Annotated in this window: 47 protein-coding genes; 21 read left to right on the top strand and 26 right to left on the bottom strand. The window is 61.1% G+C overall.

Annotation, left to right across the window (positions count from 1 at the left end; genetic code table 11):
• Positions 1–25: 25 nt before the first annotated feature.
• Together ACKWJN_RS14235 and ACKWJN_RS14230 are read right to left on the bottom strand one after the other, a co-directional pair.
• Positions 26–553, bottom strand: coding sequence for an amidohydrolase family protein (locus tag ACKWJN_RS14235; RefSeq protein WP_408597957.1), 528 nt, complete (start codon positions 551–553; stop codon positions 26–28).
• A 69-nt stretch (positions 554–622) separates the two neighbouring features.
• A complete protein-coding gene (locus ACKWJN_RS14230; RefSeq protein WP_408597955.1) occupies positions 623–1,657 on the bottom strand; it encodes an esterase in 1,035 nt (344 codons plus the stop codon).
• Between the two features lie 116 nt (positions 1,658–1,773).
• Between ACKWJN_RS14230 and ACKWJN_RS14225 the strand changes: the two genes are divergently transcribed.
• The 11 genes from ACKWJN_RS14225 to ACKWJN_RS14175 all read left to right on the top strand — a co-directional run bounded on the left by ACKWJN_RS14225 (position 1,774) and on the right by ACKWJN_RS14175 (position 12,421).
• Positions 1,774–2,745 carry a tripartite tricarboxylate transporter substrate binding protein gene (locus ACKWJN_RS14225; protein WP_408597953.1) on the top strand — a complete coding sequence of 324 codons (972 nt, stop codon included), beginning with the start codon at positions 1,774–1,776 and terminating at the stop codon, positions 2,743–2,745.
• Between the two features lie 21 nt (positions 2,746–2,766).
• Positions 2,767–4,506: a CocE/NonD family hydrolase gene (locus ACKWJN_RS14220; protein WP_408597951.1), complete on the top strand. Its 1,740-nt coding sequence runs from the start codon at positions 2,767–2,769 to the stop codon at positions 4,504–4,506.
• 92 nt (positions 4,507–4,598) lie between these two features.
• Positions 4,599–5,795: an FAD-dependent oxidoreductase gene (locus ACKWJN_RS14215; protein WP_408597949.1), complete on the top strand. Its 1,197-nt coding sequence runs from the start codon at positions 4,599–4,601 to the stop codon at positions 5,793–5,795.
• A 101-nt stretch (positions 5,796–5,896) separates the two neighbouring features.
• The gene (locus ACKWJN_RS14210; RefSeq protein WP_408597960.1) at positions 5,897–6,694 is read left to right on the top strand and encodes an oxaloacetate decarboxylase; all 798 of its coding nucleotides are present in this window, start codon (positions 5,897–5,899) and stop codon (positions 6,692–6,694) included.
• A 7-nt stretch (positions 6,695–6,701) separates the two neighbouring features.
• Positions 6,702–7,322, top strand: a complete 621-nt coding sequence (locus tag ACKWJN_RS14205) for an isochorismatase family protein (protein WP_408597947.1) — start codon at positions 6,702–6,704, stop codon at positions 7,320–7,322.
• A 5-nt stretch (positions 7,323–7,327) separates the two neighbouring features.
• Positions 7,328–8,071, top strand: a complete 744-nt coding sequence (locus tag ACKWJN_RS14200) for a hypothetical protein (protein WP_408597946.1) — start codon at positions 7,328–7,330, stop codon at positions 8,069–8,071.
• Between the two features lie 78 nt (positions 8,072–8,149).
• Positions 8,150–9,118, top strand: coding sequence for a Bug family tripartite tricarboxylate transporter substrate binding protein (locus ACKWJN_RS14195; RefSeq protein ID WP_408597944.1), 969 nt, complete (start codon positions 8,150–8,152; stop codon positions 9,116–9,118).
• A 22-nt stretch (positions 9,119–9,140) separates the two neighbouring features.
• Positions 9,141–10,793: an acyl-CoA synthetase gene (locus ACKWJN_RS14190; protein WP_408597943.1), complete on the top strand. Its 1,653-nt coding sequence runs from the start codon at positions 9,141–9,143 to the stop codon at positions 10,791–10,793.
• Positions 10,794–10,797: 4 nt separating this feature from the next.
• The gene (locus tag ACKWJN_RS14185) at positions 10,798–11,580 is read left to right on the top strand and encodes an enoyl-CoA hydratase (RefSeq protein ID WP_408597942.1); all 783 of its coding nucleotides are present in this window, start codon (positions 10,798–10,800) and stop codon (positions 11,578–11,580) included.
• A gap of 43 nt (positions 11,581–11,623) precedes the next feature.
• Positions 11,624–12,142, top strand: coding sequence for a GlcG/HbpS family heme-binding protein (locus ACKWJN_RS14180; RefSeq protein WP_408597940.1), 519 nt, complete (start codon positions 11,624–11,626; stop codon positions 12,140–12,142).
• 63 nt (positions 12,143–12,205) lie between these two features.
• The gene (locus ACKWJN_RS14175) at positions 12,206–12,421 is read left to right on the top strand and encodes a DUF3820 family protein (RefSeq protein ID WP_408597939.1); all 216 of its coding nucleotides are present in this window, start codon (positions 12,206–12,208) and stop codon (positions 12,419–12,421) included.
• A gap of 33 nt (positions 12,422–12,454) precedes the next feature.
• Here ACKWJN_RS14175 and ACKWJN_RS14170 read toward each other — a convergent pair whose 3' ends face one another.
• The 12 genes from ACKWJN_RS14170 to ACKWJN_RS14115 all read right to left on the bottom strand — a co-directional run bounded on the left by ACKWJN_RS14170 (position 12,455) and on the right by ACKWJN_RS14115 (position 22,797).
• Complete coding sequence (locus ACKWJN_RS14170; protein ID WP_408597937.1) at positions 12,455–12,847, bottom strand: hypothetical protein; 393 nt, start codon at positions 12,845–12,847, stop codon at positions 12,455–12,457.
• Positions 12,847–13,128, bottom strand: a complete 282-nt coding sequence (locus ACKWJN_RS14165; protein ID WP_408597936.1) for a hypothetical protein — start codon at positions 13,126–13,128, stop codon at positions 12,847–12,849. Before ACKWJN_RS14165 ends, ACKWJN_RS14170 begins: the two co-directional genes overlap by 1 nt.
• Before the next feature lie 299 nt (positions 13,129–13,427).
• Positions 13,428–13,877 (bottom strand): PIN domain-containing protein, encoded by a 450-nt coding sequence (locus tag ACKWJN_RS14160; RefSeq protein ID WP_408597935.1) that lies wholly within the window; start codon positions 13,875–13,877, stop codon positions 13,428–13,430.
• Between the two features lies 1 nt (position 13,878).
• The gene (locus tag ACKWJN_RS14155; RefSeq protein ID WP_408597933.1) at positions 13,879–14,103 is read right to left on the bottom strand and encodes a DUF6364 family protein; all 225 of its coding nucleotides are present in this window, start codon (positions 14,101–14,103) and stop codon (positions 13,879–13,881) included.
• Positions 14,104–14,237: 134 nt separating this feature from the next.
• Positions 14,238–15,701, bottom strand: a complete 1,464-nt coding sequence (locus ACKWJN_RS14150) for an aldehyde dehydrogenase family protein (RefSeq protein ID WP_408597931.1) — start codon at positions 15,699–15,701, stop codon at positions 14,238–14,240.
• A 59-nt stretch (positions 15,702–15,760) separates the two neighbouring features.
• The gene (locus tag ACKWJN_RS14145) at positions 15,761–17,542 is read right to left on the bottom strand and encodes a thiamine pyrophosphate-binding protein (protein ID WP_408597930.1); all 1,782 of its coding nucleotides are present in this window, start codon (positions 17,540–17,542) and stop codon (positions 15,761–15,763) included.
• 2 nt (positions 17,543–17,544) lie between these two features.
• A complete protein-coding gene (locus tag ACKWJN_RS14140; protein ID WP_408597928.1) occupies positions 17,545–18,528 on the bottom strand; it encodes a Bug family tripartite tricarboxylate transporter substrate binding protein in 984 nt (327 codons plus the stop codon).
• Positions 18,529–18,623: 95 nt separating this feature from the next.
• Positions 18,624–19,409: a sulfite exporter TauE/SafE family protein gene (locus ACKWJN_RS14135; RefSeq protein WP_408597926.1), complete on the bottom strand. Its 786-nt coding sequence runs from the start codon at positions 19,407–19,409 to the stop codon at positions 18,624–18,626.
• A gap of 3 nt (positions 19,410–19,412) precedes the next feature.
• Positions 19,413–20,399 carry a Bug family tripartite tricarboxylate transporter substrate binding protein gene (locus tag ACKWJN_RS14130; RefSeq protein ID WP_408597925.1) on the bottom strand — a complete coding sequence of 329 codons (987 nt, stop codon included), beginning with the start codon at positions 20,397–20,399 and terminating at the stop codon, positions 19,413–19,415.
• A gap of 22 nt (positions 20,400–20,421) precedes the next feature.
• A complete protein-coding gene (locus tag ACKWJN_RS14125; RefSeq protein ID WP_408597923.1) occupies positions 20,422–21,294 on the bottom strand; it encodes a fumarylacetoacetate hydrolase family protein in 873 nt (290 codons plus the stop codon).
• A gap of 82 nt (positions 21,295–21,376) precedes the next feature.
• Complete coding sequence (locus ACKWJN_RS14120; RefSeq protein WP_408597921.1) at positions 21,377–22,285, bottom strand: DMT family transporter; 909 nt, start codon at positions 22,283–22,285, stop codon at positions 21,377–21,379.
• Complete coding sequence (locus ACKWJN_RS14115) at positions 22,282–22,797, bottom strand: methylated-DNA--[protein]-cysteine S-methyltransferase (protein WP_408597919.1); 516 nt, start codon at positions 22,795–22,797, stop codon at positions 22,282–22,284. Before ACKWJN_RS14115 ends, ACKWJN_RS14120 begins: the two co-directional genes overlap by 4 nt.
• 96 nt (positions 22,798–22,893) lie before the next feature.
• Here ACKWJN_RS14115 and ACKWJN_RS14110 point away from each other — a divergent pair, with 96 nt between their 5' ends.
• The 3 genes from ACKWJN_RS14110 to ACKWJN_RS14100 are packed head-to-tail and all read left to right on the top strand — an operon-like array spanning position 22,894 to position 26,698.
• Positions 22,894–24,294 (top strand): phosphomannomutase/phosphoglucomutase, encoded by a 1,401-nt coding sequence (locus ACKWJN_RS14110; protein WP_408597917.1) that lies wholly within the window; start codon positions 22,894–22,896, stop codon positions 24,292–24,294.
• A complete protein-coding gene (gene waaC, locus ACKWJN_RS14105) occupies positions 24,291–25,394 on the top strand; it encodes a lipopolysaccharide heptosyltransferase I (RefSeq protein WP_408597915.1) in 1,104 nt (367 codons plus the stop codon). The genes ACKWJN_RS14110 and waaC overlap by 4 nt, the downstream gene beginning before the upstream one ends.
• Positions 25,394–26,698, top strand: coding sequence for a 3-deoxy-D-manno-octulosonic acid transferase (locus ACKWJN_RS14100; RefSeq protein WP_408597913.1), 1,305 nt, complete (start codon positions 25,394–25,396; stop codon positions 26,696–26,698). Before waaC ends, ACKWJN_RS14100 begins: the two co-directional genes overlap by 1 nt.
• Here the strand turns inward: ACKWJN_RS14100 and ACKWJN_RS14095 are convergent.
• From ACKWJN_RS14095 to ACKWJN_RS14065, 7 genes are all read right to left on the bottom strand, one after another.
• Entirely contained in the window at positions 26,688–28,067 is a 1,380-nt protein-coding gene (locus ACKWJN_RS14095) for a TolC family outer membrane protein (protein ID WP_408597911.1), read from the bottom strand. The two genes, ACKWJN_RS14100 and ACKWJN_RS14095, sit on opposite strands and share 11 nt — an antisense overlap.
• Before the next feature lie 16 nt (positions 28,068–28,083).
• Positions 28,084–28,425: a rhodanese-like domain-containing protein gene (locus tag ACKWJN_RS14090; RefSeq protein WP_408597909.1), complete on the bottom strand. Its 342-nt coding sequence runs from the start codon at positions 28,423–28,425 to the stop codon at positions 28,084–28,086.
• Positions 28,426–28,434: 9 nt separating this feature from the next.
• The gene (locus ACKWJN_RS14085) at positions 28,435–29,088 is read right to left on the bottom strand and encodes a protein-L-isoaspartate O-methyltransferase family protein (protein ID WP_408597907.1); all 654 of its coding nucleotides are present in this window, start codon (positions 29,086–29,088) and stop codon (positions 28,435–28,437) included.
• A 52-nt stretch (positions 29,089–29,140) separates the two neighbouring features.
• Positions 29,141–32,335 (bottom strand): efflux RND transporter permease subunit, encoded by a 3,195-nt coding sequence (locus tag ACKWJN_RS14080; protein WP_408597905.1) that lies wholly within the window; start codon positions 32,333–32,335, stop codon positions 29,141–29,143.
• A gap of 7 nt (positions 32,336–32,342) precedes the next feature.
• Positions 32,343–33,518, bottom strand: a complete 1,176-nt coding sequence (locus tag ACKWJN_RS14075) for an efflux RND transporter periplasmic adaptor subunit (RefSeq protein ID WP_408597903.1) — start codon at positions 33,516–33,518, stop codon at positions 32,343–32,345.
• Between the two features lie 7 nt (positions 33,519–33,525).
• Positions 33,526–34,197, bottom strand: a complete 672-nt coding sequence (locus tag ACKWJN_RS14070) for a TetR family transcriptional regulator (RefSeq protein WP_408597901.1) — start codon at positions 34,195–34,197, stop codon at positions 33,526–33,528.
• A 74-nt stretch (positions 34,198–34,271) separates the two neighbouring features.
• On the bottom strand, positions 34,272–35,057 hold the full coding sequence (locus tag ACKWJN_RS14065; protein WP_408597900.1) for a YdcF family protein: 786 nt from the start codon (positions 35,055–35,057) through the stop codon (positions 34,272–34,274).
• A gap of 26 nt (positions 35,058–35,083) precedes the next feature.
• Between ACKWJN_RS14065 and msrA the strand changes: the two genes are divergently transcribed.
• The 3 genes from msrA (at position 35,084) to ACKWJN_RS14050 (ending at position 38,194) form a co-directional block, all read left to right on the top strand.
• The gene (msrA, locus tag ACKWJN_RS14060; protein ID WP_408597899.1) at positions 35,084–35,650 is read left to right on the top strand and encodes a peptide-methionine (S)-S-oxide reductase MsrA; all 567 of its coding nucleotides are present in this window, start codon (positions 35,084–35,086) and stop codon (positions 35,648–35,650) included.
• Entirely contained in the window at positions 35,643–36,044 is a 402-nt protein-coding gene (locus ACKWJN_RS14055; protein WP_408597897.1) for a hypothetical protein, read from the top strand. The genes msrA and ACKWJN_RS14055 overlap by 8 nt, the downstream gene beginning before the upstream one ends.
• A 68-nt stretch (positions 36,045–36,112) precedes the next feature.
• Positions 36,113–38,194: a TonB-dependent receptor gene (locus ACKWJN_RS14050; protein WP_408597895.1), complete on the top strand. Its 2,082-nt coding sequence runs from the start codon at positions 36,113–36,115 to the stop codon at positions 38,192–38,194.
• Here ACKWJN_RS14050 and pdxH read toward each other — a convergent pair.
• Complete coding sequence (gene pdxH / locus ACKWJN_RS14045) at positions 38,191–38,847, bottom strand: pyridoxamine 5'-phosphate oxidase (protein WP_408597893.1); 657 nt, start codon at positions 38,845–38,847, stop codon at positions 38,191–38,193. The two genes, ACKWJN_RS14050 and pdxH, sit on opposite strands and share 4 nt — an antisense overlap.
• Before the next feature lie 109 nt (positions 38,848–38,956).
• Here pdxH and ACKWJN_RS14040 point away from each other — a divergent pair, with 109 nt between their 5' ends.
• From ACKWJN_RS14040 to ACKWJN_RS14030, 3 genes are all read left to right on the top strand, one after another.
• Positions 38,957–39,952: an XdhC family protein gene (locus tag ACKWJN_RS14040; protein ID WP_408597891.1), complete on the top strand. Its 996-nt coding sequence runs from the start codon at positions 38,957–38,959 to the stop codon at positions 39,950–39,952.
• Positions 39,949–40,521 carry an NTP transferase domain-containing protein gene (locus ACKWJN_RS14035; protein WP_408597889.1) on the top strand — a complete coding sequence of 191 codons (573 nt, stop codon included), beginning with the start codon at positions 39,949–39,951 and terminating at the stop codon, positions 40,519–40,521. The genes ACKWJN_RS14040 and ACKWJN_RS14035 overlap by 4 nt, the downstream gene beginning before the upstream one ends.
• A gap of 138 nt (positions 40,522–40,659) precedes the next feature.
• Entirely contained in the window at positions 40,660–40,944 is a 285-nt protein-coding gene (locus ACKWJN_RS14030; protein WP_408597958.1) for a high-potential iron-sulfur protein, read from the top strand.
• Positions 40,945–41,025: 81 nt separating this feature from the next.
• Here the strand turns inward: ACKWJN_RS14030 and gloA are convergent, their stop codons facing one another.
• Genes gloA through ACKWJN_RS14015 form a run of 3 tightly spaced genes read right to left on the bottom strand, consistent with a single transcriptional unit; the run spans position 41,026 to position 42,741 of the window.
• The gene (gene gloA, locus ACKWJN_RS14025; RefSeq protein WP_408597887.1) at positions 41,026–41,415 is read right to left on the bottom strand and encodes a lactoylglutathione lyase; all 390 of its coding nucleotides are present in this window, start codon (positions 41,413–41,415) and stop codon (positions 41,026–41,028) included.
• The gene (locus tag ACKWJN_RS14020) at positions 41,412–41,957 is read right to left on the bottom strand and encodes a PaaI family thioesterase (protein WP_408597885.1); all 546 of its coding nucleotides are present in this window, start codon (positions 41,955–41,957) and stop codon (positions 41,412–41,414) included. The genes gloA and ACKWJN_RS14020 overlap by 4 nt, the downstream gene beginning before the upstream one ends.
• A 10-nt stretch (positions 41,958–41,967) precedes the next feature.
• A complete protein-coding gene (locus tag ACKWJN_RS14015) occupies positions 41,968–42,741 on the bottom strand; it encodes an enoyl-CoA hydratase/isomerase family protein (RefSeq protein ID WP_408597883.1) in 774 nt (257 codons plus the stop codon).
• Positions 42,742–42,819: 78 nt separating this feature from the next.
• On the opposite strand from ACKWJN_RS14015, the gene ACKWJN_RS14010 reads away from it, so the two are divergent.
• A complete protein-coding gene (locus ACKWJN_RS14010) occupies positions 42,820–43,758 on the top strand; it encodes a 2-hydroxyacid dehydrogenase (protein ID WP_408597881.1) in 939 nt (312 codons plus the stop codon).
• Here ACKWJN_RS14010 and ACKWJN_RS14005 read toward each other — a convergent pair.
• A partial coding sequence (locus ACKWJN_RS14005) for a hypothetical protein (protein ID WP_408597879.1) occupies positions 43,713–43,925 on the bottom strand: 213 nt, incomplete at its 5' end. The genes ACKWJN_RS14010 and ACKWJN_RS14005 overlap by 46 nt on opposite strands.

Here is a 43,925-nt window from a genome sequence, read left to right as displayed (position 1 = left end):
TACACGAGCCTTATCGTCGGCAGCGTCAGATGTGTATAAGAGACAGGGTGGGGTGCATCCACACGGGCATGTTGTGCACGTTGGTGATGCGCTCGAAGATTTGAAAAATCTCGGGCTCGTCCAAGGCTTTGCCGTTCACACTGGACAAAATTTGCACGCCCTTGGCGCCGAGTTTTTCAATCGCGTAGTCCATCTCTTCGAGGGCTGCTGCGGGGTTGTTCATGGGCAGCGAGGCGACAAAGGTTGGAAACTTGTCAGGCCATTGGCGGCAAATCTCGGCCATGCCTTCGTTGGCCACGCGCGCATAGCCGGGCGACACATCGGGCCCGCCGAGCATTTCGGGTGAGGGCACGGCCAGCGAAATGACTTGCTGCACGTCTGGGAAACCGTTGAGCATCTCGACGCGCGCGGGCATGTCCCAGAGCATGCGCAAATTGCTCATGCGTTTGATCATGCCGGGCTCTTTGCCATGCTGTTTGACCAGCTCCACATAGGCCAGGGGCATGACGTGGTTGTAGATGTCGATTTTGGTGTTGTTCACAGGGTCGGTCACGGGCAGTCTCTGGTCGGGTTGGTGGTCAAAGTTGGAGAAATGAAAGCGCTGGGTTGATGGACGCTGGGGTCATGGCCGGATGTTTTGGTCCATCCAAGTGGCCAGCCAGGCGCCAATTTGCAAGCTGTGTTTGTCTTGCATCAGCATGTGCGAGGCGCCGGGCAAACCCACACTGGCCAGCTCAATTTGTTGGGCTTTGCCGCCGGCTTGGTTGACCGCCGCGACAAACTCACGGCACAGCTTCAAGCGAGGTGCCCAGCGCGGAGACAGTTCCACATAGTCGCCCCACAGCACCAAGATGGGCATGCCCAAGTAAGGCTTCAGATCGGCCTTTGGGTCGGGGCAGGCACCGGGCTCCACCGCCACGATGCCTTGGATGCCACGGGTGTCGAGCGCTGCGGTTTGGAACGGAAAGATGCCCGACTGCGAATGGCTCATCAGCACCGCGCCTTTGAGTTGTTGGGCCAGCTGCGACAGCGCAGGCACAGTGGGGTTCGGCGTGGGCAAGGCGTTGAGCCAATCGGGCACCATTTGTTTGAAGAACTCGCCTTGGGCTTCCAGCGGGAACTGCATGCCAGGAAAGACCTCGGGGTACTTGGCACCAAAACGAAAGATGGCCCAAGCACCTTCTTGTGACGCCCCAAACACCTGCGGCAAAGTGTCTGCACTGGCCTTGCCCGCTTTGACTTGCACGATGGCGGAGGGGTTGGCGGCCGATCTGCCGCGTGAGACTTGGTCGATGACATAGGTGGGGTAGCCACGGCGCACAAACAACTCGTCCCAGCCCATGCGCCCGTCGGGGGTGGACTCCCAAGTCTTGCCAGTCAAGCAGCAGCCGTGGATCAACACCAAGGGGGGGCGCTTGGCGGCCACCGGTTCTTGGAAGCGCACATACATCTGCTCCACCGCGATCGTGCCCGATGGGGCGTAGGCGGGCAACAGCGACAGGTGGGCCGATTCGATGTTGCGTCCACCCACAAAGAAACTGCCTTGTTTGGCAATGGTGAGGGGTCCGTTGTCGGCGGTGGAAGTCGGGGGGCTGGCGCATCCGCTGAGGGCGAGCGCGGCCACGGTTGCCGCCAGCGCGGCCATGATCTGTTTCATCGTGTCTCCTTTTTCCACAATATATGAGAGAGCGCCTCAGCGCCATGTAACCTTCATGACTGTCTGTGGGGTGGGCTTGCGCCATCATGCGCGCACACAACAACAGGAGCACACAGATGATGCGTCATCTCACGCAAGCAGCCCTTGCTTTGGGCCTAGGGTTGAGCTTAGGGTTGGTTTCTTTCACGGCTCAGTCTCAGACATTTCCCACCAAGCCGGTGCGCTTGGTGATTCCGTTCGCCCCAGGTGGCAGCACCGACGCCAGTGCGCGGATCATCCAAGACAAGCTCAGCACCTTGTGGGGTCAGCCCCTCGTCATCGACACCAAGCCCGGAGCCAACACCATCATTGGCACCGACTTGGTGGCCAAAGCCCCAGGGGACGGCTACACCTTGTTGCTGACCTCCACCGCCTATGTGGTCAACCCCAGCATGTACCAAAAGCTGCCCTATGACCCGATGAGCGACTTCATGCCGGTGACCATGGTCTCCGTCTCGCCGTTTGCCTTGGTGACGCCCGTGGCCAGTTCGATCAAGTCGATCAAAGACGTGTTGGCCATGGAACGCGCCAACGTGGGTGGCTTGGCGTTTGGGGTGTCGGACTCCAGCGCTGCGCTGTCGGGGCATTTGCTCAACATGATGGGCAAGATCCACATGCAAAGCGTGTCGTACAAGGGCGCAGGCCCCTTGATGACCGACTTGGCCGGCGGCCATGTGCCCCTGGGGATTGCTGCCGTGAGCTCGGTGCAATCCCAGGTGCGCGCCGGGCGTGTGCGCATCTTGGGGGTGGGGGCGTCCAAGCCGTCGCCCTTGTTTCCTGATGCGCCCACCATTGCGGCGGACATCCCGGGTTATGAGGCCATCTCATGGTTTGGGTTGTTTGCGCCCAAGGGCACGCCCAAAGACGTGGTGGCCAAGATCCAACGCGATGTCGCCACGGTCTTGAAAGACCCCGAGATTCAAAAACGTTTCTTTGACATCGGCGCCGAAGTGGGCGGTCAAAGCAGCGACGACTTTGCCGCCCGTGTGCGCAGCGACATGGACTTGTGGGCCAAGGTGGCCAAGTCTGCTGGCATCAAACCCGAATAACCCCCCCGAGAGGAACGACACATGGATTTCAAAACCGAAGTGCGCGACGGCATGCGCATCGACTGGGATGTGCCCATCGTCATGGACGATGGCTTGGTGCTGCGCGCTGACGTGTTTCGCCCCATCGCCGAAGGCCGTTATCCGGTCATCATGACCTACGGGCCCTACGGCAAAGGCGTGGCGTTTCAAGAGGGCTACAAAACCTCGTGGGAAATCATGTGCCGCGAAAACCCGGACGCAGTGTCTGGCACCACCAACCAATACGCCAATTGGGAAGTGGTAGACCCTGAGAAATGGGTGCCCGATGGCTTTGTGTGTTTGCGCGTGGACTCACGCGGCGCGGGCCGCTCACCCGGTTACTTGTGCCACAACAACGACCGCGAGCAGCAGGACTACCACGACTGCATCGAGTGGGCCGCTGTGCAGCCTTGGTCCAGCGGCAAGGTGGGGCTCAACGGCATCTCGTATTACGGCGCCAACCAATGGCGTGCGGCGGCCATGCAGCCACCGCACCTGGCCGCCATTTGTGTGTGGGAAGGCTGGCACGACAACTACCGCGACGGCAACCGCCACGGCGGCATCTTGTGCAGCTTTCGCAAGAACTGGCAAGACATGCAAGTCAAAACCGTGCAGCACGGCGTGGGCGAGCGTGGGCGCAAACACCCGGTCACGGGCGAGCTGGCCTGCGGCCCTGAAACACTGAGCGAAGAAGAGCTGATCAACAACCGCGAAAACATGGCCGCTCAGTTGTTGGCCCATGAGTGGGACGGCCCTTACTACCGCGAACGTTCGGCCAACTTGGCCCGGGTGCAAGTGCCCTTGCTGTCGGCGGCCAACTGGGGTGGCCACGGCTTGCACCTGCGCGGCAACCTGGAGGGTTTTGTCGGCGCGGCTTCCAGCCAAAAATGGCTCGAAGCCCACGGAGGCTCGCACTGGGCTCCGTTCTACACCGACTACGGTGTGAACATGCAAAAGAAGTTCTTCAACTACTTTTTGAAGGGCGAGCAAAACGGCTGGGACCAAGAGCCCCGCATCCGTTTGCAGGTGCGTCACCCCGGCGAAAAATTTGTCGAGCGTCACGAAACCGAATGGCCGCTGGCACGCACCCAGTGGACCCACTTCTACCTCAACCCGCACGACATGTCCCTCTCGCGCACGCCTGTGCAGGCATCGGGCAGCGTGACCTATGAGGCCATGGGCGAGGGCGTGACTTTTTCAACGCCACCACTGACTGAGCCCATGGAGCTGACCGGGCCCTCTGCCCTCAAGCTGTTCTTGTCGTCGAGCACGGTGGACGCCGATGTGTTTGCCGTGTTGCGGGTGTTTGACCCGCAAGGGGTGGAGGTGGTGTTTCAAGGCGCCTTGGACCCGCACACCCCGATCAGCTTGGGTTGGTTGCGTGCCTCGCACCGCAAACTCGATGCCGCGCGTTCACTGCCGTACCGCCCGTTCCACAGCCACGACGAAAAACAAGCGCTGGTGCCAGGGCAAGTGGTCGAGCTGGATGTGGAGATTTGGGCCACCTGCATCGTGGTGCCCGTGGGTTACCGCGTGGCGTTGACCTTGCGTGGCAAAGACTACGAGTGGGATGGTCCTGCGGCCAGTTTGTCGAACATGAAGCACCCCATGAAAGGCTGTGGTCCCTTTGTGCATGACGACCCCGAAGACCGTCCGGTCGAGGTGTTTGGCGGCCAAGTGACCTTGCACATTGGTGCCGACCAACCTGCCAGCGTGTTGCTGCCGGTGATTCCTGTTGCGTGATGCCTCAACCGGTTGAGGTGGTTGCAGATGGGAGAAACGTGAATGTCCCAAAAATACCACGTGTGTACAGTTGAAATTTTTCAGAGACCCACATGAGAACTCCGCATATCTTGATCGCTGGCGCCGGCCCCGTTGGCTTGGTGTCAGCCTTGGTGCTGGGCAGCGCAGGATTGCGCGTCACGGTGGTCGAGGCCGCAGATGCGCTGAACGCGGACCTGCGCGCCTCTACCTTTCATCCGCCGACCTTGGACATGTTGTCCCGCTATGGGTTGACGGATGCCCTGATCGCGCAAGGTTTGGTGGCGCGCTACACCCAGCAGCGTGACAGAAAAGAAGGACTGATTGCCGAGTTCGACATGCACACCCTCCAGGGGGACACCGACTTTCCATTTCGTGTGCAGTGCGAACAGTGGAAGTTGACCCAACTGATCAAAGCAAAACTCGATCTCATGCCCGATGTGACACTGTTGTTTGGCACACGCATGGAAGGCATCACCCAGACCGACAGCCAGGTGGTGGCCACGTTGAGCACTCAGGGGCAAACCCATGCCTTGGAGGCGGATTACTTGATTGGCGCGGATGGTGCTTCGAGCGCCGTTCGCAAAAGCCTGGGCATTGAGTTTGAAGGTTTCACCTACCCCGAGCGTTTTTTGGTGGTCTCTACCGAATTTGAGTATGCCGACCACTTGCCGCATTTGTCGTATGTGAATTACTGTTCTGACCCGCACGAATGGTGCGTCTTGCTGCGCGTGCCCACGCTGTGGCGTGTGCTGTTTCCCACCAAGGTCGACGAGAGCGATGAAGACGTCATGGGCGATGTCTCGGTGCAAAAACGCTTGCAAGACTTGTTGCCCCAATCCACGCCGTATGAAACGGTGCACCGCACTTTGTACAAGGTGCACCAGCGGGTGGCCAAACACTTTCGCCAACAGCGTGTGTTCTTGGCCGGTGACGCGTCGCACATCAACAATCCACTCGGTGGCATGGGCATGAATGGCGGGGTGCACGACGCCATGAACCTGTGTGACAAATTGCTGGCGGTGTTGCAGCGCGGTGAGAGCGAGTCCGTGCTCGACCGCTACGAACGACAGCGTCGCACCATTGCCATTGAATACATCAATGCCAGCACCGCGCGCAACAAAAAAGAAATTGAAGAGCGCGACCCAGCCGTGCGCCAAAAGACCCACGATGAGTTGCGCGCGATTGCGGCCGATCCGGTGGCCTCGCGCACTTACCTCAGAAAAACATCCATGATCGATGCCCTGACACGGGCGGAGGCAATTGCATGAACCCGATCCACAACACACGACCCACGGCCACCCAACGGCGCGCTTTGTTGCGCAGTCGCATCCAAAAAGGCGAACTGGTCATTGCGCCCGGTGTGTTCGAGATGGTGTCTGCCACCATGGCCGATCGCATGGGCTTTGATGCCTTGTACATGACGGGTTATGGCACCGTGGCTTCTTACTTGGGATTGCCCGATGCGGGTTTGGCCAGCTATGCCGACATGGTCAATCGGGTGCAGCAGTTTGCCAGCATCACCACCACCCCCATGATTTGCGATGCAGACACCGGCTTTGGTGGCTTGCTCAATGTGATGCACACGGTGCGCGGCTATGAGGCCGCAGGCGCGTGTGCCATTCAGCTGGAGGACCAGGAGTTCCCCAAAAAGTGCGGTCACATGCTGGGTCGGCGGGTCATCCCGGCCCAACAAATGGCCGACAAAATTCGCGTCGCCGTGGAGAGCCGCAGCGACCCCAACTTTTTGATCATCGCGCGCACCGATGCACGCACCACCCTCGGTTTGGACGAGGCCATGCGTCGTGCCGAGATGTACGCTCGGGCTGGCGCTGATTTGTTGTTCATCGAAAGCCCCGAATCGGTGGAAGAGATGGCCCAGATCACGCGCGCCTTTGACCTGCCCTTGGTGGCCAACATGGTGGAGGGCGGTCGCACGCCAGTGCTCACGCACGAAGAGCTCAAATCGCTGGGGTATGGCTTGGCGATCTTTCCAGCCACCGCCTTTTTGGCCGCTGGCGCCGCTTTTGAGGGGGTGTACAACAGCCTCAAGGCGGATGGGTCCAGCACAAAAACCCAAGTGCCTCTGTACGAATTCCAGAAGTTTTCAAAGTTGATGGGCTTTGACTGGGTGTCTGAGTTTGACCAAGCGCACGCGCAAAAAGACTGAGCACAGCATGGACAAGCACCAAATTTACCAACACCAAGGTTTGGGTGGAAGTTCGGGCATTGGCCAGCGTTGCGCCCTGGTGTTGGTGGACTTTGTGAATGGCTTTGTCGACGTGGACCAGTTGGGCGGCCCCCACATTGAGCAGGCTGCAGACCACACCCAAGTGCTGTTGACCTGGTTTCGTCAGCGCCAGTGGCCGGTGGTGCACACCCGCGTGGTCTTTGAGGAAGATGGGGCCAACCACAATGTGTTCGCGCTGCGCGTCAAACCGCTGCAACAACTCACGGAGCATGCGCATGCCTCGCAGATCGTTGACCCCCTCAAGCCTCAAGCGGGTGAGTGGGTGATTCGCAAACAATCTGCTTCGGCGTTCTTTGACACCGGACTGGCCGCTTGGTTGCATTTGCGTGGTGTGGACACGGCCGTCATCGTGGGATGCACCACCAGTGGGTGTGTGCGGGCCACGGTGGTGGACGCCATGCAACACAACTTCAAAACCGTGGTGATCAGCGATTGCGTGGGCGACCGTGCCATCGAACCGCATGACGCCAATCTGTTTGACATGCAGCAAAAGTATGCCGATGTCATGACGCGCGACAGTTTCATAGACCAACTTGAAAAAAGGTGACTCGCATGACAGACCATTTGGGCTACCGAAAAAAACTGGGCACCTTGGGGCCATCGACCAACACCATCGTGCAACCTGATTTTGATGATTTGCGGCCCGTGGGCGTGACCAACCACTACAGCCGAATCGTCATTCCCAACAACCCGGTCAATGACGACGCGAGTTTTTTGCGCTTGGTGGAAAGCATCAATGCCGCCACGGTCGATGCAGTGGACGTGTTGCGCACCTGCGAGATGGACTACATGGTCATGGGCATGTCTGCTGCCACCTTTTGGAATGGGCGTGATGGCGCGTCGACCTATCTGGACAAGTTGACCGACCGTGCCCAGGTGGGCGTTTCTTGTGGCTCGTTTGCCACCGAGGCGGCCTTGAATGTGTACAAAGCCAAGCGCATCGCCTTCATGTCGCCTTATTTTGAGGTGGCCAATGCGCAGGTCAGGCGCTTTTTTCAAGACTGTGGTTTCACCGTGGTGCGCGATCTGTGTTTGCAGCGTCCCAGCCCCGTTCAAATTGCCCACACCACCGACGAGATGTGTCGCCAAGCGATTCGCCAACTCGACGGGGACGATGTAGACGCCATTGTTCAGGTTGGAACCAACCTCTCCATGATCCGCATGGCCGCTGCCGCTGAGTTGTTTCTGGGCAAACCGGTCATTGCCATCAACACCGCCACCTACTGGCATGCCTTGCGAGCCGTGGGCATCACCGACAAAAAGGCCGGCTTTGGCACTCTGCTGGAACTCCATTGATCCATTCACTCATTGATCGATTGATGCATGCATGCATTGAGCGATCGCCTTTTGCTTTATCTCGGAGAACCCATGCGCATGACACGTCACTTTTTTGTGTGTTTGGTTTTGTTGGGCTGGGTGGGCACGACGCCAACCCTTAGGGCAGAGACGTTCCCCAGTAAAAAACTGGTGATCGTGGTGCCCGCCTTGACCGGCAGCTCCGATGTGTTTGCCCGCGCCATGGCCCTGCGCTTGGCACCTGCGCTGGGACAGCCGGTGGTGGTTGAACAAAAGCCAGGCGCTGGCACCAACATTGGCAACGACTTTGTGGCGAAATCTGCGCCCGATGGCCACACCCTGCTCATCAACGGTTTGCCCTTGGTCACCAACCAGGCCTTGTACGCCAAGTTGCCCTACGACACCATGCGCGACTTGACGCCGGTGATCGAAGTGGCCGAGGTGCCCAATGTGATCACCGTGCCAGCCTCGCTGCCCATCAGCACCCTGCGTGAGTTGGTGGACTTGGCCAAGAAAGAGCCGGATCGTTTCAACTACGGCACGCCAGGTGCTGGGAGCTCAGGGCATTTGTCGGCCGAGCTCTTGAGTGTCAAAAGCGGGGCCAAGTTCACCCATGTGCCGTACCAAGGCAACGCACAAGCGACGAATGACCATTTGGGTGGGATCTTGCAAGTGGGATTCATCAACTTGCCTGTGGGTTTGCAGTTCGTCAAGGCCGGCCGTCTCAAAGCGCTGGCGGTGACCAGTTCAAAGCGCAGCCCCATGTTGCCGGATGTGCCCACGGTGGCCGAGGCGCTGAACATGCCCGACTATGAGTTGACCGGTTGGTTTGGCATCATGGTGCCCAGCAAAACGCCGCCCGATGTGGTGGCGCGCTTGAACCTGGAGATCGGCAAAGTGCTCAGTGACCCCAGCTACATCGAGATCGTCAAAGCGGCGGGTGGTACGGTCTTGGGTGGCAGTGCAGCTCAGTTTGAGGCCCGCATGCGTCGCGACACCTTGAGGCTGTCTGAGGTGATCCGCATCACCGGGGCCAAGGCCAATTGAGTGGTGACGAGGAGAAACATCCATGTCGGCGATCTTTGATCAACATTTAGACAAAACCCTGGCCAACTTTGTGGCGCTGTCTCCGGTCAGTTTTGTGGAGCGCAGTGCCGAAGTTTTTCCGGATTTGACCGCCGTGATCCACGGTGAGCGGCGCTACACCTGGGCCCAGGTGCGCGAGCGCTCTGCACGCTTGGCGGCTGCATTGGCTGGCGCGGGCATACAACGCGGCAGCACCGTCAGCGTGATGCTCTCCAACACCCCCGAGATGGTGGAGGCGCACTATGCCGTGCCCGCACTCAATGCGGTGCTCAACACCTTGAACACCCGCCTCGATGCCCACTTGCTGGCGTGGCAGATGAACCACTGTGAAGCCACGGTCTTGATCACCGATCTTGAGTTTTCCACCACGGTGGCAAAAGCTTTGCAAATTCTCAAAGATGAGTTTCAGCGCGAGCTGCTGGTGATTGATGTGTGCGACAGCGAGTACACCGGGGCTGGCCAGCGGGTGGGGGCTCACGAATACGAGGCTTGGTTGGCGCAGCACCAGCCCGTCGATCAACTGCAAGGCCCGCGCGATGAATGGGATGCCATCGCGGTGAGCTACACCTCGGGCACGACCGGCGACCCCAAGGGCGTGGTCACCCATCACCGAGGGGCTTACCTCAATGCGGTCAGCAATGCGGTGACTTGGACCATGCCCAACTTCCCCCGTTACTTGTGGACACTGCCGATGTTCCATTGCAACGGGTGGTGTTTCCCGTGGACGGTGGCGATGCTGGGTGGGACGCATGTGTGTTTGCGCCAGGTGGATGCAGCACACATTTTCAAAGCCTTGGCGGAGCACCAAGTCGATCACTACTGCGCAGCACCCATTGTTCACAACCTGTTGATCGCCGCGCCGGATGAGGTGCGCCTCGACATTCCACACACGGTCAAAGGCATGGTGGCAGGGGCCGCACCACCAGCCTCGATGATCGAAGGCATGGCCAAGTTGGGCTTTGACATCACGCATGTGTACGGTTTGACCGAGGTCTACGGCCCCGCGTCGGTTTCGGTCAAAAGGTCGTCGTGGCAACACGAGAGTTTGTCTGAACAGACCCGCCTCAATGGCCGTCAAGGCGTGCGTTACCCGATGCAAGAGGGCATGACCGTCAAGCACCCCAAGACCTTGGAAGAAGTGGCCAGCGATGGCGAGACCATGGGCGAAATCATGTTCCGGGGCAATGTGGTGATGAAGGGTTACTTGAAAAACCCCAAAGCCACGGCAGAGGCCTTTCAAGGGGGGTGGTTTCACACCGGCGACCTGGCCGTTTTGGAGGCCGATCGCTACGTCAAAATCAAAGACCGCAGCAAAGACATCATCATCTCGGGGGGCGAGAACATCAGCTCTTTGGAGGTCGAGGACGCGCTCTACCGCCATCCCCAGGTGGTGGCCTGTGCCGTGGTGGCCAAACAAGACGACAGATGGGGCGAGACTCCGGTGGCCTATGTGGAGCTCAAACCGGGCAGCACCACCAGCGCGCAAGAACTGATCGCACACTGTAAGTCCTTGTTGGCCAGTTACAAAACGCCCAAAGACGTGCGGTTTGAGGCGATACCCAAAACGTCCACTGGAAAAATTCAAAAATTCCAGTTGCGTGAACGTGTCAACCAAGCACCCACCCCGAAAGTTTGACCCGATGCAAGAACAGAGCCTGGAGGGCGTGCATCACACCTGGGACGAGCGCGGGGTGCATGACATTTGCCTCAGCCGTCCCGATGCCTTCAATGTCTTGTCCAGCCGTGTGATGCACGCGATGCAACAGGCGCTCGACCGGGTGGCCGAAGACCCCCAAGCGCGTGTGCTGGTGTTGGGCCATCAAGGCAAAGCCTTCAGTGCGGGCCACGACTTGCGCGAGATGCGTGCCACGCCCAGCCTGGCCCATTACCAAGCCTTGTTTGCCCAGTGCACGCGCATGATGCTGCGCGTGCAGCAGCTGCCCGTGCCGGTGATCGCCGTGGTGGATGGCATGGCCACGGCCGCAGGCTGCCAGCTGGTGGCCATGTGTGATTTGGCGCTCGCGTCCTCCACATCGAAGTTTGCGGTCAGTGGCGTGAATTTGGGGCTGTTTTGTTCCACCCCCAGCGTGGCACTCTCGCGCAACCTGGGGCGCAAAGCGGCGTTTGAGATGTTGGTCACGGGGGACTTCATCTCAGCCCATCAGGCCCTGGACCAGGGTCTGCTCAACGCAGTGGTGGCGTCTGACGAGTTGGCGTCCAAGGTGGCGCACTATGTGCAGAGCATCTTGGCCAAACCGCGCCATGCCATTGCGATTGGCAAGCAGCTGTTTTACCAACAGCTGGAGCAGCCTATGGCGGTGGCGTATCAAAACGCCGAGCAAGCCATGGCTCACAACATGATGGATGCATTGACACAAGAGGGTGTTCAAGCTTTCATCGACAAGCGCAAGCCCCGTTGGTGACGCGCGGCCTCGAATTTGTTTTTTATTTTTTCAGGAGGCAGTCATGACATTCAAAAAATTGCGTTGTATCGTGGCCTCGGCCAGCTTGGGGCTGTGCCTTGGTTTGACCACCGGCACCGCGCTGGCACAGGCGAGCTTTGCAGCGCCACCTCAAATTCCGTATGGCGCGCCCATCAGCACCGAGGCAGCCAAAAAAGCTGCGGCTGCCGCCATTGCGGAAGCGCAAAAGAACAAATGGAAGATGGCCGTGGCCATCGTCGACACTGGTGGCCATTTGATTTACTTTGAACGCATGCAAGACACCCAAACGGGCAGCGTGGACTTGGCGATTGAGAAGGCCCGCACCTCGGCCTTGTTCCGTCGCCCGACCAAGTTGTTCCAAGACGCGGTGGCGGGTGGTGGCGAGGGCCTGCGCTTGCTGCGCTTGACGGGCTCTATCCCGATTGACGGCGGCATTCCCATCATCCAAGACGGCAAGCTCGTCGGCGCTGTGGGTGTGTCGGGTGGCAGCGGCGACCAAGATGGACACACGGCCATGGCCGGGGCGGCTGGCTTGAAGTAAGCGTGTACGTGATGCCAAAATCAAAGCCCTCCACGTGGAGGGCTTTTTTGATGAGCCAAGTCTGTGAACCCCGAAGATCTGCACAAGTTGGTCACACTGACCATGCCGTTTGGCAAATACCAAGGCCGCCTCTTAGCCGACCTGCCCGGCAACTACCTCCATTGGTTTGCGCGTGAAGGCTTTCCCAAAGGCGAGATCGGTCGTCTGTTGGCGCTGATGCAAGAGATTGACCACAACGGCTTGGGTGAGTTGTTGCGGCCATTGCGGGCCAAACCGTAAATCTCACCACACCGCCATGTGCGTGTGTTTAACTCAGACAAAAGCGGTGGCGGCAATCCGAACCATGCTCGGATGCAGAGTTCCGAGCTTTGGGATTTGGCCGTGTGCCGCGTGAGGTGGAACTGAGAAGTAGACGTCGTTGAACGGTAGCTCAAGCACGTTTTTCAGGTCGAACTTGGTGTCGTAGCTCAACCCGGCGCTGGCATAGGCTGCAGGGTGCTCGCTTTTTGAGATCCTGAATTCCCCACTGCAGAGGCGATCCGTCTTTTGGCTGTTCCCGAATGCCACGCTCGCGAAGGTCATACCTTCTTCGTCTTCCTTGGTTGAAACAATGAGACCAGGGCGTGGTTTGGGTTTGGGGTGAATGTTGTCGGGGAAGTGGCACCAGACGATTTCGCCGGCCGTGGGTTGCGGCCACCAGCGCATCAGGGGTTTGCCAATTCAAAAAGACTGCTGCGGACAGTGCCGCCTTTGGCCTTAGGGGCTGATTTTTTAACCTGATTGAGTTGGGCTTTGGTCAAAGCCCCCTCATCTGCCTCGTATTGAGGCAGGAACTTGGTGGCCAACTCATGCAGCGCCAGGTGAATCACTTGCGTTTCGTCAACACCCAATACATCAGCCAGACGTTTGGTCGTTGTGCGGGTCACGCCAGTGGCGCTGTCTTGCGGGCGATAACGGAAGGCGATCTGGGCCGCCGCAGCTCTCATCTCTGGCTCCTTGGAGGTTGGATATCTTAAAGACATCAGAGGGGCGAGGTGTTCTCAATAGGAAGGGGAGTGCCGGGAGGGCTGCTGGGATGAAGGAGCTGAAGACATCGCCAAAGTTCCTTCATCGGTGCCCCAGTGATTTTCTGAAATGGCTGCGTTGTCCCTCAACTCTCTGAAAAGAGTGATCCATGCTGCTAGCCACACCAGCGCTTTCAACGCTCAACCATGGCATCAAGAAGGTGGTTCAACCTAGTGCTGAAAGTATTTTGATTCAAGCCAGTTGGACTTAAAGTCAAAAATCAAGACTTCGTAGGTTTTTGAGCGACAAGTTCAACGCCCGTAAAAGGATTGGAAATGCGAACGCCGTTGACCTCTTCGCCTGCGTTCATGTCTTCAGTCCAGAGGACGCTGCAGCCCGCGGTATGGGCGCTTGCGAGCACCATGGCATCAAAGAATGAAACGCTGCGCGTTTGGCGCACATCCAGAGCCGCGCGAATGATCGTGGGGGTCACTTGGACCACCTCAAACTGTTCGTAGAGATCCAACTGCGACCGAAGGTCACGCTCAGAGAGTTTGAGTTTCTTGAGAGCCACGTTGCAAAATTCCTGCAGCACTTGTGTGGACAGGACACCAAGGCCTTGCTCGTACAGTTCTTTCAACAGGTCGAGTGCTGCGCGCTGTTTGTCAGGGACATCGCTGGCTTGCGCATAAACCAGTACGTTTGTATCGATGAAACTGCGCACGGCCATGTCAGCGCTCGTTGGCTTCGTCGCGGTTGAACTGCCAGCCATCCAGCCGAGCGGTGGAGTTCAAACAACGTTCTTCGAACTGTGACCATTGCTGGCCGCGGCGCGACTCTCCAGCAAGTTGCTCGAGGTAATCACGCACCAATTGATTGAGGCTCTTGCCCATGCGTTGCGCAGCCTGGCGCGCGCGTTGTGCGACTTGTTCGTCCACTGAAAGCGTGATGTTCATGGATTCACTCCATCAAATGGAAAATATTATGTGCGCACATAGCCTGTGCGTCAAGTCTCAATTTATTCCAATGGGTTAGGAGCTTGCCGTGTTTTTTGAAGCCCAGTGGGGAGCTGCTGGGATCTCGCCATGCCTCACAACACCACATGCACGTTCTTGTGCTGGGTGTAAGTGAGCAGTTCATCAAAGCCTTCTTCGCGGCCAATGCCCGACTGCTTGTAGCCGCCGAATGACGCGCCAATGAAGTGGCTGCTGGTGTGGTTGACCCACACATAGCCTGCTTGCACACGTCCCGCTGCGCGGTGGGCGTTGGACAGGTTGCTGCTCCAGATGGAGGCGGTCAAGCCATATTCCACCGCGTTGACTTGGTCGAACAGCGTGTCTTCGTCGTCCCACTTGAGCACCGACAAAATCGGCCCAAACACTTCTTCGTTGGCAATGCGCATGTCTTGCGTGACGCCCGTGAACACTGTGGGCTCCACAAACCAACCGTTGGCCAGCGCCGCATCTGTGGGCACCTTGCCGCCATAGGCCAGGTGCGCGCCACCGGCTTTGGCGATCTCGATGTAGCCCATGATTTTTTCCCACTGGGCCTTGGAGATGATCGAGCCCATGGTGGTGGCCATGTCGGTGGGAATGCCGGGTTTGTAGTGGGTGATCGCTTTGAGCAAGCCCGCCACCACTTGGTCATACACCGAGGCATGGACAAACAAGCGCGAGGTGGAGCCGCAGCTCTGGCCGCACCAGGTGAAGTTCATGCCGCCCACGGCACCGGCGATGGCTTTGTCCATGTCGGCATCCGGGTAGATGATGCAAGCGTTCTTGCCGCCCAACTCCAGCGTGACGTGTTTGAGTTGGTCGGCTGCGGCTTTGGCAATGGCGCGTCCAGTGGGCACGCTGCCAATGAGCGACAAGCGAGGCACCAGCGGGTGGTTCACCAAGGCCTGCCCACCAGGGGCGCCAGAGCTGATGATGTTGAGCACACCGGGCGGCAAGATGCCGTCGATCAACTCCATCATGCGGTAGGCCGACAGCGGTGCCTGGTAGGGCGGCTTCATGATCACGGTGTTGCCCGCAATCAAGGGCGGTGCCATCTTGGCGGCGGTGAACATGATGGGGTGGTTGTAGGCCACGATGCGGGCGCACACGCCATAGGGCTCGCGCACCGAATAGTTCAGCACGCCGTCGCCCATGGGCAGGGTCTCGCCTTTGATCTCGGTGGCCAGGCCGGCATAAAAGTCAATTTGCGCGGCGGCGATCAGGGCGTCGCGCTGCATTTCGCTGATCGGGTTGCCGCAGTTGGCCGCGTCGATCATGGCCAGCTCAAACGCGTTCTCGCGCAGCACAGCCGCTACTTTCTTGAGCAAGGCGGCACGCTCCAGCGGCTTGAACTTGCGCCACACCGCAAAGCCAGCATGCGCGGCACGCACTGCAGCGTCCACGTCCTCGGCGTTGGCTTCGGCACAGGGGCCGAGCGATTCGCCGGTGGCGGGGTTGTGGGTGTCGAGGTAGCCACCCAAGGGCTTGTGCCACGCGCCGCCGTAATACAAGTCGCGGTGGGTGGGCAGGAGTTGGCGGTAGTTGGAGGTGTCAGACATGGTGGGTTCAAACTTGGGCGGTGTGGGAGGAGTGACTCAAGGTGACTGGGGCAAGAGCTTCAGCGTTTGTGAACCGCAGAGCTGGTGGTGGCGGCGTTGCCGCTCATGTTGGCGTCGTAGCCCGGGGCCACGCAGGCGTCGATGACGCACACCTTGCCCGCTTGCACGGCCTGCAAACCTTGGGCAATGGCCGCGTGCAGGTCTTGGGCACGGCGCACGGGGCCAATGCCTTCGGCCCCCATGGCGCGGGCCATTTGGGCAATGTCAATCTCGGGCTCGCTCATGCGCTGGCCAATCCATTTGTTCTCGGTCGGGCGGTGACGTTCTTTGGCCACGCGCTCTTGGTGCAACTCGTCATTGAAGAACGAGTGGTTGTTGCACACGATCAGCAGCAGCGGAATGCCATAGCGCACCGCGGTCCACACGGCGGTGTTGCCCATCAAAAAGTCGCCGTCGCCAATCAGGGCCACCGGGATGCGGTCTGAGTTCGCGTCGCGCAAGGCCAAGGCCACGCCCACCGCGTTGCCAGGGCCCGCGCCAATGCCGCCGCCGCCGTCGGCCCCGAGGTAGTCCATCGGGTGGCGGAAGTGGCGGTAGGCCCCGTTCCAGCCCAAGGGCAGGCGCGCCAAACACAGGTGCAGGTCTTGGGCGCAGTCGTGCAGCACATCGGCCACAGCGCGCAGGCTCACCACATCGTCATCGGGCAGGGCGGGCCGTGCGGCTTTGGCGGGCCAGCTGCCCGCTGGGCGAGCTGTGACCGCCTCGTTCAAGGCGGCCACGGCAGCGTCTGGCTCGCACAGCATGTACACATCGGCCGGGGGCAAGCTGCCACCGTCCATGCTCCAGCCCCGGTGGATGTGCATGTCCAGCGACACATGGATGACTTGTGCCGTGCAGGTGCCGCCTTGCAGGGCTTGCTTGAACGCACCCCCTGGGTCGACCCAGTCGAGCATCAGCACCACATCGGCCTCGCGCACAGCGGCGCAGGCCTCAGGGCTCATGAAGTAAGCGGGCGAGCCCACGTGCTGGGGGTGGTCGGTGGGGAATGAGGCTGCGTTTTTGAGGTCGGTGATGACGGGGGCTTGCAGCGCTTCGGCCAGTGCCACGCGGGGCTGCCAGTCGGCCACATCACGCGACATGCGGCCCATCAAGATGACGGGCTTTTTGGCGTTGGACAGCAGCTGCGCTGCGCGTTGCACATCGGTGGGAGATGGCGGTGGGGCCACAGGGGCGGCATAGCGCGTGGGGTCGGGCGTGGGCACCAGGCCTTCGGTTTTGCTTTCTTGCAAGGCTGCATCGAGGTTGATGTAGACCGGGCCACGCGGTGCGGTTTGGGCAATTTGCCCGCCGCGCAGCAAGGCCTCAATGGCTGCAGGCACCGAGCCGGGCTGGTTGTCCCACTTGGTGTAGTCGCGCACCAGCGCGCCTTGGTCGCTCACGGTGTGGATCCAGTCGATCCAGGGGCGACGCCTTGCCGCGTCCCACGGCCCGGTGGCACCCAGCATGAGCACCGGCATGCGGTCGCACCAGGCGTTGAACACCGCCATGGTGGCATGCATCAGCCCGACGTTGGAGTGCACCACCGCGCCCATCATGCGGCCCGACGCCTTGGCAAAACCTTGGGCAATGGCAATGGCCACTTCTTCGTGCAGGCACAGCAGCATTTGCGGTGCGCTGTTGCCCAGGTGGTTGACCAAGCTGTCGTGCAAGCCCCGGTAGCTGGCACCGGGGTTCAGGGCCAGGTAGGGCACGCCCATGGCGCGCAGGCATTCGGCGATCGAGTCGCTGCCCCAGTAGGTGGCGGGTTCGAGGTTGGGGGTGGGTTCTTCGCGTTTGATCATGGTCAGTCTGCTTTGATGTTGGCTTCTCGGATCACTTTGCCCCAGCGGGCGTAGTCGTCTTTGATGGTGGCGGCCAGGGCTTCAGGGCTGCTGGGGGCAGCCTCAATGCCTTGGCCATTGAGGTTGGCTTTGACGTCGGGCAGTTGCAACACGCGCGCAATGTCGGCGTTGACTTTGGTCACCATCTCCTTGGGCACGCCCGCGGGCATGAAGACGCCCAGCCACACATCCAGGGCCACGCCGGGCACGGTCTCGGCCATCGCGGGCACGTCGGGGAAGGCTGCAAAACGCTTGCCCCCTGCACCTGCAATCAAGCGCAGCTTGCCTTCCTTGATGTGGGGCAGCAGCGAGTTGATGGCACCGATGAAGACTTGGATGCGGCCGCCCAGCAAGTCGGTGATGGCAGGCACTGCGCCCTTGTAGGGCACGTGCTGCATTTGAATGCCCGCCGCGTGGTTGAGCATTTCAGACGCCAGTTGCTGGGGCGAGCCATTGCCAGACGAGCCATAGTTCAGCTTGTCGGGGTTGGCTTTGGCATAGGCCACCAACTCGGCCACGTTTTTGGCCGGCACTGAAGGGTGCACCACCAGCACAAATGGCACCAAGGCCACTTGGCTGATGGGGGTGAAGTCTTTGAACACATCGAACGGCGTTTTGCCCACATGCGGGTTGGTGACAAAAATGTTGTTGGCCCCCAGCAACCAGGTGTAGCCATCAGGGGCGCTCTTGGCCACCAAGTCGGCGCCCAAGTTCATGCCCGCGCCGGGGCGGTTGTCCACCGTCACGGCCTGGCCCCATTGCTCGGTCAGCTTTTGCGCGATGACGCGCGCCACCACGTCGTTGCTGCCGCCGGGGGTGATGGGCACGATGAATTTGACAGGGCGTGCCGGGTAGGCGGTGCTTTGTGCCTGTGCGGGCAGCGCCATCCACAGGCTTGAGCCCAAGCTGAGGGCCAACAAGCAGCGGGTCATGAAACAGCGAACCATGTGTGTCTCCTATCCAAGTCTTTTTGTAGGGGCAGACTCTAGTGGTCTGTGCCGTGGCTTCCAGTCGCGCGGGCGTCAAGCGTGGGGGGCGTGTCTCACTTGCTGAGAAGCGCCACCGCAATGCACAGCAAGAACACCAGCAAAATGCGGCGAAACAACACCTCGCTCACCCGCGTGCGCACCCGTTTGCCCAGCGACAAGCCCAGCGCCATCGGTGCCATGGCGACCACCGAGACCACGATGTGCGACAACTCCAAGCGGCCATACCACCACAGGGCGGCGTACAGCGGGGCCGCGCCAAACAGGTAAATCACGCTGATGGTGCCAATGAATTCTTCGCGTTTGAGCTGCAAGGCCATCAAGAACGTGATGATGATCGGGCCGGTGAGAGACGACACGCCGCCCATGGCACCCGACAAGGTGCCCACACACGCCCCCGCCCAGCGCTCCCAGCGATGGGCAATGTGCAGCTTGGGGTTGAAGGCCATCAAGCTGATGGCGGTGACCAGCGCCAAAGCCATCATGCTGTTGAGCACCACCGCGGGCAGCTGCAAGGTCAGGGGCACGGTGATCAGGGTGCTCAAGAGCAGGCTCACGATCAAAGGCCAAAAGCGTTGCAGGTTGTGGCGCGAAGCCCGGCTGTCATAGGTCTGCCACAGGTTGGACACCAGCACCGGCGCTGCCACCAGCGCAATGGCGGTGGGTGTGGGCAGCATCAAGGACAGCAAGGGCACCACCACCAAGGGCAGGCCCACGCCGAGCACCCCTTTGACCGTGCCGCCCAGCATGAACACCAGGCCCAAGCCCAGCCACAGCCAAACGCTGGCATGGGCAAACTCAGGAGGCAACAGCCAAGTGAGGTCGACGTGTGACAGATCCAACACTCAGTCCACTTTGCCGATGCGTTGCACCAAGGCGGCCATGTCTTTGGCGTCGGTTTGCACATAGCGCTCAAACTCTGGCGCGTCCTGGAACATGAAGCTGCTGCCCGAGGCTTGCATGGCTTGGTTGGCGCGGGTGTCAGCGGCTGCAAATTTGGCGGCTTGGCGCAGTTTTTCCACCACGGCGGGGGGCGTGTGGGCGGGCACAAACAGACCCGACCACTGGGCGTAGGCAATCGGCACCCCCAACTCCTTGAGGCTGGGCACCTCGGGCAGGCTGGCCAAACGGCCTTCGCCCCAGTGGGCGAGTGCGCGCAGCTTGCCTGCTTTGATTTGTTGCGCCACGCTGGCCGGTCCGGTGGACAGGGCTTCGATTTGGCCCGACAGCAAGGCCATCACGGCTGGGCCTGCGCCGGTGTAGGGCACATGCAGCATGTAACTGGAGGTGGCGGCCTTGAGTTGCTCCATCGGCACGTGCATGGTGCCGTAGTTGCCTGATGAGCCAAACGACACCTTGGCCGGATGGGCTTTCACATAGGCCATGAATTCGGCATAGGTCTTCCAGGGGCTCTCGGCACGCACCACCAGCACCGTGGGGTCGGCGCTGAAACGGGCAATGGGCTTGAGCTGGTCGAGCTGAAACATGGGGGCGCGTTTGAGCACCTTGTCGGCCTCGGGCAGCACCACCAGCGAGGACAGCGCCATCAACAGGGTGTAGCCATCGGGCTTGGCCTTGGCCACTTGGCCCATGCCAATGCCGCCGCCCGCACCGCCTTTGTTTTCCACCACCACCGACTGCTTGAGGTAGCGGCCCATGGCCTCGGCCACGGGGCGTCCCACCGCATCGGCCACGCCACCGGGAGGAAAGGGCACGACCATGGTGATGGGGCGGCTGGGGTAGTCCTCTTGGGCTTGGGCGGACAGCGTGCCGCACACGCTCAAGAGTGAAAGCGCCCAAGCGCTGATCAGGTGTGTGCGGCGTGATGTCATGCGGGTCACCTCGGAACTTGGTTTAGATGAACTTGTTTTCGATGTGGCCAATGCCATCAATCTCGACCCGCACCACGTCACCGGCTTGCAGGTAGCGCGGGGGCTTCATGCCCATGCCCACGCCTGCTGGGGTGCCGGTGGCAATGATGTCGCCGGGGTAGAGGGTGATGCCGCGCGAGATGGTTTCGATCAGCGTGGGGATGTCAAAAATCAGCTGCTCGGTGGGCCCGTCTTGGCGCGGCTCGCCGTTGACGAAGCAACGCACGTGGGTGCGGGTGCCGTCCAACTCATCGGCAGTGACGAGCCAAGGGCCCATGGGGCAGAAGGTGTCGAAGGACTTGCCCATGTCCCATTGCTGGTGACGCATTTGCACGTCGCGCGCAGTCACGTCGTTGACGATGGTGTAGCCATACACATGCTGCATGGCATCAGCGGCGCTGATGTTTTTGCCACCTTTGCCAATCACCACCGCGAGTTCGGCTTCGTAGTCGATCTGCTCAGACACGGCACTGCCTGGCAACTGCACCGGGTCGGTGGGGCCTACCACGCACTCGGGCACTTTGGTGAACACGATGGGCCAAGCCTGGGTGTTGGTGTTGCTGTCTTTGAAGACAGAGGCAGACAGTTCTTTGGCGTGCTCGTGGTAGTTGCGGCCCACGCACCAAATGTTGCGACGTGGCAGCGGCAGAGGCGCTTCGAGGTGCACGTCTTTCACAGGCACCGACGTGGTGGCCAGGGCCGGCAGTGTGCCGCCAGCCATCAGGCTTTCAATCAGACGCAAGGCACCGTGCTCGGCCACCTCTGCGCTGACTTGAAACGCCGTGACGTGTTGGCCGTCGGCCGAGACTTGGCCGACGTGGCGTTGGTTGAGATGGCGGTAGGTGGCGATGCGCACGGTGTGCTCCTGAGAGATGGTTGAAACTGCGCGGGATGCTAAACCACATCGCCTCGGGGCCACTGGGGCCCTGTCATGTGCATTACAGATTTGGCGCTCGCCGCAGCCCAACCAAGCCCGAGGCCAGCGCGGTGCCCATGATCACCACCAAGCCGCCCAGCAGCATCCAGTGGGTGATGACTTCGTCCAGCAACACGATGCCAATCACATTGGCAAACACGGGAATCAGGTAGGTCACGGTCAACGCACGTGCCGGGCCGGTGCGGCTGATCAAGCGGAAGTAAAGCCAATAGGCCAAGGCTGTGCACAGCAAGCCTGCCGCTCCTAAAGCCAGCCACGCATGGGCCGACGGCGCTTGCTCGGGCCACAGCCACAGAGCAGGCAGCGCCAAAAACACGCTGGCACCCCACAAGCTGCCGCTGGCGACGACCATGGGCGACACGCCTTTGAGGTAACGCTGGATGAAACTGCCCGCCAGCCCATAGCAAGTCGTGGCCCCCAAGCAGGCCAGAACCGCCAAGCCGGTGCCGCCGGATCGAAAGCCCATGCCGCCGGGTACATCGCTGACGAGCAGCAAGACGCCACCAAAGCCCAAGGCCAGCCCGAGTGCCCGCGCGCTGTTCAAGCGCTCGCCCAGCCAAAACCAAGCGATCAGGGCCCCAAACAAAGGGGTGGTGGCATTCAAGATCGAGGACATGCCGGTGGAAATGTGCAGCAAAGCGTAGGCGTAGAGCACAAACGGCAGGCCTGAGCTGAGCACGCCCACCACCCATGTGTGGCGCCAGTGCTGGCGCAGCATCCCCACTTCACCGCGCCAGATCACCACCGGCGTGAGCATCAGTGCGGCCAACAGCACACGCACCCAAGCGGTGGTCACCGGCCCAAAGGCGACGGCGCCTTCGCGCATGAACAAAAACGAGGAGCCCCACAACAACGCCAGCAAAACAAAGTCGGGCAACCATTGGCGCCAAGGCAGTGGGCTGGGGTTCACGCGTGGGCTGCTTCCAAAGCCAGCAGTGACTTTTTGCGCGAGATGCCCCCGGCATAGCCGGTCAGTGCGCCGTTGGCGCCCAGCACGCGGTGGCAGGGAATGACCATGCTCAAGGGGTTGCGCCCAATGGCAGCACCCACGGCACGCACGGCTTTGGGTGAACCCACGCGCTCGGCAATGTCCCCGTAATGGGTGGTTTGGCCATAGGCAATGGTTTGCAAGGTATGCCACACCCGCTGTTGAAACGGTGTGCCAAAGGGCAAGGCCAGTGGCAACTCAAAGCTCTGCCGCTGGCCTGCCAAGTATTCGTTCAATTGCGCATGCGCGAGGCCCAACACGGGGTGGCGCTTGGCCTCAGGCCGAGGCACTTCTTGCCAGCCCTGGGTTTGGGGGGCGTGGGCCTGTCCGACAAACCACACCCCCACCAAGCCATCGTGGTTGGCTGCCAAACCCACGTCACCCAAGGGGGTGGGAACGGTTTGATGGAGGATGGTGGATGAAGCGTTTGTCATGGTGGGTACTCGGTTTGTCATTATCCTAGCCTTGAGCACGGCTGTGCTGTGAAGCACAACTCTCGAACATCACCCCCCCTCTCTACAATCACCTTCATGCAAGTCCATCCTTCTATTTTCAAAGCCTACGACATCCGTGGTGTCGTGCCCAGCACCCTCAACGTCGACGTAGCCCATGCCTTGGGCCGCGCTTTTGGCACCCATGCCCAAGCCTGTGGCGAAACGGTGGTGGCCGTGGGTCGGGATGGCCGCTTGAGTGGGCCGTCCTTGGTGGAAGCCCTGGTGCGTGGTTTGGTCGAAACAGGGATGGACGTCATCGACGTTGGCGCGGTCACCACGCCCATGCTGTACTTTGCGGCCAACACCTTGTGCCGCAGTGGCATCCAAGTCACGGGCAGCCACAACCCCAAGGACTACAACGGCTTCAAAATGGTGTTGGGTGGGCGTGCGATTTACGGCGATGAAATCCAAGGCCTGCGCGAGATCATGCAATCCGAAACTTGGACCTTGAAAACGGGCGGCAGCGTGCGAGCTGTGGATGTGACCGCCGATTACCAAGCCCGCATCGTGGGTGACATCCGCTTGAGCCGCCCCATGAAAGTGGTGGTCGATTGCGGCAATGGCATTGCCGGGGCCAGCGCACCGGCCATCTTTCGCGCCCTGGGCTGCGAGGTGATCGAGTTGTTCAGCGAGGTCGATGGCCATTTCCCCAACCACCACCCAGACCCCAGCAAGCTGGAGAACTTGAACGACGTGATCCACGCGCTGCAAACCACCGATGCCGAGTTGGGCCTGGCGTTTGACGGCGATGGCGACCGCTTGGGCATCGTCACCAAAGACGGGCAGATCATTTTTCCGGACCGTCAGATGACCTTGTTTGCGCAAGACGTGCTCACGCGTGTGCCGGGTGGCACCATCGTCTTTGACGTCAAGTGCTCGCAACGTTTGGCACCTGCCATTCGCAATGCAGGCGGTCAGGCCTTGATGTTCAAAACCGGCCACTCGCTCATCAAAGCCAAGATGAAAGAAGTCGACTCGCCCTTGGGAGGCGAGATGAGTGGCCACATCTTTTTCAAAGAGCGCTGGTATGGCTTTGACGACGGCACCTACGCCGGTTGCCGCCTGCTGGAGATCGTCAGCCGCAGCGCCGACGCCAGCGCCGTCTTGAACGCCTTGCCCACCAGCCACTCCACCCCTGAGCTCAATGTGGGCTGCGTCGAAGGCGAGCCGCACCGCGTGAGCGCTGCGCTGCAGCAGTTGGTGGTGTCTGGGGGCGTGCCTTCGCCGGAGCACCAGCCCGAGGTGTGTGTGATCGACGGCTTGCGCATTGACTGGGTGGATGGGTTTGGTTTGATCCGAGCTTCCAACACCACCCCTGTGTTGGTGTTGCGTTTTGAGGGGCAGACCCCTGCGGCCTTGGCCCGCATCGAACACGACATGCTGGCTTTGCTGCGCCAAGTCAAGCCCGATGCCGCCTTTCAGGAGGCCGCGCATTGAGCCTGCGCACCCGTCCCGACCCGCGCCCCTTGAAGGTGTTGGTGGTCAAACTGTCGTCTTTGGGTGATGTGGTGCACACCCTGCCCGCGGTGATGGACATGCAAGCGGCGTTTCCCAATGCGCAGATCGACTGGGTGGTCGAACGCGGCTTTGCGCCTCTGGCCGCACGCTGCCAAGCGGTGCACCGCGTGATTCCGTGCGAGTTGCGCCGCTGGCGCAAAGACCCGTGGTCAAGCACCACGCGTGCTGAGTGGCGCGCCTTCAAAGCCGATGTGCAACAACAAGCCTACGACGCTGTGGTGGACCTGCAAGGCCTCACCAAGTCGGCCCTGGTGGCATGGTTGGCCCGCACCACGCCGGGTGGCAAACGCTATGCCTTGGCCAACCGCACCGAGGGTTCTGGCTACGAGCGTCCCACACGCTGGGTGGCCGACGTGGCCGTGCGCGTGACACCGCACATCCACGCGGTGGACCGTGCCCGCGTGCTCTGTGCACAGGCCTTGGGCTACGCCGTGCCGGCGCATGTGACCTATGGCTTGGGTTCGGCCGATCCTCATTCCCAGGCGAACATTCATCCTTGGGTGGTCTTGGTGCACGGCACCTCACGGGCCGACAAAGAATGGCCGCTGGCCCATTGGTTTGAACTGGGCCAACGCTTGAAGCAGATGGGTTTGGATGTGGCGCTGCCCCACGGCAACGAGGCCGAGCGCATTCGCAGCTTAGCCTTGGCCGAGATGCTGCCCGGCGCCGTGGTGTGGCCGCGTCTGTCGCTGGACGACCTGACCGCCGAAATGGCCCTGTGCGTGGGCGTGATCGGTGTCGACAGTGGTTTGAGCCACATCGCGGTGGCCTTGGATTTGCCGCACGTGCAGATCTACAACTTTGACACCGCGTGGCGCACCGGTCCGGTGGGGCTGACGCGGCAATGCGCCTTGGTGGACTGCCCCACGCCCACGGTGGATGCCGTGTGGCAGGCCTGGCAGCGTTGTGTGGCCACCCCGCCTCAGCTGGGTCCATCCGCCAGTTTGGCAGGAGGGCAGAGCGCCAACCCTGGGCTGCAAGACGCCATCCAAGAATCGCCTTGGGGTCAGGCGCCGTGATGCGCTGGCTCTACACCGGCTTGGTGTGGGCGCTGCAACCGTTGCTGCGTCTGAAGTTGCAACGCCGTGGGCGCGTTGAGCCCGGTTACTGGGTGGCGGTGGCGGAGCGCTTTGGCCGCTACACGCAAGCGCCGGCAGCGTCCAACGCGGCGGGCTGTGTCTGGGTGCATGCGGTGTCGCTGGGTGAGACCCGGGCGGCTGAGGTGCTGCTCCAGGCCCTGCGCCTGGCACATCCGGGCTTGCGCATCGTGCTGACCCACGGCACGGCCACGGGCCGGGCTCAGGGCCAAAGCCTGTTGCAGCCCGGCGACGTGCAAGTTTGGCAGCCCTGGGACACCCCGGCTGTGGTGCAGCGCTTTTTGATGCAATTCAAACCGCAGCTGGGCATTGTGCTGGAGACCGAGGTGTGGCCCAACTGGGTGGCTTCTTGTCAACGTGCCCAGGTGCCGCTGGTGTTGGTAAATGCGCGCATGAGCGACAAAAGCATGCGCCAAGCCCAGCGCTTGTCTTGGCTGTCAGGCCCAGCCTACGCCGGGTTGACGGCGGTGTGGGCCCAAACCGAGGCCGATGCCCAACGTCTGCGCACCTTGGGGGCACGGGTCCAAGGCGTGCTCGGCAATTTGAAGTTCGACGCCCAGCCCAACCCTCAGCAACTGGCCCAGGCTTTGGTGTGGGCGCAGCGCTTGACGCGGCCGGTGGTTTTGCTGGCCAGTTCGCGCGAGGGCGAAGAAGCGCTCTGGCTGGACGCCTTGCAAGCCTTGAAGGACGATCCGCTGGACCAACGTGAACATGTGAATGCGGTGCACTGGCTGGTGGTGCCGCGTCACCCGCAGCGCTTTGACGAGGTGGCGCAGATGCTGCAAGCGCGCGGCTGGCAGGTGTCCCGCCGCAGCCAATGGGCGGATGGGCCCGACACTGCGGGTGAAGCCGATGTGAACACCGTGTGGTTGGGCGATTCCTTGGGCGAGATGGCGCTGTATTACGGCTTGGCCGATGCTGCCTTGTTGGGCGGCAGCTTTGCGCCTTTGGGCGGGCAAAACCTGATCGAGGCCACGGCGTGTGGTTGCCCGGTGCTGATGGGGCCGCACACCTTCAACTTTGCCGAAGCGGCCGAGTTGGCCCAACAAGCGGGGGCCGCCTTGCGCGTGGAGGACATGGCGCAGGCCATTGTCACGGCCTTGCAGATGGTGCGGTTTGGGCCCGATGAAAACGCCCATGTGGCGGCGTGTGTGGCTTTTTCCCAGGCCCACCGCGGTGCCGCGCAGCGCACGGCAGCGGCGCTGGCGCCTTACCTCAAGGCTTGAGCAGGGCGTTGATCGGTTGCAGATCCAGGGGGGTCAGCGTTCCTGCGGCTTGGCGCAGTTTCAAGGTGCCCACCAACACGTCGTAGCGGGCTTTGGCCAAGTCGCGCTTGGTTTGGTAGAGCTGGCTTTGCGCGTTCAAGACATCGATGTTGATGTTCACACCCACCGAGTACCCGAGTTTGTTGGCGTCCAACGAGCTTTGGCTGGACGCCTCAGCCGCTTGGTAGGCCTGCACTTGGCTCAAGCCAGAGACCACGCCGAAATAGGCGGTGCGTGTGGCTTGGGCGGTGTTGCGCTTGGCGGCTTCCAGGTCAGCGCGGGCTTTGCCCTCCAAGGACACGGTTTCTTTGATGCGGTAGTCGGTGGCAAAGCCCGAGAAGATTGGCAGGTTGAGCACAACGGCTGCGGAGGGGTTGTACACATGAGACGCCACCGACTGCGTGGCGCTCCCCCCCAAGTTGCGAATGCCACCGTAAGAGACTTGCGCGTCCACCGTGGGTTTGTGACCGGCTTGCGCTTTGCTCACCTCCAGCGAGGCCACGTCCAAGGCCAGTTGCGCTTGACGCACCGCAGGGCTGACCGTTTCAGACTGAGACACCCACACATTGACGTCTTCTGCGGGTGCTTTGACCAGTTGGCTGTTGTCGGTCAAGCGCTTGGGCTTGGCGTTGCTCAAGCCCACCACCAAGTCCAGCGCCAGGCGTTTGATGCGCACATCGTTGTCGGCGGCAATTTCTTGGGCCGTGGTCAGGTCAAAGCGGGCTTGGGCATCGCGCACACCGGTGATGGTGGTGGTGCCCACTTCAAAGTTGCGTTTGGCCGAGGCCAGTTGCTCGCCCACGGCTTTCTTTTGGGCTTGCACCAACTCCAGGCTGTCTTCGCTGGTGAGCACATCAAAGTAGGATTGTGAAACCCGCACCAACAGGTCTTGCTCGGCCGCTTCGTATTGGGCTGCGGCTTGCTGCAGCAAGGGACCGCCTTGTTTGTAGGTGTACCAAACGGCAGGGCGGTACAGGGGTTGGGTCAAAGTGACGGCTACTGAACCCGTGCCGTAATAGCGCTCGCTGGCCATCACCGTGCTGGTCGGTTCGTCAGGCCTGTAGTTGAAATAGGTGCGAGAGGCAGAGGCAGACAGCGCGATGTTGGGCAAGATGCCGCCCAAGGTCTGGTTGGCCTTGGCCAAGTTGGCCTCGTACAAGGACTTGGCCGACATGTAGCTGGCGTCATGGCCGCGCGCTGCGTCATACAGCTCGACCAAACTTTGGGCTTGCGCGCCCGATGCAAAAGCAAATGCCAGGGCGGCTGCCAAAGGCAGGGCGCGGAACATGGCGCGGGTCACAGAGTTGGACAAAGAGCGGGTGGGCAGCATGCGGTTCTTTCAAAATTCAATACGTGGGCACAGTGGGGTCGACTTGCGAGGACCAGGCGTTGATGCCGCCCGTGATGTTGGCCACGGTGTCAAAGCCTTGCTGGGCTAAAAACATCGCCACTTGCATGCTGCGCGCGCCGTGGTGGCACAGGCAGGCAATCGGGCGCTCGCGGGGCAGGTCTTGCAAGCGCACAGGGACGGTGCTCATGGGGATGGTGAGCAACTCAAAGTCTTTGGCGACCACACAAGCCGTTTGGACTTCCCAAGGCTCACGCACATCCAACACCACGGTGGGACCCTGTGCGGCATGTTGTGTCGCCCAAGCCGCGAGCTGTGCGGGTTGAATTTGATCGATCATGGGCTGGGCTTAAAAGTGAAAGCGGGTGGGCTCAGCAAAGCCTTGCAAGCGAGGCACTGCGCTGTCCCAAAGAACTTTGCTTTGCCAGGTCAGGTCTGCCGTGCGGGTGAACCGTGTGGCGCACATCACAGGGTCTGAGCCCACGATGGCCAACAGGTGACCGCCGACCTTGAGCTGCTGCAACAAGGCTTGGGGCACTTCGGCCACCGAGCCGCCCAACACGATGGCGTCAAAAGGCGCATCTGCTGCGCTACCCAGGCTGCCGTCTGCCACGCGCACGTCCACGTTGGTCACGCCAGCGCGCTGCAAATTGGCACGTGCCGTGCGGGCCAAGTCGGGGTTGATTTCCAAGCTGATGACGCGCTGCGCGCGGCCGGCCAACAAGGCGCTGAGGTAGCCGCTGCCGGTGCCTATTTCCAGCACCTTCTCGCTGCCGTTCAAGAGCAGGTCGTGCATCAAACGCGCATCGATGCGGGGCGGCACCATGGTTTGGCCGTGCCCCAGAGGGATCTCGGTGTCGGTGTAGGCCAAGGCTTGGTAGGCCTGGGGGACAAACAATTCACGTGGCAACTTGGACAGCACCTGGAGCGCCGCCTTGTCCAGCACCTGCCAAGGGCGGATTTGTTGCTCCACCATGTTGAAGCGGGCTTGTTCTGGGTTCATCTCAATACTCCAAATTCATCTGACGGGGCAGCCAAGCCCCAAGCTTCAAATTTTAGCGGTCAGCGGGTGCATCCTGGGGCGCAGATCCCCAAAGTCGTTGCAACCATTGCGCCAGATCATCCATGTAGCCATACACCACCGGCACGACCACCAAAGTCAGCAGCGACGAGGTGATCACGCCACCCATCACCGCTTGCCCCATGGGCGCGCGTTGCTCTGAGCCTTCGGAGATGGCAAACGCCAGGGGCACCATGCCAAAAATCATGGCCAAGGTGGTCATCAAAATCGGGCGCAAGCGCACGCGTGCCGCCAGCAACAAGGCGTCGTTGCGCGACAAGCCGGCTTGGATCGACCCGTCGGGCAGCAGCTGGTCTTCGCGCGCACGGATGGCGAAGTCGACCAACAAAATGGCGTTCTTGGTCACCAAGCCCATCAACATGACCATGCCAATGACGGAAAACATCGACAAGGACGAGCCAAACATCAGCAAGGCCAGCACCACGCCAATCAGCGTCAAGGGCAGGGCCGTCATGAGCGCCATGGGTTGCAAAAAGCTTTTGAACTGGCTGGCCAAAATCATGTAAATGAAGACCACCGCCAAGACGAGTGCCGAGATGGCATAGTCAAACGACTCTTGCATGCTCTTGGTGGAGCCGCCAAATTGAAACTTGTAGCCGGGCGGCAAGGCGATGCCTTGCATCACCTGACGGATGTCGTTGGACACCTCGCCCGAGGAGCGGTTGTAGACGTTGGCATTGATGGCGACCTCGCGCTTCAAATCGCGCCGGTTGATTTGGTTGGAGCCCGTGCCCTCCACCACTTGGGCCACTTGGTTGAGCCGTGCCACCCGTGTGCTGCCGTCGGCGGCGGTGTTCAAGGGCAAGGGGAGGCGCTCGAGGTCTTGCAAGCGGGTGCGGGCACGCGGGTCCAATCGCACATTCACATCGTAGGTTTGGTCGTCGGCAGCGCGCCAGTTGGTGACGGTTTGGCCCGCCACCAAGGTGCGCAACTGGCTGCTGATGCTGCCCAGTGACAGGCCCAAATCACTGGCCGCTTCGGCTTGGACTTTGACTTGCACCGTGGGCTTGTCGGGCTTGATGCTGGAGTCAAGGTCGACCAGCCCTGGGATGGGGCGTACCGCATCCATCACCTGCTGGGTCAGACGTTCGAGTTCGCGCAAATCGGTGCCCATCAAAGAAAACTCAATTTGCTTGTTGCCGCCCATGGTGTCGAGCAAGCCTGCATGGGTGACGGTGATGCCCGGCACGTGTTGCAAGCGCTCGCGCAACACGGCGGACATGTCGTCGACGGTGCGTTGACGCAAGCGGCGCTCCACCAAGCGCACGTACAGTGCGGCGTAAATTTTGCCGTTGGCCGAACCGGTGTTGAGGGTGGCCACGGTGTAGCGAACTTCAGGAAACTCCCGGATGATGGCCTCCACCTGCTGGGCTTTGGCCTCGGTGGCTTCGAGCGACGAGCCCACGGGGGTGTAGAAGTTCACATAGGTTTCAGAGAAGTCAGCCTTGGGCACAAACTCGGTCCCCAGCAAGGGCACCATGAAGATGCTGCTGACAAAGGTGGCAACAGCCAAACCCACGGTGGCTTTGGGGTGGTGCAAAGCCCAATGCAAGATGCGTTGGTAGACCTCGCTCAAACGGTCGGTGCTGCGCTCAAACCAGGCCGTCACGCGTCCCAGCGTGCGATCGTAGAGGTTGGCATGGCCGTGCTGCCCATGGGCATGGATGGTGGGGTCGTGCCAGACGGACGACAGCATGGGGTCGAGCGTGAAGCTCACGAACATCGAGATCAACACGGCCGCCACGATGGTCAGGCCAAACTGGTGGAAAAACTTACCGATGATGCCGCCCATGAAGCCAATGGGTAAAAACACCGCCACGATCGACAGCGTGGTGGCCATCACGGCCAGCCCAATTTCTTCGGTGCCGTCCAAGGCGGCTTGGTAGGGGGTTTTGCCCATTTGCACATGGCGCACGATGTTTTCGCGCACCACGATGGCGTCGTCAATCAACAAGCCCACGCACAAAGACAGCGCCATCAGCGTGATCATGTTGACGGTGAAGCCCAGCATGTACATGAACAAAAAGGTGCCGATGATGGCAATCGGCAAGGTCAGTCCGGTGATGACGGTGGAGCGCCACGAGTTCAAGAACAAGAAGACGATCAGCACCGTCAGCAGCGCCCCCTCGATCAGGGTTTGGCGCACGTTGTTGACGGCCACGCGGATCGGACGTGCACTGTCTTGTACCGGTTCCAAGCGCACACCAGGGGGCAACAAGGGCCGGACTTCTTCCAGCGTCTGGGTGAGGCCATCGATCACGTCGATGGTGTTTTCGTCTTGGGCTTTTTGCACCGTCATCAACAGCGTGCGTTGGCCGTTGTACAGCGCGAGGCTTTCCACTTCTTGGGCGCCGTCTGCCACGCGTGCGACTTGCGACAAGCGAATGGGGGTGTTGCCACGGCGGGCGACGATGATTTTCCCAAAGTCTTCGGGGCGCAACATGCGGCCCTCGACTTGGATGACCCGGTCTTGTTGCAAGGACCGCAGCGCACCCACGGGTTGGTCTTGGCTTTCGGTGCGCACGGCGTTGACCACTTGGTCGGCGCTCACCCCCAAGGATTCCATGGCTTGTGGGTTGAGGTAGAGGTTGAGCTCACGCTTGGTGCCGCCCACGATGGTGACAGCACCCACACCACGCACATTTTCCAGACGCTTTTTGAGGACTTGATCGGCCCAGTTGGTCAACTCAACGGCTGCCGTGGCCGACTCAGGGCTGCCGTCTGACGGTTGGGCAGGCAACACGGCCAGCGACCAAATGGCTCGGCTGGCCGGGTCAAAGCGCAAGACCTTGGGCTCTTTCACATCGCTGCGCAGGGTGGGGCGGATGTTGGCAACTTTTTCCCGCACATCGTCGGCACCTTTGCGGCCATCGATGTGGAGTTGAAACTCCACCACCACCACCGACATGCCTTCGTAGCTGCGCGAGGTCAGCGCGTTGATGCCAGCGATGGAATTGACGCCTTCTTCGATTTTTTTGCTGACCTCACTCTCCACGATCTCTGGCGAGGCACCCGGGTATTCGGTGGTGATGACCACGACTGGAAAGTCGACATTGGGAAACTGGTCAATTTGCAGCCGCTGGTAAGAGAAAAAGCCCAGCACCACAAAGGCCAACATCACCATGGTCGCGAAGACCGGGTTTTTCAAACTGACGCGAGTGAACCACATGGCGTTGTCAGCGGGTGCTGCTGGAGGCGGCTGTGGCTGGCGCGGCGGGTGAGGTGAACTTCACAGCCACACCTTCGCGCAAGGCACCCACATGGCCTTTGAGGACTTGGGTGCCTGACGCAATGCCTTCAACACCCACCCAAGTCTGGCTGTCGCCGGCTTGTGTGCCGCGCAGCCCCAAGCTGACCACTGGGTGCGCCACTCGCACTTGGCTGCCCACGGTCTCCAGCACTTGCAGGTAGGGGCGGGCCCGATCGGTGCGCACGGCCGACAGTGGCACCGACAGCAGCCGACGCTGTTGCAGGTTCAAGCTGCCTTTGGCAAACAAACCATGACGCAAACCGGCGGGTTGCTGAATGGCCAAGTAGACCAAGACGCTGCGACTGCCCGCTTGGGCGCTGGGGCTGATGCGTTGGACTTTGGCGCTGACCAGCTCCGGTCGGTCTTCCACTTGCAACTGGGCCACTTGGCCCACACGCACGTCGACCGAGTCGCTGGGGCTCAAGGGCACTTCCACTTCAAGTTGGCTCAGGTCCACCAACTCCAACACCTTGGTGTCCACACTCACCCGTTCGCCCGCTTGGGCCGCCCGCAGTGCCACCACCCCCGAGAAGGGGGCGTAAAGCACCGCGTCATCGAGCGTTTTGCGCGCCACTGCTGCGCCGGCGATGGCCGCTTGGTGGGTGGCCACGGCGCCTTGGTAAGAGGCCAAGGAGTTGTCCAGCGCGGTTTTGGCGATGAAGCCCTGGTCCACCAAGGCTTGGTTGGTGTCCCACTGTCGCTTGGCGATTTCCATTTGAGATTTGGCCGCATCCGCTTGGTCTTTGGCTTGCTGCCAACGGCGTTGGTATTCCGTGGGGTCGATGCGCGCGAGCACTTGGCCGGCCTTGACCACATCGCCCTCACGCACACTGAACTCTTTCAACTGACCGGCCACCTGGGCTTTGATGATGGCGTAGTTCAAGGCTTTGACCGTGCCAGAAAGCGCCAGAGTTTGGGTGATCTCTTGGGTCTGAAGTGTCCAGACATCTTGCGCGGCCAATTCAATTTGGTTGATGGCGGGCGTCGGTGTGGCCGCTGCCTCTTTTTGTTGCTGGCGTGCCGACAGGGCACGCCACACCCCGACCACCAAGGCCAGCACCACAAGGGCAATCACGATCCAACGAGGTTTGAGGAGGCGCATGGACAGCTCACAAAGAGGGGGTTGTTGTCAAACCGTGCAACAGCACGTCGACTTGCGTGTGGATGAACCGTTCGGGATCGACGATGTCTGCGGATGCGGCGCATGCGCCCATGGAATGTTTCCACATCATCAAAAAAATCATCGGGGCGACCACGGTGTAAACCGCTTGGTCCAAGTCCAAGGCCCGAAACTCGCCGCTGGACACGCCCCGTGCCAAGATTTGGCGCAGCAAGGCATGGCCTGGATGAATCACTTCTTCTTGGTAAAACGCGGCAATGTCCGGGAAATTTTTGGCTTCGCTCATGACCAACTTCACAATGCCGCTCGCCGGTGTGTTGCCCATCTGGTTCCACCAAGTCACCATGGCAAAGCGCAGCATGTCGCCACTGCTGCCGACAAAGTTGTTGAACTCTTCGTTCCAAGCCGGAAACAGTTTGACAATGTTCTCGTGAACCACCGCTTTGAAGAGGTCTTCTTTGGTGGGAAAGTACAAAAACAAGGTGCCCTTGGACACCCCGGCATGCAAAGCCACTTCTTCAACCCGTGTGGCGGCAAACCCCTTTTCGACGAACAAGCACAGGGCCGCGTCCAACAACTCACCCGGACGCGCTTGTTTGCGCCGTTCCCGCTTGTGCAGAGGCTCTGGACGCTGAAGGGTTGTTTCGTGGAGTGAAGACATGTTTCTAATGACTCGTTGGTTAGTAATATACCCCGAGTCACCTAAAAGTATCGGTTGTGGTCAGGTTGACGGGCTCATGTCAAACGCAGCCCCAGCCACTCCTTGATCAGCCAGCCGCTGTCGCGCAGGGCCTGGGCATGAGGTAACCACTGCAACACAGGGTGCATGTCGCTGTGGATGTAGCCCATGGGCGCCGGTGTGACTTGCAGCCCGGCCGCCTCAAACTGCCGCACGCTGCGCGGCATGTGCCAAGCGTGGGTGACCAGCGCCACGTGGGTGATGCCATCACGCTGCAGCAACTGGGCGGTCATGCGCGCGTTCTCTTGGGTGTCGCGCGACTGGTCTTCTTGCCAGCGCAAAGCCGGTCCATGCCAACGGGCCAGCACTTGGGCGGCGACTTGCGCTTCCGGCGTTTGACCCTGCTGACCTCCCCAGCCCACACCACCGCTGTAGGCCAAAGGCAATGGGGTGGCCTGGGCCAAGTGCATGCCGTAAAGCAAGCGCGCCATGCTGTCGGGCGGCAGGTTGGGGCCGCCGTATTCGGGCGATAGGTGTTCGACGCCACCTCCCAGCACCACGATGGCCTGCACCTGGGTTTGACGCAACACCTCTGGCGTGGTGGGGCTGACTTGGGGCAGCGCATGCACAGACAGCCACAAGGCCACCGCAGGGCAACTGAGCAACCAAAGCCCGGCACAAGCCAGCACACCCCCGGTCATGGGAAGGTGAATAGAAAGTTGGCGCCTGCTCACGCTGCGCCGCCAAGCCCATGCCATCAAGGCCGCCATCAGCAGCGGTCCACTGGCCGCGGGCAAGACCAGTTGGGTCAAGAAAGGTTTGAGGGCAAGCAGAGCATCCATGGCTGGACATCATATGATGACGACCCATGAGTTCCACACCCACCACGTCCTCCTCGTCCTCGTCTTCCAAGGTCATCACCCTGGGGGGCGGTTGCTTTTGGTGCACCGAGGCCGTATTTCTGCGCGTCCAAGGCGTGTTGAAGGTGGTTTCTGGCTACAGCAATGGGCATGTGCTCAACCCCAGCTACGAGCAGGTGTGCACGGGCAACACCGGGCACAACGAGGTGGTGCAAATCAGCTATGACCCCAGCCAGATCAGCCTGCGTGAGTTGTTGGAAATCTTCTTTGTCATCCACGACCCCACCACCTTGAACCGCCAAGGCAACGATGTCGGCACGCAATACCGCAGCGGTATTTACTGGGATGACGAGGCCGATCGTGCGGTGGCGCAGCAGGTGCTGGATGAGGTCAACCCTCACCACGCAGGTCGTGTGGTGACCGAATTGCTGCCGCTGAGCAATTACTGGATGGCCGAGGACTACCACCAAGACTACTTTGCCAACCACCCCAACCAAGGCTATTGCGCCTTTGTGGTGGCCCCCAAGGTGCAGAAGTTTTTGCACACCTTTTCAGACAAGGTGCGCGATGCTTGAACGTTGGCGCTTGCAGGCGTGTGCGCGTCAAGGCCTGTTGGTCTTGGCTTTGCTCGTGCTGCTGGCGCAATCGTTGGGGCTGGCACACCGCTTTGTCCATCCCCCCAGTGTGGGCCCTGGCCATGCGCTGGCCCTGGCCGAGGGCAGCCAAGCCGAAGCTGCCGTGTCCCCTGCGGCCACCCCAGCGCCTTGGGGCTGGGTGTTTGGTGACCACAAATCCACAGCCGACTGCCAGCTCTACGACCAGTTGTGTCACGACGCGCTGGGCCTTGCCTTGTGTGGGGTGTTGGCCTTGGCCGTGCCGAAGGTATGGCTGCGCTGGCGGGTGCGTGAGCGCCTGGCCTTGCACGCGCGTTTTTTCTCGGCCCGTGCGCCGCCCGCTGTTTTGAACTGACCTGTCGTCTTCGCGCGTGTGGCTGTGTGCCGCCGCGTGGTCATTTCTTTTCAGCGGAACACTTCTCCATGAATTTGTTTTTTCAACGCAGCGCTGTGGCGGTGGCCACATGGGCCAGCCTCAGCGCCGTGTGGGCGCAATCCCAATCTGGCGCACCGCCGGCAACGTTCACCACCCCAATGCAAGAAGTCACCATCACTGCCCAGCCCCTGAGCAACGCAGGCTTGGCGACCCCCGTGCAGCAACTCTCTGGCGCAGCGTTGGCGCAGCGCCAAGGCAGCACCTTGGGTGAAACGCTCGACAACTTGCCGGGTATGGCCAACAGCTCGTTCGGCCCCAATGTGGGCCGGCCTGTGATTCGGGGCTTGGACGGGGACCGCATCCGCATCTTGCAAAACAGTGGCGCCAACATGGACGTGTCAGGCTTGAGCTTTGACCATGCGGTGCCGATCGACCCCCTCATGACCGAACGCATCGAGGTGCTGCGAGGGCCCGCCACCTTGTTGTACGGCAGCAGTGCCGTGGGCGGCGTGGTGAACGTGATCGACAACCGCATTGCCCGTGAGCCCACGTTTGACGCCCAAGGGGGTGTGTTGGGCAAGGCCGAACTGCGCGCGGGCGGTGCTGCCCAAGAGCGCAGCAGCGGTGCCCTGGTTGAGACGGGCAACGACCGCTGGGTGCTGCATGTGGATGCGTTTGACCGCCGCACACGCAACCTGTCGGTGCCAAAGGCCATGGACTGCACCGTCAACGGCGTGACCACCACGCAGCGGCGGGTCTGCAACTCGGCCAGCGACACCCAAGGCTCGGCGGTTGGGGGCACGTTGCTGTTTGCCCGTGGGTATTTGGGGCTGTCGGCCAGTGAATACCGCAGCACCTACGGCACGGTGGCCGAATCGGATGTGACCATTGGCATGCTGCGCCGCCACCAGGTGATGGAGGGGCAGTGGCGTGATGCGGCAGGTCTGCTGCAAGCACTCAAGTTTCAATGGGGCCACACCCGCTACAGCCACACCGAATACCCGGGTGCTGCGACCGGAACGCGTTTTGACAATGGGGGGCACGAGCTGCGCTTGGAGGCCACACCCTATGCCCAACGCTGGGTCAACGGCATGCAGCTGCAAGGCGTGCTGGGCGTGCAGCGCGAGGGCAACCAGTTGGCCGTGCAAGGCGACGAGGCCTTTGTGCCGCCCAGTCGCACCCTCGGCAACGCGCTGTTCACCCACCAAGTGCTCAGCACCGACTGGGGCCAGCTCAGTGCCGGGGCACGCGCCGAGTCGGTGGCTGTGCGCAACCAAACCACCGGGGTGGACAAACGCTTCAGCCCGTTCAGTGTGGCCTTGGGCGGCATGCGCACTCTGCGCCAGGGTGAAGCGCAAAACGGTTGGCAATTCAGCAGTCACCTCAGTTGGAGCCAGCGCGCACCCAAAGACCACGAGTTGTTTGCCAATGGGCCGCACACGGCCACTGGCACGTTTGAAGTCGGCAACGCCCAGAGCGACTTGGAGCGTGCGACGCAATGGGATCTCGGCGGCGAGTGGAAGAACGGGCCGCACAAAGCCTCGGTGACGGGGTTTGTGTCGGACTTTGCCAATTACCTGTCGCAGCAGGCAACGGGAAGCCACGATGCGACTTACAACTTGCCCATCTACGCCTTAGAGGGCGTGCGTGCGCGCTTGGTGGGGCTGGAGTCCAGCGCCTCTTGGCGCATGGTGGGGGGCAGCCAAGCCTTGTGGAGCCCAGACGGCAGCCAGGGCGCCATGGATTTGGCTTTGCGTGCCGATGTGGTGCGCGCGGACGACTTGACGCACAACCGCCCCCTGCCGCGCATCGCGCCTGTGCGGGTGGGGGCTGATTGGGTGTGGGCGCATCAGGCATGGGGCGCGCGCTTTGGCTTCACGCACGCCGGTGCCCAACACCGTGTGCCGCAGGCGAGCGATGTCACCACCGCTGGCTACACCCTATGGAACGCGGGGGTGAATTACCAAACCCGCGCCTCTGGCACGCGCTGGATGCTGTTTGCCAAGCTCGACAACCTGACGAACCAACTGGCGTATTCGTCCACCTCGGTGCTCACCCAGACCATGGGCAGCAACGCCCCGCCCTTGGCCGGGCGCAGTGTGAAGCTGGGCTTGCAAGCTAGTTTTTAAGGGGCCAAACGCTCGCGCACCCAGCTGGCGGCGTCGCTGCTGCTGGCGCTGGGGTGGAGCCGGTAGCGCAGGCGGTCGTGCAAACGGCTTTTGCGGCCTTGCCAAAACTCCCACTGGTCAGGCACCAAGCGGTAGCCCCCCCAGTGCGGCGGGCGGGGTGGTTGCAGCAAAAACTGAGCGCCGTACTTGGCGGCATTGGCCACCAGGGTGCCGCGCCCGTCGATCACCTGGCTTTGCGGGCTGGCCCAGGCACCAAGACGCGAGTCGAGCGGGCGGCTGTGAAAGTAGGTGTCGCTCTCGGTGTCGCTGACTTTCTCCACCCGACCTTCGATGCGCACCACACGCTCCAACTCGACCCAATGGAATTGCAGCGCAGCAAAGGGGTTGCCCGCGATTTGCTGGCCTTTGCGGCTTTGGTAGTTGGTGAACCACACAATGCCGCGTGCGTCGTAGCCTTTGATCAACACCACGCGTGTGCTGGGGCGCAAGTCGCCGCCTACGGTGGCCAAGGTCATGGCGTTGGGCTCTGGCAACTCGGATTGAATGGCTTCGTTGAGCCACAGGTCAAACTGCTGCATCGGGTCGGCGGCAGAGGCCGATTCGTTGAGTTCGGCGCGTTCATAGCTTTTGCGAAGGTCGGCGATTTGTTTCATAGGTGACAGCTCAAAGGTCCGGGTGAGGGCAAGGCCCACTGCGCATCCTACCCAAGCGGCTTATGCTCTGGCCTTGTTGATGAATTTGACTCAGAGAAATGAGACTGCCATGGAAAGTTTGGACTTACGCGTGTTGGGTGATGTGCTCGCTTGGCGTCAAGCGGGTCGGCGTGTCACCCTGGTCACTGTGGTAGAGACCTGGGGCAGTGCCCCGCGTCCACCCGGTGCCTTGCTGGCAGTGCGCGACGATGGGGTGGTGAGTGGCTCGGTGTCAGGCGGTTGTGTGGAAGATGATTTGATTGCCCGCATCAAAGCCGGTGAGTACGACAGCCTGTCGCACCCGTCGATGGTGGCCTATGGCGTGAGCAAAGAAGAAGCTGCACGTTTTGGCCTGCCCTGCGGTGGCACGCTGCGTTTGGTGCAAGAACCCATCACCGATGTGCAGTGGATTCAAGACGTATTGGCACGCACAGCGGCCCACCAGCTGGTGGCGCGCACCTTGACTTTGGCCACCGGCCACGTGACGCTGCGTGACGCCCAGCGCACCGACACGTTGGAATTTGACGGCACCCGCTTGACCACCTTGTTTGGCCCGCGTTGGCGCTTGCTGTTGATTGGAGCCGGGCAACTCAGCCAAGCCGTGGCACAGATGGCCAGCTTGCTCGACTTTGAGGTGCTGGTGTGCGACCCACGCGAAGAGTACGCCGCCACGCTCGGCATTGAGGGCGTGACCCGCGTGCTGGGCATGCCCGACGATGTGGTGCAGCAGTTGGCGCCCGATGCGCACACCGCCATCGTGGCGCTCACCCACGACCCCAAGCTCGACGACATGGCCTTGATGGAGGCTTTGAACTCGAATGCGTTTTACATCGGTGCCCTCGGTTCGCGGCGCAACCAAGAGGCGCGCAAAAAACGCTTGGCCGAACACTTTGACTTGTCGCCTGAGGCCCTGGCGCGTTTGCATGGGCCGGTGGGTTTGCGCATTGGCGCGCAAACCCCAGCTGAGATTGCGGTGTCCATCGTGGCCGAAATCGTGCAGGTGAAAAACGTGGCCCATGCAGCGGCCAGCGCTGCAGCCCCCACCGAGACCCTGTGCAGCCTGTGAGCAGCGATGCCCCGTCGGTGGTGGTGATCCTCTTGGCCGCAGGGCGAGGTGAGCGCTTCAAAGCCTCCGGGGCTTCAATGGACAAGCTCGATGCGCCGTTGGCGGGGTTAAGGGTGCGCGACCATGTGTTGCGCAGCGTGCAAGCCAGTGGTTTGCCCTGGCACATCGTGGAGCGCGAACACACGCAGCACTTGGCGCAAGCCGGCATGGGCGACAGCATTGCCTGTGGCGTGGCAGCCACGGCCCATGCGGGCGGCTGGTTGATCTTGCCGGCAGACTTGCCCTTGGTGCAGCCCACCACCTTGTTGGCCGTGGCGCAGGCGCTGCAGCAGCACCCGGTGGTGGTGCCCTGGTACCAAGGTGAAAAAGGTCATCCGGTGGGGTTTGACGCCAGCTGTGGCGTCGCTTTGCAGGCCTTGCAGGGCGACGAGGGCGCGCGCTCTGTTGTGGCGCAGCGTGGTGCATGGCGCTTGGAGGTGTCAGACCGTGGGGCTGTGCTGGATGTGGACACCCTGGACGCGCTCGCGCAGGCCGAAGTGTTGTTGCAGCGGCCTGCTGCCCAAATCTGAACCCCTAGAGTCAAGATCCAAAGTCAGGGTGGACCCGGGTATACCCGCTAAAATACCGCCTGCCAGCATCTTCTGGTTATCTATTCGAAGATCTCTATGAACAACGCATTCAAGACCCCCACCAACCGCCGTGTTTTCATGTTGCAGACTGTGGCTGCCACCGGCGTGGCCGCCTTTGCCTCGGCTGCCCAAGCGCAAGCCATGGTGGCCGAATCTGATGCCCAAGCTGCAGGTTTGGGCTACAAGGCCGATGCCACCAAGGTCGACAAAGCCAAGTACCCCAAATACGCCGCAGGTCAGGTATGCAGCAACTGCGCACTGTTCCAAGGCGCTGCTGGCGCTGCAGCCGGTGGTTGCCCCTTGTTTGCCGGCAAGCAAGTGGCTGGCAAGGGCTGGTGCTCGGCCTACGCGAAAAAGGGCTGATCGCGGTCAACGCATCACCTCAAACAAAAAAGGGCCGCAAGGCCCTTTTTTCATGTGCCACTGTGGTGGCATTTCAGCGTTTTACATGTCTGCGCGTTCGATCAATTCGATCTTGTAGCCGTCTGGGTCTTGCACAAAGGCAATCAGGGTGTTGCCGCCTTTGACGGCGCCTGGCTCACGCGTGATGGTGCCACCGGCCTGGCGAATTTTGTCGCAGGTGGCGCGGATGTCCGACACGCCGATCGCAATGTGGCCGTAGGCGGTGCCTAAGTCGTAAGACGTGACGCCGTAGTTGTAGGTCAACTCGATTTCCGCTTGGTCGGGGTTGCCGCCGTAGCCCACAAAGGCGAGGTCGTAGTGTTGGTCGGGGCGTTGGGTGGTGCGCAGCAACGCCATGCCCATGGCGTGGGTGTAAAAGTCGATCGAGCGTTGCATGTCGCCCACGCGCAGCATGGTGTGAAGAAGTCTCATGGTGGGGGTGCTCCTGGCAAGTCAAAAATCAAACAGGTGGATGTGGCGTGGGCGTAGAGCGTGCCGTCCGGCCCAACCAAGCTGGCTTCAGCCGAAGCCATCTGACGCCCGCTGTGCAGCACTTTGCCGATGGCGCGCACGCGTTGCACTTTGGGTGTGAGGGCTTTGACCAAGTTCACGCTCAAGCCGGTGGTGGTGTAGCCCCGGCCAGCAGGCAACAGGGTGTGCACCGCGCATCCCATGGCCGAGTCGAGCAGGGTGGCAAACCAGCCCCCATGCACGGTGCCCATGGGGTTGAAGAAATCAGCCTGCGGTGCGCCTTGAAAGGCCACCTGGCCAGAGCTGGCTTCAACCAGCAAAAAATCCAGCAACTTCGAAAAAGGGGCAGGGCGGGTGTGACCTTTCAGCATGCCTTGAATAAGCTCCAGCCCTGTGCGTGACCGCACATCGTCCAGTGGCGTGACGCCATGGGGCAGCATCAGGCGGCGAGCCTCTGCCTCTTGGTCCATCCACTGTTGCAAAGTGTGGGTGAGGGTGGTCATGGACGTTCCTTCAACGGCCGGTGAACTTGGCGGGACGCCGCTCGGCAAACGCCGCCCGGCCTTCGACAAAGTCGGCGCTGTGCACCGATTGGCGGGCGCGCTCTTGGAGCACGGGTTCACAGTACATGCCGGCAGCCACCTCGTTCAAGCTCTGTTTGGTGGCCTGCAAGGCCAGCGGGGCCATGGCGGTGAGGGTGTTGACACATTGGGTCACTTCAGCGTCGAAGTGCTCGGCGTCAACCAAGGCTTCAAACAGGCCCAGCGGCTGCAGGTCTTCAAACGGCAAGGACTGTCCCAAAAGAAACGCGCGTTTGCTCGCGTTCAAGCCCAAACGGCTGACGTAGCGCCGTAATCCACTGGGGTAGTAATGCAAGCCCAGTGCGCAAGCGGGCATGCGCCACGACATGCCGCGCAAGCCCACGCGCAGGTCACACGCCAACACCAAATCGGTGGCGCCACCGTAGACACTGCCGTTGAGCGCACAAAGCGTGATGGGACGCAAAGCTTCAAGAGCTTGCGGGATTTTTTCAAAAAACAAGGGGGCCATCACGTCGTTGTCAAACCCACCCACGTGGTAGCCCGCACTGAACACGGGCTTGGCTTGACCCTGGGTGTCTGCACGCACAACCAACACCTGAATGGCTGGGTTGTGGTTGACGGTGTCGAAATGCGCCATCAGGGTGTGCAGGTCGTCATCGGTCAAGCTGTTGCGCTGCGCGGGGCGGCGCAAGGTCAGGGTGGCCACGCTGGCGTGGAGATCAAGAGTAGGGAGGCCTTCGTTCATGGCACGATGTTAGCCAATGTCGCGTTAGAGTCGGTGTTGTACCCGCGTTGGCGCTATTCATCAGGTAGGAGAAAAACAATGACACAACACCTCATGCAGGTCTCTCAAATTCCGGCTTTCTTGATGCAGGCCATGCAGCAAGAGGATTACATCGTGCACGACCATACGCACATCGTCGACCCATTGGCCTTGGGCAAGGTCACTGCATTGGTGGGCACCGGCAGCGAGTCCAAGGTCGACAAAGCCTTGCTGAGCATGCTGCCCCAGGTCAAGCTGATTGCGCTGTGTGGGGTGGGCTATGACGGCATCGACCTGGATGCCGCGAGAGAGCGTGGCGTGGTGGTGACCCACACCCCGGGCACCATGACGGCTGATGTGGCCGACTTGGCGCTGGGGCTGATGCTGTCGGTCTCGCGCCGCATCCCACAAGCGGATCGTTTTGTGCGCAACGGGGATTGGGTGGTCGGATCATTTGGCATGACCCGTCGCCTCTCGGGGTCGCGTCTTGGCATCTTGGGCATGGGGCGCATTGGCCGCGCCATTGCGCAGCGGGCGGCGGCTTTTGACATGCAAATCAGCTATTGCAGTCGTTCACCTAAAACAGACGTGTCGTATCGCTTTCATGAGTCGGTCGAGGCGTTGGCGTCAGAGGTCGACTTTTTGGTGGTGGCGACCCCCGGAGGCCCGGCGACCCAGAACTTGGTCAATGAGGCGGTGTTGCAAAACCTGGGACCCAAGGGCTATTTGGTGAACATTGCGCGTGGGTCTGTGGTCAATCCCGAGGCTTTGTTGCAGGCTTTGAAAAACAAAACCATTGCCGGGGCGGGCTTGGATGTGTTTTGGGATGAGCCCCGCGTCTCTGCGGAATGGCGCAGTTTGCACCAGGTCGTGCTCACACCGCACATTGGCAGCCACACCGAGGAGACTCGGCGCGCCATGTCCGATCTGACCATGGCCAATTTGCGAGCGTTTTACGCGCAGCAACCTTTGCCCACCCCCGTGCCGGAGTGCCAGTGATCAAAAAACCCCGCAGACCGTGAGGTTGCGGGGTTTTCTTGGGTGTGGTGCTTGGACTGGGGTGAATCAGCGGCCGTAACCACCGCCACCGCCGTAGCCGCCACCTGAGCGGCCACCACCACCACCGCCAGAGCGTCCACCGCCGCCACCACCACCACCGTTGCGTC

Origin of the sequence: Limnohabitans sp. (genome assembly GCF_046052825.1) — a bacterium.
Classification (GTDB): Bacteria; Pseudomonadota; Gammaproteobacteria; order Burkholderiales; family Burkholderiaceae_C; genus Limnohabitans.
Note: the sequence above shows the minus strand (reverse complement) of the source record. Positions and strands in the feature narration are given on the sequence as shown.

What these genes read in the sequence shown, in the direction of transcription:
- ACKWJN_RS14160 (WP_408597935.1), bottom strand. Translation starts at nt 13,877, where the DNA reads ATGGCCGTGCGCAGTTTCATCGATACAAACGTACTGGTTTATGCGCAA.
- ACKWJN_RS14220 (WP_408597951.1), top strand. Translation starts at nt 2,767, where the DNA reads ATGGATTTCAAAACCGAAGTGCGCGACGGCATGCGCATCGACTGGGAT.
- ACKWJN_RS14100 (WP_408597913.1), top strand. Translation starts at nt 25,394, where the DNA reads ATGCGCTGGCTCTACACCGGCTTGGTGTGGGCGCTGCAACCGTTGCTG.
- ACKWJN_RS14085 (WP_408597907.1), bottom strand. Translation starts at nt 29,088, where the DNA reads ATGAACCCAGAACAAGCCCGCTTCAACATGGTGGAGCAACAAATCCGC.
- ACKWJN_RS14010 (WP_408597881.1), top strand. Translation starts at nt 42,820, where the DNA reads ATGACACAACACCTCATGCAGGTCTCTCAAATTCCGGCTTTCTTGATG.
- ACKWJN_RS14230 (WP_408597955.1), bottom strand. Translation starts at nt 1,657, where the DNA reads ATGAAACAGATCATGGCCGCGCTGGCGGCAACCGTGGCCGCGCTCGCC.
- ACKWJN_RS14115 (WP_408597919.1), bottom strand. Translation starts at nt 22,797, where the DNA reads ATGACAAACGCTTCATCCACCATCCTCCATCAAACCGTTCCCACCCCC.
- ACKWJN_RS14075 (WP_408597903.1), bottom strand. Translation starts at nt 33,518, where the DNA reads ATGCGCCTCCTCAAACCTCGTTGGATCGTGATTGCCCTTGTGGTGCTG.
- ACKWJN_RS14055 (WP_408597897.1), top strand. Translation starts at nt 35,643, where the DNA reads ATGCTTGAACGTTGGCGCTTGCAGGCGTGTGCGCGTCAAGGCCTGTTG.
- ACKWJN_RS14110 (WP_408597917.1), top strand. Translation starts at nt 22,894, where the DNA reads ATGCAAGTCCATCCTTCTATTTTCAAAGCCTACGACATCCGTGGTGTC.
- ACKWJN_RS14065 (WP_408597900.1), bottom strand. Translation starts at nt 35,057, where the DNA reads ATGGATGCTCTGCTTGCCCTCAAACCTTTCTTGACCCAACTGGTCTTG.
- pdxH (WP_408597893.1), bottom strand. Translation starts at nt 38,847, where the DNA reads ATGAAACAAATCGCCGACCTTCGCAAAAGCTATGAACGCGCCGAACTC.
- ACKWJN_RS14195 (WP_408597944.1), top strand. Translation starts at nt 8,150, where the DNA reads ATGACACGTCACTTTTTTGTGTGTTTGGTTTTGTTGGGCTGGGTGGGC.
- ACKWJN_RS14095 (WP_408597911.1), bottom strand. Translation starts at nt 28,067, where the DNA reads ATGCTGCCCACCCGCTCTTTGTCCAACTCTGTGACCCGCGCCATGTTC.
- ACKWJN_RS14020 (WP_408597885.1), bottom strand. Translation starts at nt 41,957, where the DNA reads ATGACCACCCTCACCCACACTTTGCAACAGTGGATGGACCAAGAGGCA.
- ACKWJN_RS14070 (WP_408597901.1), bottom strand. Translation starts at nt 34,197, where the DNA reads ATGTCTTCACTCCACGAAACAACCCTTCAGCGTCCAGAGCCTCTGCAC.
- ACKWJN_RS14155 (WP_408597933.1), bottom strand. Translation starts at nt 14,103, where the DNA reads ATGAACATCACGCTTTCAGTGGACGAACAAGTCGCACAACGCGCGCGC.
- ACKWJN_RS14185 (WP_408597942.1), top strand. Translation starts at nt 10,798, where the DNA reads ATGCAAGAACAGAGCCTGGAGGGCGTGCATCACACCTGGGACGAGCGC.
- msrA (WP_408597899.1), top strand. Translation starts at nt 35,084, where the DNA reads ATGAGTTCCACACCCACCACGTCCTCCTCGTCCTCGTCTTCCAAGGTC.
- ACKWJN_RS14215 (WP_408597949.1), top strand. Translation starts at nt 4,599, where the DNA reads ATGAGAACTCCGCATATCTTGATCGCTGGCGCCGGCCCCGTTGGCTTG.
- ACKWJN_RS14080 (WP_408597905.1), bottom strand. Translation starts at nt 32,335, where the DNA reads ATGTGGTTCACTCGCGTCAGTTTGAAAAACCCGGTCTTCGCGACCATG.
- ACKWJN_RS14190 (WP_408597943.1), top strand. Translation starts at nt 9,141, where the DNA reads ATGTCGGCGATCTTTGATCAACATTTAGACAAAACCCTGGCCAACTTT.
- ACKWJN_RS14205 (WP_408597947.1), top strand. Translation starts at nt 6,702, where the DNA reads ATGGACAAGCACCAAATTTACCAACACCAAGGTTTGGGTGGAAGTTCG.
- ACKWJN_RS14030 (WP_408597958.1), top strand. Translation starts at nt 40,660, where the DNA reads ATGTTGCAGACTGTGGCTGCCACCGGCGTGGCCGCCTTTGCCTCGGCT.
- ACKWJN_RS14180 (WP_408597940.1), top strand. Translation starts at nt 11,624, where the DNA reads ATGACATTCAAAAAATTGCGTTGTATCGTGGCCTCGGCCAGCTTGGGG.
- ACKWJN_RS14015 (WP_408597883.1), bottom strand. Translation starts at nt 42,741, where the DNA reads ATGAACGAAGGCCTCCCTACTCTTGATCTCCACGCCAGCGTGGCCACC.
- ACKWJN_RS14140 (WP_408597928.1), bottom strand. Translation starts at nt 18,528, where the DNA reads ATGGTTCGCTGTTTCATGACCCGCTGCTTGTTGGCCCTCAGCTTGGGC.
- ACKWJN_RS14050 (WP_408597895.1), top strand. Translation starts at nt 36,113, where the DNA reads ATGAATTTGTTTTTTCAACGCAGCGCTGTGGCGGTGGCCACATGGGCC.
- ACKWJN_RS14210 (WP_408597960.1), top strand. Translation starts at nt 5,897, where the DNA reads ATGGTGTCTGCCACCATGGCCGATCGCATGGGCTTTGATGCCTTGTAC.
- ACKWJN_RS14145 (WP_408597930.1), bottom strand. Translation starts at nt 17,542, where the DNA reads ATGATCAAACGCGAAGAACCCACCCCCAACCTCGAACCCGCCACCTAC.
- ACKWJN_RS14090 (WP_408597909.1), bottom strand. Translation starts at nt 28,425, where the DNA reads ATGATCGATCAAATTCAACCCGCACAGCTCGCGGCTTGGGCGACACAA.
- ACKWJN_RS14225 (WP_408597953.1), top strand. Translation starts at nt 1,774, where the DNA reads ATGATGCGTCATCTCACGCAAGCAGCCCTTGCTTTGGGCCTAGGGTTG.
- ACKWJN_RS14165 (WP_408597936.1), bottom strand. Translation starts at nt 13,128, where the DNA reads ATGAGAGCTGCGGCGGCCCAGATCGCCTTCCGTTATCGCCCGCAAGAC.
- ACKWJN_RS14130 (WP_408597925.1), bottom strand. Translation starts at nt 20,399, where the DNA reads ATGACATCACGCCGCACACACCTGATCAGCGCTTGGGCGCTTTCACTC.
- ACKWJN_RS14040 (WP_408597891.1), top strand. Translation starts at nt 38,957, where the DNA reads ATGGAAAGTTTGGACTTACGCGTGTTGGGTGATGTGCTCGCTTGGCGT.
- gloA (WP_408597887.1), bottom strand. Translation starts at nt 41,415, where the DNA reads ATGAGACTTCTTCACACCATGCTGCGCGTGGGCGACATGCAACGCTCG.
- ACKWJN_RS14200 (WP_408597946.1), top strand. Translation starts at nt 7,328, where the DNA reads ATGACAGACCATTTGGGCTACCGAAAAAAACTGGGCACCTTGGGGCCA.
- ACKWJN_RS14170 (WP_408597937.1), bottom strand. Translation starts at nt 12,847, where the DNA reads ATGCGCTGGTGGCCGCAACCCACGGCCGGCGAAATCGTCTGGTGCCAC.
- ACKWJN_RS14150 (WP_408597931.1), bottom strand. Translation starts at nt 15,701, where the DNA reads ATGTCTGACACCTCCAACTACCGCCAACTCCTGCCCACCCACCGCGAC.